General features: G+C 62.8%; 53 protein-coding genes (1 of these 53 cut by a window edge). 40 read left to right on the top strand and 13 right to left on the bottom strand.

The window, feature by feature from the left end; genetic code table 11:
- The 3 genes from purL to B3M58_RS03985 form a co-directional block, all read left to right on the top strand.
- Positions 1–3702 carry the 3' portion of a phosphoribosylformylglycinamidine synthase gene (gene purL / locus B3M58_RS03990; protein WP_296217272.1) on the top strand. The gene continues 195 nt to the left of window position 1, outside the view, so 3702 of the gene's 3897 nt are visible here — the last part of the coding sequence; its start codon lies off the left edge, out of view; its stop codon occupies positions 3700–3702.
- Between the two features lie 88 nt (positions 3703–3790).
- Entirely contained in the window at positions 3791–4063 is a 273-nt protein-coding gene (locus B3M58_RS22470) for a CDGSH iron-sulfur domain-containing protein (RefSeq protein WP_349677138.1), read from the top strand.
- A 157-nt stretch (positions 4064–4220) separates the two neighbouring features.
- Positions 4221–4538 carry a YqfO family protein gene (locus tag B3M58_RS03985; RefSeq protein ID WP_296217271.1) on the top strand — a complete coding sequence of 106 codons (318 nt, stop codon included), beginning with the start codon at positions 4221–4223 and terminating at the stop codon, positions 4536–4538.
- Positions 4539–4594: 56 nt separating this feature from the next.
- Here the strand turns inward: B3M58_RS03985 and B3M58_RS03980 are convergent, their stop codons facing one another.
- Together B3M58_RS03980 and B3M58_RS03975 are read right to left on the bottom strand one after the other, a co-directional pair.
- On the bottom strand, positions 4595–5098 hold the full coding sequence (locus B3M58_RS03980; protein ID WP_296217270.1) for a L,D-transpeptidase family protein: 504 nt from the start codon (positions 5096–5098) through the stop codon (positions 4595–4597).
- Between the two features lie 19 nt (positions 5099–5117).
- On the bottom strand, positions 5118–5675 hold the full coding sequence (locus tag B3M58_RS03975) for an NUDIX hydrolase (protein WP_296217269.1): 558 nt from the start codon (positions 5673–5675) through the stop codon (positions 5118–5120).
- Between the two features lie 170 nt (positions 5676–5845).
- On the opposite strand from B3M58_RS03975, the gene B3M58_RS03970 reads away from it, so the two are divergent.
- From B3M58_RS03970 to B3M58_RS03950, 5 genes are read left to right on the top strand one after another with little or no spacing between them, the layout of a single operon-like run.
- On the top strand, positions 5846–6448 hold the full coding sequence (locus B3M58_RS03970; RefSeq protein ID WP_296217268.1) for a CoA pyrophosphatase: 603 nt from the start codon (positions 5846–5848) through the stop codon (positions 6446–6448).
- 22 nt (positions 6449–6470) lie between these two features.
- Positions 6471–6995, top strand: coding sequence for a gamma carbonic anhydrase family protein (locus tag B3M58_RS03965; protein ID WP_296217267.1), 525 nt, complete (start codon positions 6471–6473; stop codon positions 6993–6995).
- A complete protein-coding gene (locus tag B3M58_RS03960) occupies positions 6992–7183 on the top strand; it encodes a DUF1289 domain-containing protein (protein WP_296217327.1) in 192 nt (63 codons plus the stop codon). Before B3M58_RS03965 ends, B3M58_RS03960 begins: the two co-directional genes overlap by 4 nt.
- Before the next feature lie 50 nt (positions 7184–7233).
- Positions 7234–8415: a formate-dependent phosphoribosylglycinamide formyltransferase gene (gene purT, locus B3M58_RS03955; protein WP_296217266.1), complete on the top strand. Its 1182-nt coding sequence runs from the start codon at positions 7234–7236 to the stop codon at positions 8413–8415.
- Positions 8416–8459: 44 nt separating this feature from the next.
- Positions 8460–9155, top strand: coding sequence for an SGNH/GDSL hydrolase family protein (locus B3M58_RS03950; protein ID WP_296217326.1), 696 nt, complete (start codon positions 8460–8462; stop codon positions 9153–9155).
- On the opposite strand, the gene B3M58_RS03945 is transcribed toward B3M58_RS03950, so the two are convergent.
- Together B3M58_RS03945 and B3M58_RS03940 are read right to left on the bottom strand one after the other, a co-directional pair.
- Complete coding sequence (locus tag B3M58_RS03945; RefSeq protein WP_296217265.1) at positions 9124–10410, bottom strand: HlyC/CorC family transporter; 1287 nt, start codon at positions 10408–10410, stop codon at positions 9124–9126. The genes B3M58_RS03950 and B3M58_RS03945 overlap by 32 nt on opposite strands.
- A gap of 10 nt (positions 10411–10420) precedes the next feature.
- The gene (locus tag B3M58_RS03940) at positions 10421–11221 is read right to left on the bottom strand and encodes a cytochrome C assembly family protein (RefSeq protein ID WP_296217264.1); all 801 of its coding nucleotides are present in this window, start codon (positions 11219–11221) and stop codon (positions 10421–10423) included.
- A gap of 157 nt (positions 11222–11378) precedes the next feature.
- Here B3M58_RS03940 and ffh point away from each other — a divergent pair, with 157 nt between their 5' ends.
- The 5 genes from ffh (at position 11379) to rplS (ending at position 14889) form a co-directional block, all read left to right on the top strand.
- Complete coding sequence (gene ffh / locus B3M58_RS03935) at positions 11379–12752, top strand: signal recognition particle protein (protein WP_296217263.1); 1374 nt, start codon at positions 11379–11381, stop codon at positions 12750–12752.
- 190 nt (positions 12753–12942) lie between these two features.
- Entirely contained in the window at positions 12943–13194 is a 252-nt protein-coding gene (gene rpsP, locus B3M58_RS03930) for a 30S ribosomal protein S16 (RefSeq protein ID WP_025165100.1), read from the top strand.
- A gap of 7 nt (positions 13195–13201) precedes the next feature.
- Entirely contained in the window at positions 13202–13738 is a 537-nt protein-coding gene (gene rimM / locus B3M58_RS03925; protein ID WP_296217262.1) for a ribosome maturation factor RimM, read from the top strand.
- 5 nt (positions 13739–13743) lie between these two features.
- Entirely contained in the window at positions 13744–14496 is a 753-nt protein-coding gene (gene trmD, locus B3M58_RS03920; protein ID WP_296217261.1) for a tRNA (guanosine(37)-N1)-methyltransferase TrmD, read from the top strand.
- Between the two features lie 42 nt (positions 14497–14538).
- A complete protein-coding gene (gene rplS / locus B3M58_RS03915; protein ID WP_296217260.1) occupies positions 14539–14889 on the top strand; it encodes a 50S ribosomal protein L19 in 351 nt (116 codons plus the stop codon).
- A gap of 328 nt (positions 14890–15217) precedes the next feature.
- Here rplS and B3M58_RS03910 read toward each other — a convergent pair whose 3' ends face one another.
- Positions 15218–15898: a hypothetical protein gene (locus B3M58_RS03910; RefSeq protein ID WP_296217259.1), complete on the bottom strand. Its 681-nt coding sequence runs from the start codon at positions 15896–15898 to the stop codon at positions 15218–15220.
- A 256-nt stretch (positions 15899–16154) separates the two neighbouring features.
- On the opposite strand from B3M58_RS03910, the gene xerD reads away from it, so the two are divergent.
- The 4 genes from xerD to thrC all read left to right on the top strand — a co-directional run bounded on the left by xerD (position 16155) and on the right by thrC (position 20708).
- A complete protein-coding gene (gene xerD, locus B3M58_RS03905) occupies positions 16155–17051 on the top strand; it encodes a site-specific tyrosine recombinase XerD (RefSeq protein WP_296217258.1) in 897 nt (298 codons plus the stop codon).
- Between the two features lie 92 nt (positions 17052–17143).
- Positions 17144–17869: a DsbC family protein gene (locus tag B3M58_RS03900; RefSeq protein WP_296217257.1), complete on the top strand. Its 726-nt coding sequence runs from the start codon at positions 17144–17146 to the stop codon at positions 17867–17869.
- Positions 17870–17982: 113 nt separating this feature from the next.
- The gene (locus B3M58_RS03895; protein ID WP_296217256.1) at positions 17983–19287 is read left to right on the top strand and encodes a homoserine dehydrogenase; all 1305 of its coding nucleotides are present in this window, start codon (positions 17983–17985) and stop codon (positions 19285–19287) included.
- Between the two features lie 11 nt (positions 19288–19298).
- Positions 19299–20708, top strand: coding sequence for a threonine synthase (thrC, locus tag B3M58_RS03890; protein ID WP_296217255.1), 1410 nt, complete (start codon positions 19299–19301; stop codon positions 20706–20708).
- 162 nt (positions 20709–20870) lie between these two features.
- Here thrC and B3M58_RS03885 read toward each other — a convergent pair whose 3' ends face one another.
- Both B3M58_RS03885 and B3M58_RS03880 read right to left on the bottom strand, forming a co-directional pair.
- On the bottom strand, positions 20871–21563 hold the full coding sequence (locus B3M58_RS03885) for an endonuclease (RefSeq protein WP_414704046.1): 693 nt from the start codon (positions 21561–21563) through the stop codon (positions 20871–20873).
- 113 nt (positions 21564–21676) lie between these two features.
- A complete protein-coding gene (locus B3M58_RS03880) occupies positions 21677–22876 on the bottom strand; it encodes a CaiB/BaiF CoA transferase family protein (RefSeq protein WP_296217253.1) in 1200 nt (399 codons plus the stop codon).
- Between the two features lie 99 nt (positions 22877–22975).
- On the opposite strand from B3M58_RS03880, the gene B3M58_RS03875 reads away from it, so the two are divergent.
- A complete protein-coding gene (locus B3M58_RS03875) occupies positions 22976–23515 on the top strand; it encodes a YaeQ family protein (RefSeq protein WP_296217252.1) in 540 nt (179 codons plus the stop codon).
- Positions 23516–23614: 99 nt separating this feature from the next.
- Positions 23615–25327, top strand: coding sequence for a single-stranded-DNA-specific exonuclease RecJ (gene recJ, locus B3M58_RS03870; protein WP_296217325.1), 1713 nt, complete (start codon positions 23615–23617; stop codon positions 25325–25327).
- A 9-nt stretch (positions 25328–25336) separates the two neighbouring features.
- Here the strand turns inward: recJ and B3M58_RS03865 are convergent, their stop codons facing one another.
- Positions 25337–26047, bottom strand: a complete 711-nt coding sequence (locus B3M58_RS03865; RefSeq protein WP_296217251.1) for a transglutaminase-like cysteine peptidase — start codon at positions 26045–26047, stop codon at positions 25337–25339.
- A 358-nt stretch (positions 26048–26405) separates the two neighbouring features.
- Between B3M58_RS03865 and B3M58_RS03860 the strand changes: the two genes are divergently transcribed.
- Both B3M58_RS03860 and B3M58_RS03855 read left to right on the top strand, forming a co-directional pair.
- The gene (locus tag B3M58_RS03860) at positions 26406–27143 is read left to right on the top strand and encodes a tellurite resistance TerB family protein (RefSeq protein ID WP_296217250.1); all 738 of its coding nucleotides are present in this window, start codon (positions 26406–26408) and stop codon (positions 27141–27143) included.
- 157 nt (positions 27144–27300) lie between these two features.
- Positions 27301–28953 carry a GMC family oxidoreductase gene (locus B3M58_RS03855; protein WP_296217249.1) on the top strand — a complete coding sequence of 551 codons (1653 nt, stop codon included), beginning with the start codon at positions 27301–27303 and terminating at the stop codon, positions 28951–28953.
- Here the strand turns inward: B3M58_RS03855 and B3M58_RS03850 are convergent.
- On the bottom strand, positions 28946–30616 hold the full coding sequence (locus tag B3M58_RS03850) for a GGDEF domain-containing protein (RefSeq protein ID WP_296217248.1): 1671 nt from the start codon (positions 30614–30616) through the stop codon (positions 28946–28948). The two genes, B3M58_RS03855 and B3M58_RS03850, sit on opposite strands and share 8 nt — an antisense overlap.
- A 170-nt stretch (positions 30617–30786) precedes the next feature.
- Here B3M58_RS03850 and prfB point away from each other — a divergent pair.
- The 8 genes from prfB (at position 30787) to B3M58_RS03810 (ending at position 38489) form a co-directional block, all read left to right on the top strand.
- Positions 30787–31882 (top strand): peptide chain release factor 2 gene (prfB, locus tag B3M58_RS03845; RefSeq protein WP_296217247.1). Its coding sequence is split into 2 segments (ribosomal slippage): positions 30787–30858 and positions 30860–31882, totalling 1095 coding nucleotides; the frame shifts between segments, so codons are not numbered across the junction.
- A 158-nt stretch (positions 31883–32040) separates the two neighbouring features.
- Positions 32041–33558: a lysine--tRNA ligase gene (gene lysS / locus B3M58_RS03840; RefSeq protein WP_296217246.1), complete on the top strand. Its 1518-nt coding sequence runs from the start codon at positions 32041–32043 to the stop codon at positions 33556–33558.
- A gap of 117 nt (positions 33559–33675) precedes the next feature.
- On the top strand, positions 33676–34389 hold the full coding sequence (locus B3M58_RS03835) for a TetR/AcrR family transcriptional regulator (protein WP_296217245.1): 714 nt from the start codon (positions 33676–33678) through the stop codon (positions 34387–34389).
- An 84-nt stretch (positions 34390–34473) separates the two neighbouring features.
- The gene (locus B3M58_RS03830) at positions 34474–35025 is read left to right on the top strand and encodes a hypothetical protein (protein ID WP_296217244.1); all 552 of its coding nucleotides are present in this window, start codon (positions 34474–34476) and stop codon (positions 35023–35025) included.
- Positions 35026–35057: 32 nt separating this feature from the next.
- Positions 35058–36353, top strand: a complete 1296-nt coding sequence (locus tag B3M58_RS03825) for a flavohemoglobin expression-modulating QEGLA motif protein (protein ID WP_296217243.1) — start codon at positions 35058–35060, stop codon at positions 36351–36353.
- A gap of 191 nt (positions 36354–36544) precedes the next feature.
- Entirely contained in the window at positions 36545–37291 is a 747-nt protein-coding gene (locus B3M58_RS03820; RefSeq protein WP_296217242.1) for a TIGR00266 family protein, read from the top strand.
- Positions 37291–38172 (top strand): alpha/beta hydrolase, encoded by an 882-nt coding sequence (locus B3M58_RS03815; protein WP_296217241.1) that lies wholly within the window; start codon positions 37291–37293, stop codon positions 38170–38172. Before B3M58_RS03820 ends, B3M58_RS03815 begins: the two co-directional genes overlap by 1 nt.
- Positions 38169–38489, top strand: a complete 321-nt coding sequence (locus tag B3M58_RS03810) for a hypothetical protein (RefSeq protein WP_296217240.1) — start codon at positions 38169–38171, stop codon at positions 38487–38489. The genes B3M58_RS03815 and B3M58_RS03810 overlap by 4 nt, the downstream gene beginning before the upstream one ends.
- 140 nt (positions 38490–38629) lie before the next feature.
- Here the strand turns inward: B3M58_RS03810 and B3M58_RS03805 are convergent, their stop codons facing one another.
- The 3 genes from B3M58_RS03805 to B3M58_RS03795 all read right to left on the bottom strand — a co-directional run bounded on the left by B3M58_RS03805 (position 38630) and on the right by B3M58_RS03795 (position 40547).
- On the bottom strand, positions 38630–39418 hold the full coding sequence (locus tag B3M58_RS03805; RefSeq protein WP_296217239.1) for an OmpA family protein: 789 nt from the start codon (positions 39416–39418) through the stop codon (positions 38630–38632).
- A gap of 49 nt (positions 39419–39467) precedes the next feature.
- Positions 39468–39902 carry a DUF4398 domain-containing protein gene (locus tag B3M58_RS03800; RefSeq protein ID WP_296217238.1) on the bottom strand — a complete coding sequence of 145 codons (435 nt, stop codon included), beginning with the start codon at positions 39900–39902 and terminating at the stop codon, positions 39468–39470.
- 300 nt (positions 39903–40202) lie between these two features.
- Positions 40203–40547, bottom strand: coding sequence for a pilin assembly protein (locus B3M58_RS03795; RefSeq protein WP_296217237.1), 345 nt, complete (start codon positions 40545–40547; stop codon positions 40203–40205).
- Between the two features lie 188 nt (positions 40548–40735).
- Here B3M58_RS03795 and ppc point away from each other — a divergent pair, with 188 nt between their 5' ends.
- The 7 genes from ppc (at position 40736) to B3M58_RS03760 (ending at position 48378) form a co-directional block, all read left to right on the top strand.
- The gene (ppc, locus tag B3M58_RS03790) at positions 40736–43372 is read left to right on the top strand and encodes a phosphoenolpyruvate carboxylase (RefSeq protein ID WP_296217236.1); all 2637 of its coding nucleotides are present in this window, start codon (positions 40736–40738) and stop codon (positions 43370–43372) included.
- Positions 43373–43621: 249 nt separating this feature from the next.
- On the top strand, positions 43622–44269 hold the full coding sequence (adk, locus tag B3M58_RS03785; RefSeq protein WP_296217235.1) for an adenylate kinase: 648 nt from the start codon (positions 43622–43624) through the stop codon (positions 44267–44269).
- A 239-nt stretch (positions 44270–44508) separates the two neighbouring features.
- Entirely contained in the window at positions 44509–45189 is a 681-nt protein-coding gene (tsaB, locus tag B3M58_RS03780; RefSeq protein ID WP_296217234.1) for a tRNA (adenosine(37)-N6)-threonylcarbamoyltransferase complex dimerization subunit type 1 TsaB, read from the top strand.
- A 114-nt stretch (positions 45190–45303) separates the two neighbouring features.
- A complete protein-coding gene (locus tag B3M58_RS03775) occupies positions 45304–45645 on the top strand; it encodes a hypothetical protein (RefSeq protein ID WP_296217233.1) in 342 nt (113 codons plus the stop codon).
- A complete protein-coding gene (locus tag B3M58_RS03770; protein ID WP_296217232.1) occupies positions 45645–46505 on the top strand; it encodes a DUF72 domain-containing protein in 861 nt (286 codons plus the stop codon). Before B3M58_RS03775 ends, B3M58_RS03770 begins: the two co-directional genes overlap by 1 nt.
- Positions 46502–47209: an extensin family protein gene (locus B3M58_RS03765; RefSeq protein WP_296217231.1), complete on the top strand. Its 708-nt coding sequence runs from the start codon at positions 46502–46504 to the stop codon at positions 47207–47209. Before B3M58_RS03770 ends, B3M58_RS03765 begins: the two co-directional genes overlap by 4 nt.
- 413 nt (positions 47210–47622) lie before the next feature.
- Positions 47623–48378, top strand: coding sequence for a class I SAM-dependent methyltransferase (locus tag B3M58_RS03760; RefSeq protein ID WP_414704045.1), 756 nt, complete (start codon positions 47623–47625; stop codon positions 48376–48378).
- 42 nt (positions 48379–48420) lie between these two features.
- Here B3M58_RS03760 and B3M58_RS03755 read toward each other — a convergent pair whose 3' ends face one another.
- Entirely contained in the window at positions 48421–49071 is a 651-nt protein-coding gene (locus tag B3M58_RS03755) for a TetR/AcrR family transcriptional regulator (protein ID WP_296217230.1), read from the bottom strand.
- A 91-nt stretch (positions 49072–49162) separates the two neighbouring features.
- Between B3M58_RS03755 and B3M58_RS03750 the strand changes: the two genes are divergently transcribed.
- From B3M58_RS03750 to B3M58_RS03735, 4 genes are all read left to right on the top strand, one after another.
- Positions 49163–50266 (top strand): efflux RND transporter periplasmic adaptor subunit, encoded by a 1104-nt coding sequence (locus B3M58_RS03750; protein WP_296217229.1) that lies wholly within the window; start codon positions 49163–49165, stop codon positions 50264–50266.
- A 5-nt stretch (positions 50267–50271) separates the two neighbouring features.
- Positions 50272–53352: an efflux RND transporter permease subunit gene (locus tag B3M58_RS03745; protein WP_296217228.1), complete on the top strand. Its 3081-nt coding sequence runs from the start codon at positions 50272–50274 to the stop codon at positions 53350–53352.
- 546 nt (positions 53353–53898) lie between these two features.
- Positions 53899–55338 carry a sodium:solute symporter family protein gene (locus tag B3M58_RS03740; protein WP_296217227.1) on the top strand — a complete coding sequence of 480 codons (1440 nt, stop codon included), beginning with the start codon at positions 53899–53901 and terminating at the stop codon, positions 55336–55338.
- Positions 55339–56454: 1116 nt separating this feature from the next.
- The gene (locus B3M58_RS03735) at positions 56455–56577 is read left to right on the top strand and encodes a hypothetical protein (protein WP_296217226.1); all 123 of its coding nucleotides are present in this window, start codon (positions 56455–56457) and stop codon (positions 56575–56577) included.
- Positions 56578–56581: the final 4 nt, after the last annotated feature.

Raw genomic sequence — 56581 nt, 5'->3', positions numbered from 1 at the left:
GTGCAGGAGCCGAGCGGCCGGTTGTTCCTCAGCATCCCGCGTTTCGGCACCATTTCGCCCTGGTCGAGCAAGGCCAGTGACATCGCCCGCAACTGCGGTCTGGCCAAGGTTCAGCGCATTGAGCGCGGCATTGCCTATTACGTGGCTGGTGAACTGAACGCTGGCGAAGCGCAGCAGGTCGCCGCGCTGTTGCATGACCGCATGACCCAGTTGGTGCTGAGCAGCCTGGAAGATGCGGGCGCACTGTTCAGCCACGCGCAGCCCAAGCCGCTGACCGCGGTGGACGTGCTGGGCGGCGGGCGGGCCGCGCTGGAGCAGGCCAACGTCGACATGGGCCTGGCCCTGGCGGAAGACGAAATCGATTACCTGGTGACCAGTTTCAACGGTCTGGGGCGCAACCCGCACGACATCGAACTGATGATGTTCGCCCAGGCCAACTCCGAACATTGCCGGCACAAGATCTTCAATGCCAGTTGGGATATCGATGGCGAGAGCCAGGATAAATCCCTGTTCGGCATGATCAAGAACACCTATCAAATGCACAGTGAAGGCGTGCTGTCGGCTTACAAGGACAACGCTTCGGTGATCGTTGGTAGCGTCGCCGGTCGTTTCTTCCCGAACCCTGAAACCCGTCAGTACGGCGCGGTACAAGAGCCCGTGCATATCCTGATGAAGGTGGAGACGCACAACCACCCAACCGCGATTGCTCCGTTCCCCGGTGCTTCCACCGGTTCCGGTGGCGAAATCCGTGACGAAGGCGCCACCGGGCGCGGCGCCAAGCCCAAGGCTGGCCTCACCGGTTTCACCGTGTCCAACCTGCAGATCCCCGGTTTCGAGCAGCCTTGGGAAGTGCCGTACGGCAAACCCGAGCGCATCGTTACCGCGCTGGACATCATGATCGAAGGCCCGCTGGGTGGCGCGGCGTTCAACAACGAATTTGGCCGCCCGGCGCTGACCGGTTACTTCCGTACCTTCGAGCAGAGCATCAACACCCCACGCGGTGAAGAAGTGCGTGGCTACCACAAGCCGATCATGCTCGCCGGCGGCATGGGTAACATCCGCGCCGAACACGTGCAGAAGGGCGAGATTCTGGTCGGCTCCAAGCTGATCGTGCTCGGCGGTCCGGCCATGTTGATCGGCCTGGGTGGCGGCGCGGCCTCGTCGATGGCCACCGGTACCAGCTCGGCGGACCTGGATTTCGCCTCGGTGCAGCGCGAAAACCCGGAAATGGAGCGCCGTTGCCAGGAAGTGATCGACCGTTGCTGGCAGCTCGGCGAGCAGAACCCGATCAGCTTTATCCACGACGTCGGTGCCGGCGGTCTGTCCAACGCCTTCCCGGAGCTGGTCAACGATGGCGGCCGCGGCGGGCGTTTCGAGCTGCGCAATATTCCTAATGACGAGCCGGGCATGGCCCCGCACGAAATCTGGAGCAACGAGTCGCAGGAACGTTATGTGCTGGCAGTCGGCGCGGCTGACTTCGAGCGCTTCAAGGCCATCTGCGAGCGTGAGCGTTGCCCGTTTGCGGTGGTCGGTGAGGCTACTGAAGAAGCCCACCTGACTGTGACCGACAGCCATTTCGGCAACAATGCCGTGGACATGCCGCTCAACGTGCTGCTCGGCAAGGCGCCGCGCATGCACCGTTCGGCCTCGCGCGAAGCCGAGCTGGGCGATGATTTCGACGCCAGTGAGCTGGACATGGACGAGTCGGTGACCCGCGTGCTGCGTCACCCGGCCGTGGCCAGCAAGAACTTCCTGATCACCATCGGCGACCGCAGCATTACCGGTCTGGTAGCGCGCGACCAGATGGTTGGCCCGTGGCAGGTGCCGGTGGCCGATTGCGCCGTTACCGCCAGCAGTTTCGACACGTATTCTGGCGAAGCCATGGCCATGGGCGAGCGCACCCCGCTGGCCTTGCTCGATGCCCCGGCCTCGGGGCGCATGGCGATTGGCGAAACGTTGACCAACATCGCCGCATCGCGCATCGAGAAGATTGCCGATATCAAACTCTCCGCCAACTGGATGTCCGCCGCCGGTCACCCGGGCGAAGATGCGCGTCTATACGATACGGTCAAAGCCGTTGGCATGCAGTTGTGCCCGGAGCTGGGCATCACCATCCCGGTGGGCAAAGACTCGATGTCGATGAAGACCCGCTGGCAGGATGACGGCGCGGAGAAGAGCGTGACCGCACCGTTGTCGCTGATCGTCACCGGCTTTGCTCCGGTCAGCGATATCCGCAAGACCCTGACCCCGCAGTTGCGCATGGACAAGGGCGAAACTGACTTGATCCTGGTCGACCTGGGCCGTGGGCAGAACCGCATGGGCGCCTCGATCCTTGCCCAGGTCTACGGCAAGCTCGGCAAGCAGGCGCCGGACGTCGATGACGCCGAAGACCTGAAAGCGTTTTTCGCGGTGATCCAAGGCCTGAATGCCGACGGTCGCCTGCTGGCCTACCACGACCGTTCCGACGGCGGTCTGTTGGTCACCGCGCTGGAAATGGCCTTCGCTGGCCATTGCGGCTTGAACCTGTACCTCGATTCGCTGGCCGACAATCCAGCAGAGCTGGCCGCGGTGCTGTTCAACGAAGAGCTGGGCGCGGTCATTCAAGTGCACCAGGACGCCACCCCGGAAGTGCTTGCGCAGTTCAGCGCAGCCGGCCTGGGCGATTGCGTTGCGGTGATCGGTCAGCCAGTCAACAATGGCGAGGTGGCGATCAGTTTCAATGGCCAGCCGGTATTCGGCGGTCAGCGTCGTCTGTTGCAGCGTCAGTGGGCGGAAACCAGCTACCAGATCCAGCGTCTGCGCGATAACGTGCAGTGCGCCGATCAGGAGTTCGACACCCTGCTCGACGAGGACAACCCGGGCCTGAGCATCAAGCTCGGTTTTGACGTCAACGACAACATTTCGGCGCCTTACATCAAGAAAGGCGTGCGTCCGCAAATCGCTGTGCTGCGCGAGCAGGGCGTCAACGGTCAGGTGGAGATGGCAGCCGCCTTCGACCGCGCCGGCTTCAGTGCGATCGACGTGCACATGAGCGATATCCTGGCCGGTCGCGTCGACCTCAAGGACTTCAAAGGTCTGGTCGCTTGCGGCGGCTTCTCCTATGGCGACGTGCTCGGCGCCGGCGAAGGCTGGGCCAAGTCGATCTTGTTCAATAACCGTGCGCGCGACGGCTTCCAGGCCTTCTTCGAGCGCAAGGACAGCTTCGCCCTGGGCGTGTGCAACGGTTGCCAGATGATGAGCAACCTGCATGAGTTGATTCCCGGCAGCGAGTTCTGGCCGCACTTCGTGCGCAACCGCTCGGAGCAGTTCGAGGCGCGCGTGGCCATGGTTCAGGTGCAGGAGTCGGCGTCGATCTTCCTGCGTGGCATGGCCGGTTCGCGTATGCCAATCGCCATCGCCCACGGCGAAGGGCATGCCGAGTTCGAGAATGCAGAAGCCCTGCTCGAGGCCGATCTGTCCGGCTGCGTAGCGATGCGCTTTATCGACAACCACGGCAAGGTCACCGAAACCTACCCGGCCAACCCCAACGGTTCGCCGCGCGGGATCACCGGCCTGACCAGTCGCGACGGCCGCGTGACGATCATGATGCCGCACCCGGAGCGGGTGTTCCGCGCCGTGCAGAACTCCTGGAAACCGGACGAGTGGCAGGAAGATGCCGGCTGGCTGCGCATGTTCCGCAACGCCCGCGTGTGGGTGGATTAACAGCGGCCGTCATGCGGCCCTCTGCTGAGACCCTCTCCGCTTGTCGGCGATAGGGTGCGCCGAGGGCGCCTGAAGGGCGGGAGAGGACGTGTCAAATTCGCAAGATCCGCTCCTGCCCGAGGTGCGCCAGGTCAAACCTGGCGATTGCTTGCTGCTGTGCCGTTGCGGGCGCTCGTCTGTGCTTCCCGATTGTGCTGCTGCATGCCCGGACGGCCTCAGGCTGGAGCCGCTGCGCGAGCAATTTCTGCTGTTGTGCCGCTGCGGTCAGTCGCAACGACTGCCTTATTGTGACGGTCGCCATAACGCACCAGCGCCGGGTGTCCGGGCTAAATGGCGGCGTTTCTGGCGTGGCGCACAATGAGCGGCAAAGAAGCTTTGGCTTGCTGAACGTCCGCCCCAATCGCTAGTCAAAACCTCAGCCTGTGACGGATGCCGCGAACGCCGAGCAAGGCAAAGTGCCATTATCCTCTGGCATCATTATTTGACTGTGTTCAGTCTGTCCTTCTGCGGAGAGTTTGATGTACAAACTGTGCTTCTATGTGCCGGAAACCCATCTGGATGGGGTGAAGAAAGCTGTTTTTGCCGCCGGTGGCGGGCGCGTAGGGGCTTATGACAGCTGCTGCTGGCAGACCCTGGGGCAAGGCCAGTTCCGCCCGCTGGAGGGCAGTCAGGCGTTTCTCGGCCAAGTGGGCTCGATCGAGCACGTGGCGGAGTGGAAGGTCGAGTTGGTGGTCGCCGATGAGCTGATTCATGAGGCGGTCAAGGCGCTGAAAAGTAGCCATCCCTATGAAACGCCAGCTTTCGAGGTATGGCGCCTGTCGGATATCCAATTCTGAGACCGGTGGCATGCCAACAGCCAAAAGGCGCCTTTACGGCGCCTTTTTTAGGCACGTCAGGGGCGAATTTCGATCAGCGTGCCGTCCTTGACCAGTTGCCACACCTCGCGCATATCGCTGTTGGTCATGGCGATACAGCCTTCGGTCCAGTCCAGCGTGTTGAAGAACCACTCGGGGTATTCCTCATCCAGTGGTGTGCCGTGAATCATGATCATGCCGCCTGGCGGTAAGCCTTTGTCGCGGGCATTGGCTTGGTCGCGGGCGTTGGGGTAGGAGATATGCAGGGACAGTTGGTATTTATCGCTGGTTTTGCGCCAGTCGATCCAATAGAAGCCTTCCGGTGTGCGCAGATCACCTTCGTGCTGCTTGGCGCCATCCGGCTGTTTACCGAGTGAAATGCGGTAGGACTTGAGCGGCTGGCCGCCGCTGATCAGGTGCAATTTGCGCTCGGATTTCACCACCAGCACCTTGTCCACGCGTGGCCCTTCAAGGGTGGTGGTGGCAGTGGCCTGGGCGGCAACGGTACAGGACAAACAGAGTAGGGCGAACAACCAGCGCATCGGAGCTATATCCCAAAGATCAGAGCAATTTCTTATAGTGCGCGCGCAAGGCTTCGAGCGGCTCATTGCGTACCGGATAAGCGTGGTGCTGTCGGTCAGCGAAGTAGCATTCTAAGGTACGGCCAATGGTCGGGAAAGCCAGCTCGGACCAAGGGATGTCTTGTTCGTGAAACAACTGAACGTCCAGGCTTTCCTCGCCCGCGGCGAAATCCAGGTCGACCAGTTCGGCGCGGAACAACATATACACCTGATTGATGTGCGGCAGATCGAACAAGGTGTAGAGGGCCAGATCGCGCACCCGGGCGCAGGCTTCCTCCTGGGTTTCGCGGGCAGCGGCCTGTTCGAGGGTTTCGCCGTTCTCCATGAACCCGGCCGGCAGGGTCCAGTAACCGCGCCGTGGCTCGATGGCCCGGCGACACAGCAGCACCTGATCGCCCCACACCGGCAGGCAGCCCGCGACGATTCGAGGGTTCTGGTAGTGAATGGTGTGGCAGTGTCCGCAGACATACCGCGGACGGTTGTCGCCTGCGGGAATGCGCAAGATAACGGGGTTACCGCACTGACTGCAGAACTTCATGCCGAATCCTCTGGGCTCATGGCCTATCTTGGCGCGTGGCGGTGTTGAGCGGCAAGCGCGGCGGGTGGCTGAAGCGATGCGCCGAATGAGCATCGTCGGCGGTGCGGGGCTTGGGTGCCGCACTTCTTTCATGCCATCATCCGGGGCAGAAAAAGAGACCGAGAATACCCATGCTCGACGAGCTACTCCACCGCGTGCGTGGTTACCACCCGCGCCTTCTGGAGACCGACCGCAGCTTCCCCGAAGCGGCGGTGCTGGTTCCCATTACTCGCAGCGATGAACCGGAAGTGGTGCTGACCTTGCGTGCCAGTGGCCTGTCCACTCACGGCGGCGAGGTGGCCTTTCCTGGCGGTCGTCGCGACCCGGAAGACGCCGACCTGATTCGCACCGCACTGCGCGAGGCGGAGGAGGAAATCGGTTTGCCGCCGGGCTTGGTCGAGGTAATCGGGCCCTTGAGCACGTTGGTGTCGCGCCACGGTATCCAGGTCACGCCCTATGTCGGTCTGGTGCCGGATTACGTCGAGTACAACGCCAACGATGGTGAAATCGCCTCGGTGTTTTCGGTGCCGCTGGCGTTTTTCCGTAGCGACCCGCGTGAGACCACCCACCGTATCGATTACCTCGGGCACAGTTGGTATGTGCCGAGTTACCGCTATGGCGAGTACAAGATCTGGGGCCTGACGGCGATCATGCTGGTGGAGTTGGTCAACCTGGTTTACGACGCCGGCATCAACCTGCACCAGCCGCCCGAGCGGTTTATCACGCTCAATTGAGCCGCGAAACGAGGACATGCACATGAAATACCGCCTGGGACAATCCCGCGTCGACGCCCATCCCGAGAGCTGGGTCGCGCCGAACGCCACACTGGTAGGCAAGATCAAGCTGGAACCGGGGGCGAGCGTGTGGTTTAACGCCGTATTGCGCGGCGACAACGAGCTGATCCACATCGGTGAGCAGAGTAACGTGCAGGACGGCACGGTGATGCACACCGACATGGGCTTTCCGCTGTCCATCGGTAAGGGCGTAACGATTGGCCACAATGCCATGCTGCATGGCTGTTCGGTGGGCGATTACAGCCTGATCGGCATCAATGCGGTGGTACTCAACGGCGCGAAGATCGGCAAGTACTGCATCATTGGCGCCAATGCGCTGATCGCCGAGGGCAAGGAAATTCCCGACGGTTCGCTGGTGGTCGGTTCGCCGGGCAAAGTGGTGCGCGAGCTCAGTGACGCGCAGAAGAAAATGCTTGAGGCCAGCGCCGCGCATTACGTGCACAACGCCCAGCGCTATGCCCGTGACCTGGCCGAGCAAGACGACTGATGGATGCCGAACGCCCGGTCGCCTCGCCTTGCGTGCAGGTTTGCGCGTTGGACGATGACGACATCTGTATCGGTTGTCAGCGTAACGTCGCCGAGATCACCCGCTGGAGCCGGATGGACAACACCGAACGCCGCCAGGTGCTGGTGCAGTGCCACGCGCGCGCCAAGGCCAAAGGCGTGCTGCTGTAGCGCCGACAAACGCCGCCAATCCTATTGAACGCTTACCCCGAGGAATTGTTATGCCCCGTATCGGAACCCCGTTGTCGTCGAGCGCGACCCGCGTCTTGCTGTGTGGCTCTGGCGAGCTGGGCAAGGAAGTGGTGATCGAGCTGCAACGCCTGGGGGTCGAGGTGATTGCCGTGGATCGCTACGCCAATGCCCCGGCCATGCAGGTGGCGCATCGCAGCCATGTGATCAATATGCTCGATGGTGTGGCGCTGCGTGCGGTGATCGAGTTGGAGCGGCCGCACTACATCGTGCCGGAGATCGAAGCGATCGCCACCGCGACCCTGGTCGAGCTGGAAAACCAAGGCTATACCGTGATCCCCAGTGCGCGAGCCGCGCAGCTGACCATGAACCGCGAGGGTATTCGGCGCCTGGCTGCCGAAGAGCTGGGCCTGCCGACTTCGCCGTATCAGTTCGCCGATTCGTTCGACGAGTGCCGCGCCGCAGTCGAGAAGATTGGCTTCCCATGCCTGATCAAGCCGATCATGAGTTCTTCCGGCAAAGGCCAGTCGGTGCTGAAAAGCGCCGACGACCTGCAAACAGCCTGGGACTACGCCCAGGCGGGTGGCCGCGCCGGCAAGGGGCGGGTGATCGTCGAGGGCTTTATCGATTTCGACTATGAAGTCGCCTTGCTGACCGTGCGCCATGCTGGCGGCACCACCTTCTGCGCGCCAGTGGGCCATCGCCAGGTCAAGGGCGATTACCAGGAGTCCTGGCAGCCGCAGCCGATGAGCCCGAAAGCTCAGGCTGAAGCCGAGCGCATTGCCCTGGCGGTAACCGACTCGCTGGGTGGGCGCGGCCTGTTCGGCGTCGAGTTGTTCGTCAAAGGCGATCAGGTGTGGTTCTGCGAAATCTCGCCGCGCCCGCACGATACCGGGCTGGTGACCCTGATTTCTCAAGATCTGTCCGAGTTCGCCCTGCATGCGCGGGCCATTCTTGGTTTGCCGATCCCGGTGATCCGCCAACTGGGTCCGTCCGCTTCGGCGGTGGTGCTGGTCGAAGGCGAGTCGCAGCAGGTCAGCTTTGGCAATCTCGCTGCGGCGCTGGTCGAGCCGGATACCGCCTTGCGCCTGTTCGGTAAGCCGGAAGTCAGCGGCCAGCGCCGCATGGGCGTGGCGCTGGCGCGCGACGAGTCGCTGCAGGCGGCACGGGCCAAGGCCACGCGGGCAGCGCAGGCGGTCAGCGTCGAGCTGTGAGTCGTTGGCGGTGCCTGGCGTGGTGGTTGGCTGTGCTGCCGTTAATGCCGCTGGTCATGCCCCTGGCGCTGCATACGCGGCGTCAGGCGTTGCGCTTGGCGCCGGCTGCCGGACAGTTACGTGGGTTGGCCGGTGTCGATCTGCCCGGCGAGCCGCTGCGCTTGCTGGTGCTGGGCGAGTCCACCGTTGCCGGGGTGGGCGTCAGTTGTTTGCAGCAGGCTCTGGTGGGGCGCTTGGCGCAGGCGTTGGCCGAGCGGCTGGCGCGTCCTGTGAGCTGGCGTGCCTGTGGCGAGAATGGCATTACCGCGGCGCAAGCCTGCAAGCGGTTGCTGCCGCAGGTCGTGGATGAGCCCGTCGATCTGGCGTTGCTGGTATTCGGTGTCAACGACACCACGCACTTCAGTTCGCTGCATCGCTGGCAGTCGTCGCTCGCCTGCATGGCCGATGCATTGGCGGCGCGCGGCGTACAAGTGGCGTTCAGTAGCGTGCCGCCGTTACGCCAGTTCAGCGCCTTGCCATGGTTGTTGCGGCGGCTGCTCGGAGCGCGTGCCGCGCTGTTGGATGCCGGTTTGAAGCAGGTTGCGCTCCGCACGGGGGCGGGTTACTACCCTGTGGCTCTGGAGTTCTCCGCGGCTTATCTGGCGCTCGACGGTTATCACCCGTCGGGATTGGGCTATCGCGTCTGGGCGCAGGCGTTGGCTGCTGCGATCAATCCGCCTGCGACTCCGGCTGCACTTTAGCGGTGGCCTGCCAGACCCTGACACTCTTTACCCGGTTTTCCGTGGACTGCAGGATTTCCAGGCGGTAAGGGCCGATCTTCAGGCACACGGTGCTTTCGGGGATGCTCTCCAGGGCTTCGGTGATCAGGCCGTTGAGGGTTTTCGGTCCGTCACATGGCAGGTGCCAGCCAAGCGCTTTGTTCACTTCGCGGATATAGGCGGCGCCATCGATCACCTGGGTGCCATCTTCTTGCGGGTGGATGTCCGGGCTGCGCAGGGTGTCCTGGTTACTGAAGTCGCCGACGATCTCTTCAAGAATATCTTCCAGGGTGACAATGCCGATCACATCGCCATATTCGTCGACGACGATGCCGATACGTCGCTTCTGTTTCTGGAAATTGATCAGCTGGGTCGACAGCGGGGTGCTTTCCGGAACGAAGTACGGCTCATTGCAGGCGGCGAGCAGCGCTTCCTTGGTCAACTGATTGTGCGTCAGCAGGCGGGCGATCTGGCGCATGTGCACGATGCCTTCGACCTGGTTGATGTCATTGCGAAACACCGGCAGGCGCGTGTGGGTGGTGGTGGTCAACTGGTTGTTGATGGTTTCGATATCGTCTTCCAGGTTGATGCCGGTCACTTCGTTGCGCGGGATCATGATGTCGTTCACCGTGACCCGTTCCAGATCGAGAATACCCAGCAGCATATTCTGGCGGTTCTTCGGCAGCTCATGGCCGGACTCGCGTACCACGCTGCGCAGCTCTTCGGTGGTCAAACTGTCGTTGCTTTTGCTGGACGGGTCGACGCCGAGCAGCCTGAGCAGGCCGTTACTGATCCAACCGAGCAAAATGACCAGCGGGTAGAACAGCTTGAGCAGCAGCAAAAGCGGCAGGCTGAACGGGTAGGCGACCGTTTCCGGGCGCAGTGCGGCGAGGGTTTTTGGGGTGATTTCGCCGAAAATCAGCAGCGCCAGGGTCAGGCCGATGGTGGCGATGGCAATCCCGGCTTCGCCCCAGATTTGCAAGGCCAGTACGGTGGCAATGGACGAGGCGAGGATGTTGACGAAGTTGTTGCCGATCAGAATCGTGCCGAGCAGCCGGTCGGGACGGCTGAGCAGGGCGCTGACGCGTTTGGCGCCGCGGTGACCTTCCTTGGCCAGGTGGCGCAGACGGTAGCGGTTGAGGCTGAGAATGCCGGTTTCCGAGCTGGAGAAGAACGCCGAACAGGCCAGCAGGAAAATCAGCAAGCCAATCAAAAAACCAGGGTGCGCGTTATCCACGGAAAATTGCCTAGATGTGCAAGATGAATTCGCGGACCAGCTTGCTGCCGAAGTACGCCAGCATCAGCAGGCAAAAACCTGCCAGGGTCCAGCGGATGGCTTGGTGACCGCGCCAGCCAAGTTGATGGCGGCCCCACAGCAACACGGCGAAAACCACCCAGGCAAAACTGGACAGGATGGTTTTATGCACCAGATGCTGGGCAAACAGGTCATCGATAAACAGCGCACCGGACAGCAGCGACAGCGAGAGCAGCAGCCAGCCAGCCCAGAGGAAGCCGAACAGCAGGCTTTCCATGGTTTGCAGCGGTGGGAAGTTCTTGATCAGCCCCCAGGGGTGCTTGTTCTTCAGATGATGGTCTTGCAGCAGCAAGAGCAGCGCCTGAAACACCGCGATGGTGAGCATGCCGTAGGCGATGATCGACAGCAGGATGTGCACGAGAATGCCTGGCGCTTCATTGATTGGCTGGCTGGTGCCAACTGGCATGAATTGCGCGAGCAGAACCGTCAGGCAGCCCAGCGGGAACAGCAGCAACAGCAGATTCTCGACCGGAATCCGCACGCAGGCTACGAGCGTCAGCAGGATGACCGCGTAAGCGATCAGGCTGGCCGCATTGAAAAAGTCGAGTACCAGGCCGGCCGAGTGGTACATCTGCAGAAACAGGCTGCCGCCATGGAACAACAGAGCGAGCACGCCAAGCAGAGCCAGCAGGCGTTTGTCGGGCGCGCTGCGCTGGGTCAGGCGCAGGCCTTGGTAGGTGGCGGCGCCGGCATATAAGCAAGCAGCGGCGAGACTGGGCAGCAGAGGGTACATAAATCCTTGTGAGGCAAGCCCGAAAGGCGCTGAGTGTGGCATACAACGATCATTTCACGAAAGACCACTGGCGGTGTCGGTGCTGTGGACACTTCGCTATAATCCGCGACCTGCTGCAAGCCCACCCTCGGCTCGACAGGGCCTGAAAGGAACGCGCATGTTCGAAAATCTTACTGATCGCCTCTCGCAGACCCTGCGAAACGTCACTGGCAAGGCCAAGCTGACCGAAGACAACATCAAGGACACCCTGCGCGAAGTGCGCATGGCCTTGCTCGAAGCCGACGTCGCCCTGCCGGTGGTCAAGGACTTCGTCAATAAGGTCAAGGAGCGTGCGGTCGGCACCGAAGTCTCGAAAAGCCTGACCCCGGGTCAGGCCTTCGTGAAGATCGTGCGTGCCGAACTCGAAGCGCTGATGGGCGAGGCCAACGAAGACCTGGCGCTCAACGTCACGCCACCTGCGGTGGTGTTGATGGCGGGTTTGCAGGGCGCAGGTAAAACCACCACGGTCGGCAAGCTGGCGCGCTTTCTCAAAGAGCGCAAGAAAAAGACCGTGCTGGTGGTTTCCGCAGACGTCTATCGCCCCGCGGCGATCAAGCAGCTGGAAACCTTGGCTGCCGATATTGGCGTGACCTTTTTCCCCTCCGATATCAGCCAGAAACCGGTGGCGATTGCCGAGGCGGCGATCAAGGAAGCCAAGCTCAAATTCATCGATGTGGTGATCGTCGACACCGCCGGCCGCCTCGCCATCGATACCGAGATGATGGCGGAAATCCAGGCGCTGCACGCCGCGATCAAACCCGCCGAGACCCTGTTCGTGGTCGATGCGATGACCGGCCAGGATGCCGCCAACACCGCCAAGGCTTTTGCCGATGCCCTGCCGCTGACCGGCGTGGTGCTGACCAAGGTCGACGGTGATGCGCGTGGCGGTGCCGCGCTGTCAGTGCGCGCCATCACGGGCAAGCCGATCAAATTCATCGGTATGGGTGAGAAGAGCGAGGCGCTGGAGCCGTTCCACCCGGACCGTATTGCCTCGCGCATCCTCGGCATGGGCGATGTGCTCAGCTTGATCGAGCAGGCCGAGCAGACCCTTGATCGCGAGAAAGCCGAGAAGCTGACCAAGAAGCTGAAGAAGGGCAAGGGCTTCGATCTCGAAGACTTTCGCGATCAATTGCAGCAGATGAAAAACATGGGCGGCCTCGGCGGCCTGATGGACAAGCTGCCGCAAATGGGCGGCGTCAACCTGGCGCAGATGGGCAATGCCCAGGGCGCGGCCGAGAAGCAGTTCAAGCAAATGGAGGCGATCATCAATTCGATGACGCCCCAGGAGCGGCGCGATCCCGATGTGATCAGCGGCTCGCGCAAGCGCCGCATCGCCATGGGTTCCGGCACTCAGGTGCAGGACATCGGGCGACTGATCAAGCAACACAAACAAATGCAGAAAATGATGAAGAAATTCACCGCCAAGGGCGGTATGGCCAAGATGATGCGCGGCATGGGCGGGATGATGCCGGGCGGCTTGCCGAAGATGTAAACGTGGTAAAAGGCTGCGCGCGCACTGGGCGATTGTGCCCGTGTGCAGTGCGTCGCAGCCGACACCGACCGGCGGCCCGAAAAAGAGATTTGCAAAAAGCCGGATAATCCTTAGAATATGCGGCCTTTCGGGCCTAGTGCCCTATGCTTGCATTTCAGTTTTGCAGCACCGACTACAGGAACGAAGTTCAATGGTAACCATCCGTCTTGCCCGTGGCGGCTCCAAAAAGCGCCCTTTCTACCACCTCACCGTGACCAACAGCCGCAATGCGCGCGACGGTCGTTTCGTTGAGCGTGTTGGTTTCTTCAACCCGGTTGCTTCGGGCGCTGAAATCAAGCTGTCCGTTAACCAAGAGCGCGTCACCTACTGGCTGAGCCAGGGTGCGCAGCCGTCTGAGCGCGTTGCTCAGCTGCTCAAGGAATCTGCTAAGGCAGCTGCCTAAGCAATTTATGAGCACATCGCCAGCTCCCGCCGAGGACTTAGTGGTACTCGGCAAGATCGTTTCGGTGCATGGCGTGAAAGGCGATGTGAAGGTGTACTCCTTCACCGACCCGATCGATAACGTGCTCGATTACCCCCGTTGGACGCTCAAGCGTGACAACGAGGTTAAGCAAGTTGAAGTAGCCAGTGGGCGCTTGCAAGGCAAGGTCCTGGTCGCAAAGCTAAAGGGTCTCGATGATCGCGAAGTGGCTCGTACCTTCGCCGGTTTCGACATTTGTGTACCCCGCAGCCAGCTGCCGGAACTGACCGATGGCGAGTTCTACTGGTATCAGTTGGAAGGCCTCAAGGTTATCGATCAGGCAGGGCAGTTGCTCGGCAAGATCGATCATTTGTTCGAGACCGGCGCCAACGATGTGATGGTGGTCAAACCCTGCACCGACAGCCTGGATGATCGCGAACGCCTGTTGCCCTATACCGGACAATGCGTGTTGTCGATTGATCTGAGTGCTGGCGAAATGCGGGTCGACTGGGATGCGGACTTCTAAGCCTGATGTCAAATCTGCGCGTTGAAGTCATTACGCTGTTCCCGGAAATGTTTGCCGCCATCAGCGATTACGGCATTACCAGCCGAGCGGTGAAGCAGGGCTTGTTGCAATTGACCTGCTGGAACCCGCGCAGCTACACCACAGACCGTCACCACACCGTGGATGATCGGCCTTTTGGCGGTGGCCCAGGCATGGTGATGAAGATCAAGCCGCTTGAAGATGCTTTGCTTGACGCGAAGCAAGCTGCGGGCGGTGCGGCCAAGGTGATTTACCTGTCGCCGCAGGGTCGCCAGCTGACTCAGTCAGCAGTACGCGAACTGGCCAATGAGGATGCGTTAATCCTGATTGCCGGTCGCTACGAAGGCATCGATGAGCGCTTTATTGAGGCGCATGTCGATGAAGAATGGTCGATTGGGGATTACGTCCTGTCTGGCGGTGAGCTGCCGGCCATGGTGCTGATCGATGCGGTAACGCGCCTTTTGCCTGGTGCATTGGGTCATGCAGACTCGGCCGAGGAGGACTCCTTTACGGATGGCCTGCTCGACTGCCCGCACTACACCCGCCCGGAGGTGTATGCGGATAAACGTGTTCCTGACGTGTTGCTTAGCGGCAACCACGAACACATCCGGCGCTGGCGTTTGCAGCAGTCCCTTGGTCGGACCTATGAACGCCGCGTCGATCTTCTGGAAAGCCGCTCGCTTTCTGGAGAAGAGAAGAAGCTGCTGGAGGAATACATCCGCCAGCGGGACGATAGTTAATGTATCGATGGCAGGCCAGATGGTTTGCCTTAGGAGCGCAGCATGACAAACAAGATTATTCAGCAGATCGAAGCTGAGCAGATGGGCAAAGAGATCCCGACTTTCGCACCGGGCGACACCGTTGTTGTCCAGGTTAAAGTGAAAGAAGGCGACCGTCAGCGTCTGCAGGCGTTCGAAGGCGTTGTTATCGCCAAGCGTAACCGTGGTCTGAACAGTGCGTTCACTGTTCGTAAGATCTCCAACGGTGTTGGCGTTGAGCGTACTTTCCAGACCTACAGCCCGCTGGTCGACAGCCTGGCTGTCAAGCGTCGCGGTGACGTACGTAAAGCCAAGCTGTACTACCTGCGCGACCTGTCCGGTAAGGCCGCACGTATCAAGGAAAAGCTGTCCTAAGGCTTGTTTCCTTGCTGAAAAAAGCAGCCCTCGGGCTGCTTTTTTCGTTTATGGCATCTGATTGATCGGCCAGTGTCAGCCGTATCTGCCGTTCTGGTCGCGTGACAATAAGCGCGGCGTAGCCAAACCGATGGATTCAGCTGGTGGCGCGATGCCCCTGCAGGGCATCCAGCGGCGCATCGAGTGGTCGCAAATGGCGGTATTGCCGCCGACCAGCAATCACCACGACCCTGCGTCGAGGGCATGTACAGCGATGGTCGCGCGCGTGTCATCAACGGTGTATTCCAGCGTGGCAGCGGGGTTGACCCGTAAGGCGTCGGCGGGCGCCTTAAGGCCGCAGACTGATTTTCAGGGAGGCCTGTGACAGGTCGATGTCGTGCAGGCTCAGGCTGCCGAAGCTTTGCCCCTGCGGCGCGCCGGCAACGCGGATATTGTCGAAACGCAATTCGCCAATCGAGCTGGGCAGGCGCACGTCGACCGAGCCGTCCGGGTTGATTGTCGAGGACAGTTTGCTGGTGTCGTAATGCACATCCTTGAGCGATGTCTCCGCTTCCAGGCTGTTCAGTACCGGCATCACCAACTTGGCCAACTGGCTCACCGTGTCCACGCCATTACCGCTCTCGGCCTGCATGAACAGGCCTTGCAGCGCGTCATCCAGGCCTTGTGCGCTGACGCTGCTCATTTCCAGGTCGCTTAACGGCTGCAAGCCGCGTGGGGTTTCCTGACGGCTGGTGCTGCTGGTCGGTTGTAGCCGTTGGATGTCCGCGCTGGCCAGTTGGAAGGGGCTCAGCAGGGCGGCCACCAAGGTGGCGGCTACCCGCAGGTTGCTCTGCTTGCTCAAGGCCTTTTTCAGCTGGCGTTCGCTCAGCAGGCCTTGTTCGATAAGGATTTCACCCAGGCGTTTCTGGCTGGTGAGCTGCAACTGGATGGCGCTGTCCAGTTGGGCGCGGTTGATCAGCCCTTTATTGATCAGGATCTGACCTAGGCGCGAGTGTTGTGGGTTGGACATGAGGTGGCATCCATCCTGCTGTAGTGGCGTGATGCAATCATGGGCTGCGGCTTTGTACCTGTCACCCACCCAAAGATAGGGTGACGAGCCGTTTGTCAGCCGATTCTGTATGCGATTGGCGCGCTGTTACTGCCGGGATCAGGGCGCGCGATGGCCGCCGATAAAGATCCCGACGCGTTGTTGCGTGCGGTAACCCTGGCCGCCGTGGTGTGCGCTGTGGAAGACTGCTGGCGCTTACCGCCAACAGGTTTTTCCGATGCCCGCAGTCGACCATCCCTTGATTGATCGTTTCCTCGAAGCCTTGTGGTTGGAAAAAGGCTTGTCCGTGCATACCCGTGCGGCGTATCGCAGTGATTTGGCATTATTCAACGGCTGGTTGCAGGCGCGTCATGTGCTGTTGGACGAGGCGGGTCGCGAGCTGATTCTCGATCATCTGGCCTGGCGGTTGAACGAGGGCTATAAGGCGCGCTCCACCGCGCGGTTGATTTCCGGTTTGCGCGGTTTCTATCGATTCTTGCTGCGCGAAGGGCTGATTGGCGCCGATCCGACCTTGCAGGTCGACCTGCCGCAGCTGGGCCGGCCGTTGCCGAAATCGCTGTCGGAGGCCGATGTCGAAGCCTTGCTGGATGCGCCGGAACTGGATGACCCGATTGGTCTGCGCGACCGCGCCATGCTCGAAGTGCTGTACGCCTGTGGCCTGCGGGTCAGCGAGCTGATTGGCTTGACCTTGGAGCAGGTCAACCTGCGCCAGGGCGTATTGCGGGTCTTTGGCAAGGGCAGCAAGGAGCGTCTGGTGCCGCTGGGCGAGGAGGCGATTGCCTGGGTCGAGCGCTACAGCAAGGAGGCGCGGCCCTTTCTGCTCGATGGCAAACCCAGTGACGTACTGTTTCCCAGCTTGCGCGGCGAGCAGATGACCCGGCAGGCCTTCTGGTATCGCATCAAGCACCAGGCCAAGGTCGCCGGGATTGCCAAGAGCCTGTCGCCGCACACCCTGCGACATGCCTTCGCCACGCACCTGCTCAACCACGGCGCGGATTTGCGCGTGGTGCAGATGCTGCTCGGTCACAGCGATCTGTCGACCACGCAGATCTATACCCATATTGCCCGTGCGCGCCTGCAAGAGTTGCACGCCGAACACCACCCGCGGGGCTGAAAGCCCCGTCCGACTTGCTGCAATCCGTCTTTTGAGGCTTCTATGGTAGGCTGTGCCAACCCTCGTTAGTCCGCCGCTCGACAGGAGTATTCATGCGCGTGACCCGCATTTTCGCAGCCGTGGCCTTAGGCCTGGCCAGTACCATCAGCTCGGCCGCCGACCCTGATCAGGCGATCCGCAAGAACCTGCACGCGATCCAGCCCGATCTGCCGATTGAGGCTATTGCCGAAAGCCCGATGCCGGGTGTGTATCAGGTGCAGCTCAAGGGCGGTCGGCAGTTGTATGCCAGTGCCGACGGGCAGTTTGTCATGCAGGGCTACCTGTTCCAGTTCAAGGATGGTCAGGCGATCAACCTGACCGAGCTGGAAGAAGGCCGCGGCATCGCCAAGGAAATCAACGCCATTCCCACCCAGGAAATGGTGGTCTTTGCGCCGAAAGCGCCGAAGACCCATATCACCGTGTTCACCGATACGGATTGCGGTTATTGCCAGAAGCTGCACAGCGAAGTGCCGGAGCTCAACCGCCTGGGCGTCGAGGTGCGTTACGTGGCATTCCCGCGCCAGGGCCTGACCAGCGCAGCCTACAACGAGTTGGTTAATGTCTGGTGTGCCAAGGACCCCCAGCAGGCGATGAACCGCGCCAAATCGCGGGAGAGTGTCGACGCTGCGCAGTGCGATAACCCTGTGGCCAAGCAGTACGCGCTGGGTCAGATGATCGGCGTCAACGGTACGCCGGCCATCGTTTTGGCCAATGGCAAGATGATCCCGGGCTACCAGCCCGCGCCGCAATTGGCCAAGCTGGCGCTTGAAGCCAAGTAATCGCGGGGTTCGAGCCGATTGACTAATAAACAGCCGCTTCGTAAGGTGCGGCTCTTTTTCTGCGGCCGGAGCTTGCTCCGGCCGTTTTACGCAGTGCAGATGGGGAGTTCAGTGTGAAACCGGTCAAAGTAGGCATCTGTGGGCTGGGTACCGTCGGTGGCGGTACTTTGAATGTACTCAAGCGTAACGCCGAGGAAATTACCCGGCGTGCCGGGCGAGGTATTGAAATCGCCCAGATTGCTATTCGCTCGCCCAAGCCCCAGTACGACACGACCGGTATCAGCATGACCAGCGATGTCTTCGAACTGGTCAATAACCCCGAGATTGACATCGTTATCGAGCTGATCGGCGGCTACACCCTGGCCAAGGATCTGGTGCTCAAAGCCATCGACAACGGTAAGCACGTGGTCACCGCGAACAAGGCGCTGATTGCCGTGCATGGCAACGAGATTTTCGCCAAGGCCCGCGAGAAGGGCGTGATCGTCGCCTTCGAAGCGGCAGTGGCGGGCGGTATCCCAGTCATCAAGGCGATCCGCGAAGGCCTGGCGGCCAACCGCATCAACTGGCTGGCCGGGATCATCAACGGCACCGGTAACTTCATCCTCAGCGAAATGCGCGAAAAAGGCCGCGCCTTTGAGGACGTGTTGAAGGAAGCCCAGGCACTTGGTTATGCCGAGGCCGATCCGACTTTCGACGTCGAGGGCATCGACGCCGCGCACAAGCTGACCATCCTCGCGTCTATCGCCTTCGGCATCCCGCTGCAGTTCGACAAGGCCTACACCGAAGGCATCACCCAGCTGACCACGGCCGACGTCAACTACGCCGAAGCGCTGGGCTACCGCATCAAGCACCTCGGCGTGGCGCGGCGCACTGAGTCCGGCATCGAGCTGCGTGTGCACCCGACGCTGATTCCGGCCGATCGCCTGATCGCCAACGTCAATGGCGTGATGAACGCGGTAATGGTCAACGGCGATGCCGCCGGCAGCACGCTGTTCTACGGCGCCGGCGCTGGCATGGAGCCGACCGCTTCGTCGGTGATCGCCGATCTGGTCGACGTGGTACGTGCGCTGACCACCGATCCGACCAACCGCGTGCCGCACCTGGCGTTCCAGCCGGACTCGCTGTCCGATCACCCGATTCTGCCGATCGGCGCCTGTGAGAGCGCCTACTACCTGCGCATCCAGGCCAAGGATCATCCGGGCGTATTGGCCCAGGTGGCGAGCATCCTGTCGGAGCGCGGCATCAACATCGAATCGATCATGCAAAAGGAAGTCGAAGAACACGACGGCCTGGTACCGATGATTCTGGTCACCCATCGGGTCGCCGAGCAGCGCATGAACGACGCGATTGCCGCGTTGCAAGCGCTGGACGATGTGGTGGGCAGCGTTGTGCGTATCCGTGTCGAGCAACTGGTCTAAGGGATAAAGTCATGCGTTATATCAGTACCCGCGGCCAGGCACCGGCCCTGAATTTCGAAGACGTGCTGCTCGCCGGCCTGGCCAGCGATGGCGGCCTCTACGTGCCGGAAAACCTGCCGCGCTTCACCCAGGAAGAAATCGCCTCCTGGGCCGGCCTGCCGTACCACGAGCTGGCTTTCCGGGTGATGCGCCCATTCGTCACCGGCAGCATCGCCGATGCCGATTTCAAGAAGATTCTCGAAGAAACCTATGGCGTGTTCGCCCACAACGCCGTGGCGCCGCTGCGTCAGCTGAACGGCAATGAGTGGGTGCTGGAGCTGTTCCACGGCCCGACCCTGGCGTTCAAGGACTTTGCCCTGCAATTGCTCGGTCGTCTGCTCGACCATGTGCTGGCCAAGCGCAACGAGCGCGTGGTGATCATGGGTGCCACCTCCGGCGATACCGGTTCGGCGGCCATCGAAGGCTGCAAGGCCTGCGACAACGTCGACATCTTCATCATGCACCCGCACAACCGGGTGTCCGAGGTGCAGCGTCGGCAGATGACCACCATCCTCGGCGCCAACATCCACAACATCGCCATCGAAGGCAACTTCGACGACTGCCAGGAGATGGTCAAGGATAGTTTCGCTGACCAGGGTTTTCTCAAGGGCACGCGCCTGGTGGCGGTCAACTCGATCAACTGGGCGCGGATCATGGCCCAGATCGTTTACTACTTCCACGCCGCCCTGCAGCTCGGCGGCCCGGCGCGTTCCATCGCGTTCTCGGTGCCGACCGGCAACTTCGGCGACATCTTCGCCGGCTACCTGGCGCGCAACATGGGCCTGCCGGTCAGCCAACTGATCGTCGCGACCAACCGCAACGACATCCTGCACCGCTTTATGAGCGGCAATCAGTATGTGAAGGGCGATCTGCACCCGACCCTGTCGCCGTCCATGGACATCATGGTTTCGTCGAACTTCGAGCGTCTGCTGTTCGACCTGCACGGGCGCAACGGCGCGGCGATTGCCGAGCTGATGGCCAGCTTCAAGCAGGGCGGCGGTTTCAGTGTCGAGGATGATCGCTGGACCGAGGCGCGCAAGTTGTTCGATTCGCTGGCGGTGGATGATGCGCAGACCTGCGAGACCATCGCCGAGGTCTACCAGGAGTGCGGTGAGCTGCTCGACCCGCACACCGCGATTGGCGTGCGTGCGGCCCGTGAGTGCCGTCGTAGCCTGGCCGTGCCGATGGTGATCCTGGGCACCGCGCACCCGGTGAAATTCCCCGAGGCGGTGGAAAAGGCCGGCGTCGGCCAGGCGCCGGCACTGCCGCCGCACCTGGCGGATCTGTTCCAGCGCGAAGAGCGTTGCACGGTGCTGGCCAATGACCTGAAAACCGTTCAGGCCTTCGTCAGTCAGCACGGCAACCGCGGCAAGCCGCTGTAAGCCACGCCGCGCGCCCACTGCAAAGGCCGGTCACCGCAAGGTGCCGGCCTTTTTCATGGCTATGTACCAATGACGTGCTGCATGAGCGGTCACGCGGTTGTCGCCAGCGGTGTCGACCGCGAGCTGTTTAGGCAACGCACAGCACTTCTGAAGGCTCGCGCGTCACTGTCGCGCCAGCGTGGCCACGGCAGCGCAGGCGCGACGGTCGTAGCCGCCGACATAGGGGTTGCTCCAGCCCATCACGCAGCTGAGCATCTGGTTGCGCTGGCGTTCCCAGGTTTTCACCGGGTATTGCTTGTGCCACACGGCGTAGAGCTGGCGATCCTTCTTCGACAGGCGTAGGCGGTAGCGCTCGCTCATGTACAGGTAGGTGCGCGCGACCATGCCACGCACCTCCTTGCGCGGCATGGCTACCCGCGCGTCGAAGTCGACCACCATCGGGCAGGCGCCATACTGGCTCGGTTGCTGCGCCAGCCAACCGTAGGCGAAGTTGCTGCGGTCACCGTTGATCTCGCCAATGCTCGGCACCAGGTTGTGCAGGTCGGCTTCGGCGCGCTGGTAGGTCGCATCGTGCCTGGCGCAGTGCTGGCGGCCGCCGCGCTGCCAGCACTGGCGCTGGTGCCCGATGACCCAGGCCGGCACGATGTGCTCCCATTCGATGCGCGCGGCGCGTTGCGCGTTTTTACGCGGCAGATAGCCGCAACTGCGCAGGTCGACACGCTTACCGCGGAATTTGCAGCCGCAGTAGAACTCCACCGATTGTTTGGCGTAGAGCTTCCAGCCGATGGCCTTGGCTTCGCTGAAGGTCTGCGGTGGCGCGGCAAAAGCTGGGGAGCACAGGGCAAGGCTGAGCATGACGAGGGTGCAGCGCAGGAGCATGCGGCGTCTTCCAAAAACGCCGCATCATACGGTGCTCGCGCGCTTTGCCAAGGCTAGCCAAGTAGTGGCCAGGGGCATGTTAGCGGCCGTCAGAGTGCGCCGTCGGCTTTGAGTGCGGCGATTTGCGCCGCGCTGTAGCCCAGGGCATGCAGCACTTCCTGATTGTGTTCGCCGAGTTCCGGGCCGGTCCATTCGACGCCACCGGGCGTGTCCGACAGCTTGGGCACGATGCCGGGCATCTTGAACGGCTTGCCGTCCGGCAGTTTGGCGCTGAGGAACATCTCGCGGGCCAGGTACTGCGGGTCGCTGAACATGTCCTCGGCGCTGAAGATGCGGCTGGCTGGCACCTCGGCTTGGCCGAGGGTGTCCAGCACCTGGGCCAGCGGCAGTGAACCGACCCAGCGGTCGATCACCCCGTAGAGTTCATCGCGGCGCCCGTCGCGGCCGTCGTTGCTGGCCAGCGTCGGGTCGTCGGCCAGATCCTGACGGTCGATGGCCTGCATAAAGCGCTTGAAGATCGCATCGCCATTGGCGCCGATCTGCACATGCTTGCCGTCGCTGCTGGTATGGATCGAGGAGGGCGTGATGCCGGGCATGATGTTGCCGCTGCGCTCACGGATAAAACCGAACACGTCGAACTCCGGCACCATGCTTTCCATCATGGCGAAGATCGCCTCGTACAACGCCACATCGACCACCTGGCCGCTGCCGCCGTTGACTTCGCGGTGCCGCAGCGCCATCAGTGCGCCGATCACGCCCCACAGCGCGGCAATCGAGTCACCAATCGAGATACCGGTACGCACCGGCGGGCGGTCCTCGAAACCGGTGATGTAGCGCAGCCCGCCCATCGACTCGCCGACCGCGCCAAAGCCCGGCTGATCCTTCAGCGGCCCGCTCTGGCCGAAACCGGACAGGCGCACCATCACCAGTTTGGGATTGAGCGCATGCAGCACGTCCCAGCCCAGGCCGAGCTTCTCCAGCACGCCGGGGCGGAAGTTCTCGATCAGGATGTCGGCTTCGCCGAGCAGCTTCTTCAATACCGCGCGCCCAGCCTCGTGCTTAAGGTTGAGGGTGATCGACTTCTTGTTGCGCGCCTGCACGAACCACCACAACGAGGTGCCTTCGTAGAGTTTGCGCCATTTGCGCAGCGGGTCGCCGCCGTCCGGCGCTTCTACCTTGATCACCTCGGCGCCAAACTCGGCGCAGATGCGCGCGGCGAAGGGGCCGGCGATCAGGGTGCCGAGTTCGATCACTTTCAGGCCGGCGAGGGGTTTGGCGGTGGCGTTCATCGAGGATTCCGTCGGGCAGGGCAATAGCCGCGACTCTAACGTGGGCAGGCGGCATCGGGTAGACTTGCCGGCTTATTCGAATAGTCAAGAAGCCCGCCCATGGCCCTGCCGTCTACCACCTACAAAATCGAGCTGAACCTCACCGACATTGACCGCAGCGTCTATGAGAACCTGCGTTTCACCGTGGCCAAGCACCCCTCGGAAACTGAAGAGCGCCTGGCGGCGCGGCTGGTCGCCTATGCGCTGTTCTATCACGAGCAGCTGGCGTTCGGTCGCGGTCTGTCGGATGTGGACGAGCCGGCGTTGTGGGAAAAGAGCCTGGATGACCGGGTGCTGCACTGGATCGAAGTCGGTCAGCCGGACAGCGACCGCATCACCTGGTGCTCGCGGCGTACCGAGAAGTTCAGCCTGGTGGCCTACGGCAACCTGCGCGTGTGGCAGACCAAGGCGCTCGACCCGGTGCGCAGCCTGAAAAACATCAACGTCGTCGCCCTCGACCAGGAGGCCCTGGCCAAGCTGGCGCTCGACATGCCGCGCTCGCTGAACTGGAGCGTGATGATCAGCGATGGTGAGCTGTTCGTCACCGACGAGCGTGGTCAGCACGAGCTGCCTATCGAGTGGCTGGCTGGCCAGCGCTGATTCCCTGCGCAGGGCGGACATGCAGCAAGGCTCGTCCGCCGTTTTACCCGCATTGGTGGACAAGGCTTCGCCATGTCCACCCTACTAGACAGAATGACTATGCGCATCGAAGCCCGCCCGTTACCCGTCACCCTGCCTGATCTGGGCAACCTGCCACCCTTGTTGACCCGCCTCTACGCCGCGCGCGGCGTGCAGTCGCAGGCCGAGTTGGACAAGGGCCTGGCGCGGCTGATTCCGTACCAGCAGCTCAAGGGCATGGCGGCGGCGGTCGAGCTGCTGGTGCTGGGTTTGCAGCAAGGCCAGCGCATGCTGATCGTCGGCGATTTCGATGCCGATGGCGCTACCGCCAGTACGGTCGGCGTGCTCGGTTTGCGCATGCTCGGCGCGGCGCATGTCGATTACCTGGTCCCCAATCGTTTCGAGTACGGCTATGGCCTGACCCCGGAAATCGTCGCGGTGGCGCTTGAGCGTCAGCCGCAACTGTTGATCACCGTGGACAACGGCATCTCCAGTGTTGACGGTGTGGCGGCAGCGAAGGCGGCTGGCTTGACGGTGCTGGTCACCGATCACCATTTGCCCGGTGCCGAGTTGCCGGCGGCGGACGCCATCGTCAATCCCAACCAGCCGGGTTGCGAGTTTCCGAGCAAGGCCATGGCCGGGGTCGGCGTGATGTTCTATGTGCTGCTGGCCCTGCGCGCGCGCCTGCGTGAGCTGGGCTGGTTCACGGCGCAGCGCCCGGAGCCGAATCTGGCCGAGCTGCTTGATCTGGTGGCGCTGGGCAGCGTCGCCGACGTGGTGCCGCTGGATGCCAATAACCGCATCCTGGTGCACCAGGGTCTGGCGCGGATTCGTGCCGGCCGGGCGCGGCCTGGCTTGCGGGCGATTCTCGAGGTGGCGGGGCGTCAGCACGCACGCATCACCTCTACCGATCTCGGCTTTATCCTCGGCCCGCGCTTGAACGCGGCGGGGCGGTTGGACGATATGAGCCTGGGTATCGAGTGTCTGCTCTGCGAAGACGAAGCGCTGGCGCGGGACATGGCGGTGCAGTTGGACCAACTCAATCAGGACCGCAAGGCCATCGAGCAGGGCATGCAGCGCGAGGCGCTGGCCCAGCTCAAGGATCTGCCGCTGGCGGATATGCCGTTCGGTCTGTGCCTGTTCGAAGCGGACTGGCACCAGGGCGTGATCGGCATCCTCGCCTCGCGCCTGAAAGAGCGTTATCACCGGCCGACCATTGCCTTTGCCGATGCCGGCGATGGCGTGCTGAAAGGCTCGGCGCGTTCGGTGCCGGGCTTTCATATTCGCGATGCACTGGACGCCGTGGCGGCCAAGCACACGGGCTTGATCAGCAAGTTCGGCGGGCATGCGATGGCGGCGGGGTTGTCGTTGCCGCAAGAGCATTTTGGCGCCTTTGCCGTGGCCTTCGATGCCGAGGTGCGGCGCCAACTGTGCGAAGACGACCTGACCGGGCGCCTGCTGTCCGATGGCCGCCTGGCGGTCGAGGAGTTCCACCTGGAACTGGCGCGCGCGCTGCGCAATGCCGGGCCGTGGGGCCAGCACTTTCCCGAACCGCTGTTTCATGGGGTGTTTCAGGTGGTGCAGCAGCGCCTGGTCGGCGACAAGCACCTCAAGCTGGTGCTGAAGACCGAGTGCGGCGGGCAGACGCTGGATGGCATCGCCTTCAATATCGACCGCGAGGTGTGGCCGAACCCGACGGTGCGCTGGGCTGAATTGGCCTACAAGCTCGATGTCAACGAATACCGCGGCCAGGAAAGCGTGCAGTTGATGGTGGCGCACATCGCGCCACGCTGAAACCCGTTGTCAGCCCGGCGTGCTGAGGGTTGCCAGGGTCTGCTCGGCGGGGGCTTGCGAGCCATCCACCAGCGCCCGCGCGCTGACATCACTCCAGCGCGAGAGCAGCTGCGGCGGCTGTGTGGATTTCTGCAGCGGCGCCTTGGCCAGGAAGATGCCGTGGTTATTGAAGGCATAGACCGGCAGCAGGTCGTTGCGCTGGCTGGCGGGCTGGATGCGCGGGTCGAGGTTGTCGAGGAGCAGCGGCTGGGCACTGTCGCTCGGGTAGTAGGCCAGCACCATGTGCGCCCGGTTGCGGCTCAGTGATTTGACGAAGGTCAGGCGCAGCTTCGCGCTGGCGACCCCCATGCGCACCAGGCTGAAATACTTGGCGATGGCGAAATCTTCGCAGTCGCCCATGCCCCGGCCGAGGGTTTGTGCCGGGGTGGCCCAAAACTCCTCGGCGCCCCAGACATCACGGTCTTCGCCATACGTCACGGCACGGTTGATGAAGCGGTTCACTGCCTCCAGCTTGGCGTGCTCGTCCAGGCTGCTGCCGTGCTCGATCAGGCGGTGCCAACTGCTCAACGTGGCAGCACCGCTGGCGCTGTCCAGCACACCAGAAGGCTGCGGGGTTTGTGCGCTGCTCAGGCCGGCCGTCAGATAAATCAAGGCCGCCAGCGTGACGCGCAAGGCGCGTGGCGCGGTGAGGGAGACGCGACGAGGGGAAAGTCGGTGCATGGTCGGTGACTTGTTCACTGGGCTGCTACGGCATCCATAGCCTGCAACCGAATTCTTATGGTTATTGCGCCATCCTATCGGCGTCAAATAGTGAGCGTATACAGCGTGATGTGATGCTAGCCACTGTTTGTGCACTCGCTTGGCGGCTAGCCGACGAATTGCCGGGGCTGCGACGTAGGCCGCATTTTGTTGACGTCATTCGCCTGGCATGGGCAAGGTGCTGTGCCGGTGCAATCGAGTCCGCTGCGCCGATTGGCTCGTGGTGGCAACATTTCGACGCACTCTGCCCGCTATTACCGGAATTTTCCGTTCATGCTGGCGGTCATATTTTCAACTTTGCGTGTCAGGAGACGTGTCGATGAATACCCGTGGCTTGCTCGACCAACTGCTCAAATCCGGTCAGGAAATGATTAAGAACAAGGCTGGGCAGTCGTCCGGCAAAGGTACTGCCGCCGGTGGCTTAGGTGGTTTAGGGGGCTTGCTGGCAGGCGGCGGTGGCGCTGGCTTGGGCGGGTTGCTCTCCGGTGCCGGTGGCGGCGCGTTGGCCGCCGGTGCGATGGGCCTGTTGCTGGGTAACAAGAAGGCCCGCAGCTTCGGCGGCAAGGCGCTGACTTACGGCGGTTTGGCCGCCCTCGGAGTGATCGCCTACAAGGCCTACGGCAATTGGCAAGCCCAGCAGGCGCAGGCGCCGCAAGGTGAGCCGCAAACCCTCGATCGCTTGCCAGCGCCGCAGGCCGAGCTGCACAGCCAGGCGATTCTCAAGGCGTTGGTTGCCGCAGCCAAGGCTGACGGGCATGTCGATGCCCGCGAGCGCCAGTTGATCGAAGGGGAAATTGGCAAGCTGACCAATGATGTCGAGTTGCAGCGCTGGCTCGAAGCCGAGCTGAACAAGCCGCTCGATCCCGCCGATGTCGCGCGCGCGGCCACCACCCCGGAGATGGCTGCCGAGATGTACATCGCCAGCGTGCTGATGGTCGACGAGGAGCACTTTATGGAGCGCGCCTACCTGGAAGAGCTGGCGCGCCAGCTCAAGCTCGATCCTGCACTGAAGACCGAGCTGGAAGCCCAGGTGCGCGTCGAGTTGACCGCCAGCTAAGGCGTCAAACGAGGCCGGCCGCCGCCCTGGCGGCCGGTAGTGCAGTTGGTTTATCCCGCCGCGATTGGCCGCATCCTACCTCAGACCAAAAGATCATTCTGTTCGGCGTCTTGAGCGTCTAGGCTGGTCGTTCATAACGACAACAGCGAGGTCGCCGATGCCGCACCCCTTGGACCATTACGACTACCTGATCGTGGGTGCCGGCCCAGCCGGTTGCTTGCTGGCCAACCGCTTGTCCGCCGACCCGTCCGTACAGGTGTTGCTGTTGGAGGCGGGTGGCCGCGACAACTACCCGTGGATTCATATTCCGGTCGGCTACCTGTATTGCATTGGTAACCCGCGCACCGATTGGTGCTACGACACCGCGCCCGAGCCTGGCTTGAATGGCCGTGCGCTGAAATACCCGCGAGGGCGGGTGCTGGGCGGCAGTTCGTCGATCAACGGCATGATCTACATGCGCGGCCAGGCCCGCGACTACGATGGCTGGGCGGCGGCGGGCAATGCCGGGTGGGCCTGGCAGGATGTTCTGCCGTTGTTCAAACGCACGGAAAACCACTTCGCCGGTAGCAGCGCGTTGCATGGCGGCGACGGCGAATGGCGGGTCGAACGTCAGCGTTTGTCTTGGGATGTGCTGGAGGCGTTTCGCCAGGCAGCCGGGCAAAGCGGCATCGCCAGCATCGAAGATTTCAACGCTGGCGATAACGAAGGGTGCAGTTATTTTCAGGTCAATCAGCGGCGTGGCGTGCGTTGGAATGCCGCGAAAGCCTTCCTGCGCGACATTCGCCAGCGCGCCAATCTGCATGTGCTGACCGGTGCCGAGGTGCAGCGTGTGGTGCTCGCCGAGGGTCGCGCCAGTGCCTTGCAGGTGCGCTGGCAGGGTCATGAAAATCTGATTCAGGCGCGCCGCGAGATTGTCCTGTGTGCCGGCGCTATCGGCACGCCGGCCTTGCTCCAGCGCTCTGGGATCGGTGCGCGGCCGCTGCTGGAACGCCTGGGGGTCGGCGTGCAGCACGAGCTGGCCGGGGTCGGCGCGAACTTGCAGGATCACTTGCAGTTGCGCTTGATCTACAAGGTCAGTGGCGTGTCGACCCTCAATCAGATCGCCGGCAGCCTACGCGGTAAGCTGGGCATGGGCCTGGAGTACCTGTTCAAGCGCAGTGGTCCGTTGGCCATGGCGCCCAGCCAGCTGGGCGCGTTTGCCCGCTCCAGCGCCACGCAGCCGTCAGCCAACCTGCAATACCATGTGCAGCCGTTGTCGCTGGAGCGTTTTGGCGAGCCGTTGCACGCGTTTCCGGCCTTTACCGCCTCGGTGTGCAACCTGCGCCCGCACAGCCGCGGCAGGGTTGAAATCCGCTCGCTGGATGTCGCCGACGCGCCGCTGATCCAGCCCAATTACTTGAGCGATCCGCGCGATCTACAGGTGGCCGCCGATGCCATCCGCCTGACCCGGCGCATCGTTGCCGCGCCAGCGTTGGCGGCGTTCAAGCCCGAGGAGTACAAGCCGGGGCCGAGCTACCAGAGCGAGGAGGATCTACAGCGTGCGGCGGGGGAGATCGGCACCACCATCTTCCACCCGGTTGGTACCTGCAAGATGGGTCAGGGCGCCGATGCGGTGGTCGATGCACAGCTGCGTGTGCAGGGTATCCCCGGCTTGCGCATCGCCGATGCCTCGATCATGCCGAGCATCGTCTCGGGCAACACCTGTTCGCCGGTGCTGATGATTGCCGAGAAAGCCGCCGAGCTGATTCTCGCGTCAGCTCAGCCTCGGCGCTCAGTCGCTGGCGTGACGCTTGGTGCGCCGGTCAGCTGAGTGGGTCGCTGGCCAGCGTGTGACTGGTGTACTGGCGCAGGGAGTGAAATTCGGCACAGTTTTTCCCGGCATGCTTGGCGCGGTACAGCGCCTGGTCGGCCAGCTCCAGTACTTCGCTCAGGTTGCTGCTGTCCAGCGGCCACAGTGCGCCGCCGATACTGCAGCCGACTTGCGCGAAGCGCTGGTCCAGGGCCACAGGCTCGCCCAGGGTCTTCAGCGCGCGCTCGGCAATCAGTTGCGCCTGTTGCAGGGCGTCGCTACTGGGCACTTGCAGCACCATCAGAAACTCATCACCGCCCAGGCGCGCGACCAGATCGCCCTCGCGTAAACAGCTGCGCAGGCGCACAGCCATTTCCCGCAGCAGTTGGTCGCCGGCGGCGTGGCCGAACTGGTCATTCACTGGCTTGAAGCCATCCAGATCGAGGTAGAGCAGAGCCAGGCTATTTTGGCTGGCCTGGCTGCGTTGCTGCGCGCGCGGCAGGTATTTTTCCAGGGCCACGCGGTTCGGTAGGCCGGTCAGTGGGTCGTGGTGGGCGAGGTTCTCCATCACCCCGAGCGCGGTTTGCTGGTGGGTCAGACTGTCGACCATGCGGCGCAACGACTGGCTCAGCAGTTCCAGTTCGCGGGTGCCCTTGAAGTCCGGGATTTCGCTGGTTTCGCCGGCACTGAGGCGATCCGCCGCTTCGGCGATCTGCCGCAGGGGGCGCGTGAAGTAGCCGCTCAGCAGCCACCCGAGCACCGCGAACAGCAGGGCCAGGAAGCTACCCCAGAGCAGAATGATGCGCAGCAGCTCGCGGGCCGGGGCGTAGGCTTCGTTGATCGACTGGCGGGCGATAACGGTCCAGCCCAGGCCTGGGTAGTCCTGGTAGCCACGGCTGATGGCCAGGCCGGTCAGGTAAGTCTTGCCGTCTGGCCATTCCTGTACCGCCCAGCGGCTATTGCGTGCGGTCAAATCGTCGAGGGCTTGTAGATGCAGACGCTGACCGATCATGTTCTTGGGGGCGAGCAGAACCGTGCGGTCGTTGCTGAGGACGAAGAACTCGACATTGCGCCGGTGCTGGATCGGTTCGAGGATCGACAGGCGCACCTCGTCGGCCCACGACCACGATAGGTGCGAGGCCAATACACCTATCAGGCTGCCGTCGGCAGCATGCACCGGCAGGCTGATATCGACGAACTTCATCGCCTCGCCGGTTGGGTTGGGCAGTAGCTTGGCGAGCAGCACCGCTTCGTGCACGTCGCCGATGAACAGGCCTTTGCTGCCTTCCAGGTAAACCGGGCGCTGGGCGATGCTGACGCCTTCCAATATGCCGTCGCTGGAGGCCAGCACGGTGCCGCCTGGGTCGGTGAAGCCGATCCAGGCGATGCTGGGGAATTCGCTCTGTAGGCGGTCGAGCAGTACCCGTATTTCGACGATGTCGTTCGGTTCGCTCAAGGCGCGCAGCTTGCCGATCACTTGCAGCATGCCGGCGCGGCTTTCCATGTCGCGGTCCAGGCGATCGACCATCATGTAGGACACTTCAGCCAGGTCACGGCCGATTTCCTCACGGATGCGCTGGCTGGAATCCTGGCCGATCAGGGTGCCCAGCAACCAGCTGAGCGCGCCAACCAGCAGGGCGATCAGAATGGCAAAACGACTGCGCAGGCTGTGCGATGGGCGCATGGCACGACGGCTCCTGTGGGCGGGCAAGTAGCAGGTTGGTGGCGCTGAGTATAGTGCGCCGTTGGTCTGCGGCGCTGCGAATCATGCCCCATTGCGGGCTGCCAGGGGCGATTGGAGTGGGGTATACTCGCCGGCTTTTCCGAAAGTTTGACCTGCGAGTGCTGCCAGCCATGGAAATCAACCCAATCCTTAATAGCATCAAGGACCTGTCCGAGCGCACCCAGACTATTCGGGGGTATCTTTGACTACGATCAAAAGCATGATCGGCTGGTCGAAGTAAACCGCGAACTCGAAGACCCGAACGTCTGGAACAACCCCGAATACGCACAGAACCTGGGCCGTGAGCGCGCCTCCCTGGCGCTGATCGTCGAGACCCTCGACGACCTCGACGGCAGCCTGGGCGATTCTCGCGATCTGCTGCAAATGGCCGCCGAAGAAGACGATCAGGCAGCGGTTGACGATGTCGCCGCCGAAGTCGAGCGCCTGCGCGATATCCTCGAGAAGATGGAATTCCGCCGCATGTTCAGCGGCGAGATGGATGCCAACAACGCTTACCTGGACATCCAGGCCGGCTCTGGCGGCACCGAGGCTCAGGACTGGGCCAACATGCTGCTGCGCATGTACCTGCGCTGGGCCGACAAGCGCGGTTTCGACGCGACCATCATGGAGCTGTCCGCCGGCGAAGTCGCCGGGATCAAGGGCGCGACCCTGCACATCAAGGGCGAATACGCCTTTGGTTGGCTGCGCACCGAGATCGGCGTGCACCGTCTGGTGCGCAAGAGCCCGTTCGACTCCGGCAACCGTCGTCACACCTCGTTTACCGCGGTGTTCGTCTCGCCGGAAATTGATGACAACATCGAGATCGAGATCAACCCTGCCGACCTGCGTATCGACACCTACCGTTCCTCGGGTGCCGGTGGTCAGCACGTCAACACCACCGACTCGGCGGTGCGCATTACCCACGTCCCGAGCAACACCGTGGTCAGCTGCCAGAACGAACGTTCGCAGCACGCCAACAAAGACACCGCGATGAAAATGCTCCGCGCGCGCCTGTACGAGCAGGAAGTGCAGAAGCGCAACGCCGCCTCGCAGGCGCTGGAAGACACCAAGTCGGACATCGGCTGGGGGCACCAGATTCGCTCCTACGTACTCGACCAGTCGCGGATCAAGGATCTGCGTACCGGTGTCGAGCGCAGTGACTGCGTCAACGTGCTCGACGGCGACATTGATGAGTACCTGGTGGCCAGCCTCAAGCAGGGGCTATAGCGACAAACGCAATGTAGGTTGGGTCGGTCGGCGCTCCGAGGAGCGCTGCGAAACCCAACGAGCGGCGCTGCATTTGCGTAGGAGGCCGGCCCTTAGGCCGGATGTTGGGCATCGCTGCGCTCAGCACCAACCTACGATCACAGGACAGACGGACGACCATGAGCGACCAACAACTCGACCCGCAAGCCCTTTCCCACGAAGACCGGCAACAGGAAGAAAACAAGCTGATTGCCCTGCGCAAGGAAAAGCTTGCTGCCGTGCGTGAGCAGGGTAACGCCTTCCCGAATGATTTCCGCCGTGACAACTACTGCGCGGACCTGCAGAAACAGTACGCCGAGAAGACCAAGGAAGAGCTGGCCGAGGCCGCCATCCCGGTCAAGGTCGCCGGGCGCATCATGCTCAACCGCGGTTCGTTCATGGTGATCCAGGATATGAGCGGGCGCATCCAGGTCTACGTCAACCGTAAGACCCTGTCCGAAGAAACCCTGGCCGCGGTGAAAACCTGGGACATGGGCGACATCATCGCCGCCGAAGGCACCCTGGCGCGTTCCGGCAAGGGCGACCTGTACGTCGAGATGACCAGCGTGCGCCTGCTGACCAAATCGCTGCGCCCGCTGCCGGACAAGCACCACGGTCTCAGCGACACCGAGCAGCGCTACCGTCAGCGCTACGTCGACCTGATCGTCAACGAAGACGTGCGCCAGACCTTCCGCGTGCGTTCGCAAGTGATCGCGCATATTCGCAGCTTCCTGATGCAGCGCGACTTCCTCGAAGTGGAAACGCCGATGCTGCAGACCATTCCCGGCGGCGCGGCGGCCAAGCCGTTCGAGACCCACCACAATGCGCTGGATATGGGCATGTTCCTGCGCATCGCGCCGGAGCTGTACCTCAAGCGCCTGGTGGTTGGCGGCTTCGAGAAAGTCTTCGAGATCAACCGCAACTTCCGTAACGAAGGCGTTTCGACCCGGCACAACCCCGAGTTCACCATGCTCGAGTTTTACCAGGCCTACGCCGACTACGAAGACAACATGGACCTGACCGAGGAACTGTTCCGCGAGCTGGCCCAGCTGGTTCTGGGGACGACCGACGTGCCGTATGGCGACAAGGTGTTCCACTTCGGCGAGCCGTTCGTGCGCCTGTCGGTGTTTGATTCGATCCTCAAGTACAACCCTGAGCTGACCGCCGCCGACCTGAACGACATCGACAAGGCCCGCGCCATTGCCAAGAAAGCCGGTGCCAAGGTGCTCGGCTTCGAAGGTCTGGGCAAATTGCAGGTGATGATTTTCGAAGAGCTGGTCGAGCACAAGCTGGAGCAGCCGCACTTCATTACCCAGTACCCGTTCGAAGTCTCGCCGCTGGCCCGTCGTAACGACGACAACCCCAACGTCACCGACCGCTTCGAGCTGTTTATCGGTGGCCGCGAGATCGCCAACGCCTACTCCGAGTTGAACGACGCGGAAGACCAGGCCGAGCGCTTTATGGCGCAGGTGGCCGACAAGGACGCCGGTGACGACGAAGCCATGCATTACGACGCCGACTTCGTGCGTGCCCTCGAATACGGCATGCCGCCGACCGCCGGTGAAGGTATCGGTATCGACCGTCTGGTGATGCTGCTGACCAATTCGCCGTCGATTCGCGACGTGATTCTGTTCCCGCACATGCGCCCGCAGGCCTGACGGTCTGACTAACAGCCGCCTTCGGGCGGCTTTTTGTTATCTGGCGATGGATTTATGCTGCGGATTACGGCCTAACCGATAGGCCGTTTGTTGATTGCCTGAGAGGACCGTCCTGCCGTGACCCGTACGCCTGTTCCAGACAGCGCCACTCATGTGGCCAACGCCGTCGCCGAAAGTGTTCAGTACCAGGGGCGCAAGGCCAGCCGCCAGGGCAGTGAGCAGCGTCGCCAAGCGATTCTCGATGCCGCCATGCGCATTATCGTGCGTGACGGTGTGCGCGCCGTGCGCCACCGCGCGGTGGCGGCGGAGGCCGAGGTGCCGCTGTCGGCGACCACCTATTACTTCAAAGACATCGACGACCTGATCACCGATACCTTCGCCCAGTTCGTCGAGCGCAGTGCCGCGCATATGGCGAAGTTCTGGAGCAGCACCCAGGGGCTGTTGCAGGAACAGGTCAGCCGGCTCGATGGCAGCGCCGAGGCGCGCCGCCGGCTGGCGGACGAGATCGCCCGGCTGGCGGTGGAGTATGTGCGCCATCAATTGCTCACCCGCCGCGATCATCTGCTGGCCGAGCAAGCCTTTCAGCAGGAAGCCTTGCTCAACCCGCGCCTGCATGCGTTGGTGCGCGCCCATCGGCAGATTCTCCAGCAGGGCGTGACGCAGTTCTTCGATGTGCTGGGTTCGCAGCAGCCCGAACAGGATGCCAAGCTATTGACGGCCATTATCGTGCGGATGGAGTATCAGGGCCTGCTCGATGGCGTTGAGCAGTTGGACAACGAAGGTATGTTGGCCATCCTTAAACGTTATATGCATTTGGTGTTGGGGCTGTAAGCCGCGTATGAACCCCGCCCCGGCGGGGTTTGTCTTAATGGATAGTTGCAGGCGGAGTCGAACCGTGTTCACAAGGAGAGCGAAATGAAAGCCTGGCGCGTAGTGGTCGCCTTGTCCTTCCTGCTGTTGAGTGGTTGCCTGGTTACCTTCAAAGATCCCATTCCAGCCAACGAGGCGGCGCCAATTCCGCTGCTCGGCGAGTGGGCGCGCAAGAACGAATGGGGCGAGCAGCTGTACCTGGACGTCAGCCGCGCCGGCTCTAACGTCTATAAAGCCAAGACGTATGTGGATAACCCGGACAACCTCGACAGCCTCGAGGAATACGGTTTCACCGTGGCCCACCATGGCCGGCGCTGGTACCTGTCGGCGGGGCTGCCGAAGCGTCTGGGGGCGAATTTCGCCATCGCCGGCTTTGAGCTGACCGCGGATAACGAGTTGGTGATCTACAACCTCGACGTCGACCGTATCCTGCAAGAGCTCGAACTGGGCAGCCTGGACGGCGAAATCGTCGAGATGCCGCAGGGCGACGGTGTCCTGATCAGCAGTCCGCTGGACCAAGTCTTCGCCTATCTGGACGATCAGGCCAACTCGGATGTCTTTATCGAAGTCGCACGCTACCAGCGCGTGGGCCAATAATCCTGCGTGACCCGCGCTGCAATGAGGGGCCGATGAATAGCTACAGAGAGTTGGACGACTATCAACTGATCGTGCGGGCGCTGTCCGACCGCATTGTCGAGGCGCAGACGCCGATCCGCGTGCTGGATGCGGTGAAGTGGGACGACAACGTCCGCCAAGGTTTCCTCAAGCACAAAGGCAAGGAGTTGCCGGCGGTCGACCGAGCCTACTACGACAGCCGGCCGCTGGCCTTCGATGCGGCGGCGAAGAAGCTCGAATTGCAGAACATCGAGCGCGATATCACCCGCCAGCTCGGCCAGTTCAACCCGGTCGGGCAGATCATGCGACGCATGTGCCGCGAATACCGCATGGTTATCCGCATGCTCGAAGCGCGCGGCACCGCGGACTTCGGCCTGATCTCGCAAGAACTCTACGGCGCCGCCTCGGACGCTTTTCATGCCGGCGACCCGACCCTGGCCGACCTGGGTCTGATGTTTTCCGACTTCCTGAATAACATCGACAAGCGCGGCGACCTCAAGGACGAGCCCAAGACCCTCACCGCCAAGGATGCCGTACAGCTGCTGCAAAGCCGCCTGAACCTGGTGTTTGGCGAGGAGGAGGGCACCATCCGCGTGTTCGAGTCCGACGGCATCCTCGCCGATGCCGCGGCCGGCGCCGACTACATCAAGATCCGCGCCGACGCGATGTTCAACGAGCGCGACGTCAAGGCCCTGGAAGTGCACGAAGGGCTGGTGCATGTGGCGACCACGCTCAACGGCCAGAATCAGCCGATCTGCACCTTCCTGGCCAAGGGCCCGCCGTCGTCCACGGTGACCCAGGAAGGTCTGGCGATCCTCATGGAGGTGATCGCCTTCGCGTCCTACCCGACCCGCCTGCGCAAGTTGACCAACCGCACCCGCGCCATCCACATGGCCGAGCAGGGCGCGGACTTTCTTCAGGTCTGCGACTTCTATCGCGAGCAGGGTTTCAGCCTGGAAGACAGCTACAGCAATGCCAGCCGGGCGTTTCGCGGCTCCAGCCCGACGGGCCTGCCCTTCACCAAGGATCTGTCCTACCTGAAGGGTTTCATCATGGTCTACAACTACATCCAGCTGGCGGTGCGCAAAGGCAAGCTGGAGCAGATTCCGCTGCTGTTCTGCGGCAAAACCACCCTCGAAGACATGCGCACCCTGCGCCAGTTGGTCGACGAAGGCCTGGTGAGCGCGCCGAAATACCTGCCGCAGCAGTTCCGCGACCTCAACTCGCTGTCGGCGTGGATGTGCTTCTCCAACTTCCTCAACCACCTGAGTCTCGACCGGATCGAAGCCGACTACGCGAATATTTTGTGACGGTTCGTTGAGCGCAGCATCGGTCAGCCAAGGAGCCAGAGCGTAGGGCGGACTTGCCGCAAGGCTAGTCCGCCAGGTAAAGCGCCAGCGGTGGACAAGACGGCGTTGTGTCCGCGCCCTACGCTTCGGCATAACACTGCCGCCCGGAGGCAATCCGTGGCCGCCGTCACCCGCACAGCCAGGAGGCCTGCATGCCCAGCCACCAACTCGACTACGAAATCCTCGGCGCCTCCGCGCAGAGTGTGGAAATCATCCTCGATCCAGGCGAAACGGTAATCGCCGAAGCCGGGGTGATGAACTACATGACCGAGGGCGTGCGTTTCGAGACGCGCATGGGCGATGGCGCGGCCAGCGGCGTGCTGGGCAAGCTGTGGAGCGCCGGCAAGCGCATGCTCACCGGCGAGTCGCTGTTCATGACGCACTTCTCCAATGCCGGCAAGAGCCAGGCGCGGGTGGCGTTCGCCGCACCGTATCCGGGCACCGTGGTGCCGATTGCGTTGGCCGAGGTTGGCGGTAGCTTGATCTGCCAGAAGGACGCGTTTCTCTGCGCGGCCTACGGCACGGCGGTCGGCATCAGTTTCAACAAGCGCCTGGGCGCCGGCTTCTTCGGTGGCGAGGGTTTTATCCTGCAAAAGCTCGAAGGCGATGGCCTGGCCTTCGTGCATGCCGGCGGCACGGTGATCCGCAAGGAGCTGAACAACCAAACCCTGCGCCTGGACACCGGCTGTCTGGTGGCGTTCACCAGCGGCATCGACTACGACATCGCCCTAGCCGGCGGCCTGAAAAGCATGCTGTTCGGCGGCGAGGGCATTCTTCTGGCGACGCTCAAGGGCAGCGGTTCGGTGTGGATTCAGAGTTTGCCGTTCTCGCGCCTGGCCGAACGCATCTACGAGGCCACCTTCAAGGCGCGCGAGGAAGTGCGCGCGGGCGGCAAGTGATGCGCGGCTGGCTGTTGCTGGTTGCGAGCCTCTGTCTGCAAGGCTGTAGCGAACTGCTGTTCTATCCGGAGCGCGGCCTGGCGTTCACCCCGGAACGGGCCAAGCTGGAGTACCGCGACCTGTATCTGCAGGCGGCCGATGGCACGCGCCTGCATGCCTGGTGGTTGCCGGCCAAGACCGGGGTGCCGGTCAAGGGCACCGTGCTGCACCTGCACGGCAACGGCGGCAACTTGGCCAGCCACCTGGGCGGTAGCTGGTGGCTGCCGGAGCAGGGTTATCAGGTGTTGATGCTGGATTACCGTGGCTATGGCCGGTCTGCGGGGACGCCGAGCCTGCCAGCGGTGTACCAGGACATCGACGCGGCGTTTAACTGGTTGCAGCAGGCGCCGCAGGTGCAAGGCATGCCGCTGTTTGTCCTCGGGCAGAGCCTGGGCGGGGCGTTGGCCGTGCATTATCTGGCCGAGCAGCCGCAGCAGCGTGCGCGGTTGACCGCGCTGGTGCTCGATGGCGTGCCGGCCAGCTACCGCGATGTTGGCCGTTTCACCCTGAGCAACGCCTGGTTGACTTGGCCCTTGCAGGTGCCGTTGAGCTGGCTGGTGCCGGATGGCGACAGCGCCATCCGCGCCGTTTCGCACCTCAAGGGCTTGCCGCTGCTGATCTATCACAGCATCGACGATCCGCTGGTGCCCCTTTCCAATGGCGTGCGCTTGTATCAAGCTGCGCCGCCGCCGCGGGTGTTCCAGCCGACTCGCGGTGGGCACGTGCAAACCTTTGCCGACCCGATCTGGCGCCAGGTGATGCTGCTGTTCATGAGCGATCCGCGTGGTTTCACCGGCCTGCGCCGTTTGGCTGAAGTTCCCCATCCTGAGAGCCCACAATGAGTGAACGTAACCCTATTCCCCTGATCCTCACCGGTATCGGCAGCATCTGCGCCACCGTGGCCGTGCTGGGGTTCTATGGCTATCTGCATATCGCCAAACCGGAAGATGCGCTGCTGCTGTCTAACTTCACCATGCTCAAAACCGTGCCTGGCGAGGATTACAAGGTCTCGCTCAAACCAGCCAACCAGGTGGCACAGTGCATCGACGGGGTGCTGGTGCTGTTCGACCTGGAGCAGAAGGGGTTGACCGGCGTACTGGTTGACCAGCGCAAGCAGGCGGTGCGCTGCATGAGCGAAGAGCCGCCCGCCGCTCCGTGATGCGCTGCTCGCGCCGGCGTACGGCTCGGTTTCAAGCTTCTGCCACAACCGCAGGACTGCTCGTGCAACGCGTAACGGAATAAACGCCCAAAAAAAGCCCCACCGAAGTGGGGCTTGTGCAGTTGGCAACCAGGCTTGAATTAGCCTTGGCTTGCCGTGGTGCGCGGTGCAACCGGTTGGCTGTCGTTGGAAATGGTCACTTCGACGCGCCGGTTCATGGCCCGTCCAGACGATGTTTCATTGCTCGATACCGGATATTCCATGCCATAGCCCTGGGCGACGATGCGCTCCGGGCCGACCCCCATTTTCACCAATGCCATGCGTACCGAGTTGGCGCGCCGCTCGGACAGACTGAGGTTGTAGGCGCTGGAGCCGGTGCTGTCGGTATAGCCCTCGACGATGGCCTTACGGTCTGGGTTCTCCTGCAAGAACTGCGCGAGCTTGTTGACGTTGGCCATGCCGCCGGGCTTGAGCTCCGCGCGGTTCAAGTCGAACAGCACATCGCCGAAGGTCACCAGCGTGCCGCGTTCGGTCTGTTTGGCGTTCAGGCTGTTTTGCAGCTGCTTGATCTGTGCATCGCGGGCCTCCAGGCGCGCCTGAGCGCGCTGTGCAGACGCCTTGCCGAGGTTCTGTTCGGCGGTGCGCAGGGCGATGGTCTGCTTGGCGACTTCGACGCGCTGGTTGGTCAGGTAGGCCAATTGGTCGACGTTGCGCTCATCCTCGTCGTTGCGAAAGGCTTGCTCAGCCTTGTCCAGCATGTCGCTGGCATCCTTGGTTTCCAGGGCGGCGACCTTGCTGGCCTGCGGGTTCGTCTGCAAGGTGGAATAGTTGCTGCGCGCCTGCTCCAGGTTGACGTTGGGCTGCGAAGAACAGGCAGCGAGGCCTACGCTCAAAGCCAGCAGGGCGGGGATCATCACGTGATTACGCATGGTTTGGTCATCCTTTATCAGTTAGCGGAGTCAGTGTGCGATAGCGGTGTCAGCTACCGGGGCTTACGGCCGGTTGCGTGCCGCGCATACTTTCCTCGCGCAATTCCTCGATGCCTTGCTGGGCATCCTGTAGGGCTTTTTCGGCTTTGGCCGCTTGCGCCTTGCGCTCTGCCAGACGGGCATCCCACTCGGCCTGTTCGGCCAGGCGCTTGGCCTGCACGTAGTTGCTGTCGTGCAGTTGCAGCTCGGCTTGCTTGAGCTTGTCCTGGGCCGCCTGCATTTCCACGGCGGCGAATTCGACGCCGCCGGCACTGACGGCGCTATTCACTGCCGCTTGCGTCACGGCGAGCTGTTCGCTCGGTGGGTTGCCGGCGCAACCGGCGAGCAGCAGGCCGCTGCCGATGGCCAGTGCGGCGAGTTTCCAGCCGGGCAGTTGGGTACGCGGTTTTGCGGTGGTGTTGATGATCATGGTGTTCAACTCCATTGGTAATTTCCTGGTACTCATTTGGTTCCCATGATGGTCACCAGCCAGCGCTTGATCCGGTGCGGCGAACCCATTTGCACTGAGTGGCAGATGGGTTTTTCGGCGACCAGCGGTCGGCGCGGCATGTTGGTGTGAGTCCAGTGAACGTATAAACGTTCAGAAAAAATTACATTTAATGGAGAAAAATTGCAGCGCAATGGCTTTATCTCGTGAAATTTCGCAATCTGCTGAGCGAAATTTCGCACGCCTACGACAGACGCCTCCAGGGGCTGGAGGCGCAGGAAGAAGGCGTGGAGTGGCTCAGTGGGCAGCGCTGTCTTGCTGGTGCATCAATTCATGCAGGTATTTGCGCGAGAGGGCGAGAAAGCGTGGTGTCGGCCCGATGTCTTCATACAACGGATCACCCTGCTCATCGGTTGCGACCACCTGGCTGCCCTTGACGTAGGGCAGGCTGGCTTCGAGCTCCTCAAGGGCGGAGCCGATCAACTCCCCGAGAAGCACCTCGGGGCTGCGCTTGGGGTACATCTCGCTGAGTGCGGCGAGGCGTGCGGCGGCTTCCAGATCGAGGTGGATCTGGTATTGGTTACGGGTCAGGCGACCCTTGGCATTCTGTTCCCAATGGCGAACAAGCTCGCGAATTTTCATGACTACCTCGTCCCTTGCCGGCTCGTGGCAGGCAACTGTGCGATGGAGTGAGTGGGGCAGAGCCTTTTGGACTCTGTCTTGTATAAGACTAGACCGCTGGCGCGTGCAGGAGGTTCGCTGTCGCGCGCTTGTAAGAATCTGCCGCGCTGGGCACTCTGGCGGTTCACGCATCAATGGAGGCAGCCGGCATGGCGCAAATCGACGCGCGACTGCGCGAGGACGTCCATCAACTCGGCGAGTTGCTGGGTAACACCATCAGCACGCAGCGTGGCGCGGATTTCCTCGCCAAGATCGAGCGCATTCGCAAGGGCGCCAAGGCCGCCCGGCGTGGCTCGGCAGCCGGTGCTGAACAGCTCAACGCGAGCCTCGATCAACTCGATGACGACGAACTGTTGCCCGTGGCGCGCGCCTTCAACCAGTTCCTTAATCTGGCCAATATCGCCGAGCAGTACCACCGCATCCGCCGCCGTGGCGCTGCTGAGCCGGAACCATTCGAAGAGCGAGTGTTGAGTGAGCTGCTGCACCGCCTGCTGGCTAGCGGGCAGTCTGCCGAAGCGTTGGCCCGCCAGGTTGGCCGCCTGGATATCGAGCTGGTGCTGACCGCGCACCCGACCGAAGTGGCGCGGCGCACCCTGATCCAGAAATACGATGCCATCGCCGCGCAACTGGCGGCACAGGATCACCGCGATTTGTCTGCCGCCGAGCGCGCGCGGGTCGGCGAACGCTTGCAGCGCTTGATCGCCGAGGCTTGGCACACCGAGGAGATTCGTCGCAGCCGGCCGAGCCCGGTGGATGAAGCCAAGTGGGGCTTTGCGGTGATCGAGCATTCGCTCTGGCATGCCGTGCCGAATGTCTTGCGCAAGGCCGACCAGGCACTGCATGCGGCCACCGGCTTGCACCTGCCGTTGGCGGCGGCGCCAATCCGTTTCGCCTCCTGGATGGGCGGCGATCGCGACGGCAACCCGAATGTCACCGCCGCGGTCACCCGTGAAGTGCTGCTGCTGGCGCGTTGGATGGCGGCCGACCTGTATCTGCGCGATGTCGATCAGCTGGCGGCCGAGTTGTCGATGCAGCAGGCCAGCCCAGAGCTGCGCGCGGCGGTCGGCGACAGCGCCGAGCCATACCGCAGTGTGCTCAAGCAACTGCGCGAACGCCTGCGGGCCACCCGCACCTGGGCGCAACAAGCCTTGCAGGGGCCTCTGGTTGCGCCGGCCGCGGTGTTGCAGGACAACCGCGAGCTGCTGGCGCCGCTGGAAGCCTGCTACCAGTCGCTGCACGCCTGCGGCATGGGCGTGATCGCCGATGGTCCACTGCTCGATTGCTTGCGCCGCGTGGCGACCTTTGGCCTGTTTCTGGCGCGCCTGGACGTGCGCCAGGACTCCAGCCGCCACGCCGCCGCGCTGAGCGAAATCACCGAGTACCTCGGCCTGGGTCGTTACGCCGAGTGGGATGAGGCGGCGCGCCTGGCGTTTCTGCTGGAGGAACTGGACAACCGCCGGCCGCTGCTGCCGGCGCACTTCAAGCCCAGTGGCGAAACTGAAGAAGTCCTCGCCACCTGCCGCGAAGTGGCGGCGGCCCCAGCGGCCTCGCTGGGTTCCTACGTGATTTCCATGGCCGGGGCGGCCTCCGATGTGTTGGCCGTGCAGTTGCTGTTGAAAGAAGCCGGCTTGCAGCGGCCGATGCGCGTGGTGCCGCTGTTTGAAACCCTCGCCGATTTGGATAACGCTGGCCCGGTGATCGATCGGCTGCTTGGCTTGCATGGCTACCGTGCGCGCCTGCATGGCCCGCAGGAAGTGATGATCGGCTACTCCGATTCGGCCAAGGACGCCGGCACCACAGCAGCCGCCTGGGCGCAATACCGGGCCCAGGAAACCCTGGTGCAGGTCTGCGCTGAGCATCAGGTCGAGTTGCTGCTGTTCCACGGCCGTGGCGGCACGGTAGGGCGCGGCGGTGGTCCGGCGCATGCGGCGATCCTGTCGCAACCGCCAGGTTCGGTGGCCGGGCGTTTCCGCACCACCGAGCAGGGTGAAATGATTCGTTTCAAATTCGGCCTGCCGGATATCGCCGAGCAGAACCTCAACCTGTACCTGGCCGCCGTGCTGGAAGCCACCCTGCAACCGCCGCCAACACCCGAGCCGGCCTGGCGCGAGCTGATGGACAAACTGGCTGCCGATGGCGTGAAGGCCTACCGCGATGTGGTGCGGGAAAACCCGCAATTCGTCGAGTATTTCCGGCAGGCCACACCGGAGCAGGAACTTGGGCGTTTGCCACTGGGCAGCCGTCCGGCCAAGCGTCGCGAGGGCGGCGTGGAGAGCCTGCGGGCGATCCCGTGGATCTTCGCCTGGACCCAGACACGCTTGATGTTGCCGGCCTGGCTGGGCTGGGAATATGCCCTGGCCAATGCCTTGGCGCGCGGTGAAGGTCAGTTGCTCGGGCAGATGCGCGAACACTGGCCGTTTTTTCGCACGCGCATCGATATGCTGGAAATGGTTCTGGCCAAGGCCGATACGGCGATTGCCAGGCTCTACGACGAGCGTTTGGTCGAACCGCCGCTGCGCGCGTTAGGCGCGCATTTACGCGACCTATTGTCGCAGGCCAGTGCTGCGGTGCTCGGTTTGACCGGCCAGTCGCAGCTTCTGGCCCATAGCCCCGAGACCCTCGAATCGATCAGTGTGCGCAACACCTACCTGGACCCGCTGCACCTGCTCCAGGCCGAGTTGTTGGCGCGTTCACGGCAGCGTGAAAACCAAGCCGACAGCCCTCTGGAACAGGCTTTGTTGGTCAGCGTTGCGGGGATCGCCGCCGGCTTGCGCAATACCGGTTGAAACACCCTGTATCAGGTGTTTTTCGTGCGCCGCCAGATGCCCGGAAAGCCGGCTCGGGCGGGCTCGGCGCAGGTCCGATGGTCGCAGGTTTATCCGACTTTCGGTGGCTTGTGCGGTGGGGGTGCGCTGTGTATCTTGAGCGGCCTTCTGGCAGTCTGACGCCCGCGTACAGTGCTGCTGAAACCATTCTGAGATTGGCCCCATGAGGCGAGTCCGACGATTACTACTTAAATCTTGAGGAGCACATCGATGCGCGTGATTCTGCTGGGGGCGCCCGGTGCCGGCAAAGGTACCCAGGCTGGTTTCATCACCAAGAAATTTGCTATTCCGCAAATCTCCACAGGCGACATGCTGCGCGCGGCGGTCAAGGCCGGTACCGAACTGGGCCTGGTCGCGAAAAGCGTCATGGACAGCGGTGGCCTGGTGTCCGATGACCTGATCATCAACCTGGTCAAGGAACGCATCGCCCAGCCGGATTGTGCCAATGGTTTCCTCTTCGATGGCTTCCCGCGCACCATTCCGCAGGCTGAAGCCCTCAAGCACGCCGGCGTGGTGATCGACCACGTGGTGGAAATCGCCGTCGACGATGAGGAAATCGTCGGCCGCATCGCCGGTCGCCGTGTGCACGAGGCCAGCGGCCGCGTCTACCACATCGTTTACAACCCGCCGAAAGCGGAAGGCAAGGACGATGTCACCGGCGAAGACCTGGTGCAGCGCAAGGACGACACCGAAGAGACCGTGCGTCATCGCCTGTCGGTCTACCATTCGCAGACCAAGCCGCTGGTGGACTTCTACCAGAAGCTGGCTGCCGCTGACGGCACGCCAACGTACAGCGCGATTGCCGGCGTTGGCTCGGTGGACGAGATCACCGCCAAGGTACTGGCCGCGCTTAGCTAAGCTCGCCTGTGCAGTGAACAACGGCCCGCTTTGCGGGCCGTTGTCGTTTCTGGGCAGCGTCTAGCCCGTGCCAGTTCCTCGTGTCGGTTGCGCGCGGGGCGGCTCCAATTGCGGCATACCCGCACAGCTGCGCGCACTGGACAGCCTGTCCGTCTTGTCGCCTGGTGGGCCGCACCGGTGGCAAAAAAGCCGGCAAACCGTTTTAATGCCCGCCCCTTTGTTGTCCGACTGTGAGCCCGATGACCACTCTGCTGGCCCTGGATACCGCCACCGAAGCCTGCTCCGTCGCTTTGCTGCATGACGGCCAGGTGCTCAGCCACTACGAGGTGATTCCGCGTTTGCATGCCCAGCGCCTGCTGCCGATGATCCAGCAATTGCTGGCCGAGGCCGGAGTACCGCTGGCGGCGCTGGATGCCATTGCGTTCGGCCGTGGCCCGGGGGCGTTTACCGGCATACGCATTGCCATCGGTGTGGTGCAGGGCTTGGCGTTTGCCCTGGAGCGGCCGGTGCTGCCGGTGTCCAACCTCGCCGTGCTGGCCCAGCGCGCCCAGCGTGAGCGGGGTGTCAGCCAAGTGGCTGCGGCCATCGATGCGCGCATGGATGAGGTCTACTGGGGCTGCTACCGCAGCGAGCAGGGCGAGATGCGCCTGGCCGGTAGCGAAGTCGTGTTACCGCCGGAGCAGGTTTGCCTGCCGCGCGATGCTGCGGGCGAGTGGTTCGGCGCGGGCACCGGCTGGGGCACCTATGCGGCGCGCCTCCCGGTTAACGTGAATGCGCAGGATGCGGCGCTGCTGCCGCATGCCGAAGACCTGCTCAGCCTGGCGCGCTTCGCCTGGGCCCGCGGCGAAGCGGTGAGCGCCGATGAGGCGCAGCCGGTTTACCTGCGTGACAAGGTCGCCACGCCCAAAGCGCCGTTATAAAATCCTTTGGTCGCGCAAGCGAGCACAGATTCCGCTGCTCAATTGCCAAGCCAGGCTGGCGGGGCTAAATTGCCAGCACCTAACCCGTTGGCTAACCACGCCGAGCAGTAACCGATGCGTATCGACGGCTCCATACCTTCCTACTCGCCAGACCGCGGCCCGCGTTCGGGAACGGCCGTCACGCCGTTCCGCGAAGCGCAGCGCGAGGTCGAGGAGCGGCGTGAACAGCCGGCTACGCCTGCGAGCAGTCAAGGTTTCGAGCAAACCCCGCAAGCCCGCCGCGTGCAGGCGTCCAGCGCGAGCACCGACAGCTTGCCCGCGCGCCCGCAGGATCTGGCCTATCCACAAACGCTGAACAACCGCGCCGCCCAGGCCATCGCCAGTTACAGCAGCACCGCGTCCTTTGCCACTGAGTCCGACGCGCAGCAGGTGCTGGGTCTCGATCTGTTCGCCTAGTGCTGCCTTATTTCCTTGGTTGTCCGTCGTGGAACGAGCCCGCCTGGCGCGGCAGTTTCTACCCGGCTGATCTGCGTCCCGCGCAAAGCCTCGATCACTACTGCCGCATATTCAATGCGGTGGAAGGCAACACCACTTTCTACGCCCGGCCCTCGGCCTATACGGTGCAGCGCTGGGCGCAGCGTATGCCCGAGGGCTTTCGCTTCTGCGCCAAGTTGCCGCGCGATATCAGTCATGAGGGCGACCTGCGTGATCAGTTCGCCAGCACCGCACAGTTTCTCGGCCTGCTAGCCCCCTTGGGCGCGCGGGTGGCGCCGCTCTGGTTGCAACTACCGGCGGCGTTCGGCCCGCAACGGCTGGGCGAACTGGCGGCCTGGCTCGATGAATTCTCCGGCCGCAGGATGGCCGTCGAGGTGCGCCACACGGCGTTTTTCGCCAAGGGCGAGGACGAGAAAGCCCTCAATCGCCTGTTGCATGAACGCGGCGTGGAGCGCATCTGCCTCGATTCGCGGGCGTTGTTCAGTTGCCAGTCGACCGATCCGGCGGTGCTGCACGCGCAGGCGAAGAAGCCGCGCTTGCCGATTCGCCCCGCAGCATTCGGCGACAGCCCGCAGGTGCGCTTTATTGGCGGCCCCGACCTGCAAGCCAATCAAGCCTTTCTCCTGCCCTGGGTGGACAAGGTCGCCACCTGGATCGAACAGGGTCTGACGCCCTACGTATTCCTGCACACGCCGAACAATCACCTGGCTGCGGCCCAGGCCCAGCGTTTTCATGGCCTGCTCGCTGAGCGCTTGCCGGGTTTGCCGGCCCTGGCCGAACCGGCCATCAAACCGGCGGCGGAGCAACTGGGTCTGCTATGAAGCCCTTGCGGGTGGTGCGTCGTTCGCTACTGCTGGCGATCCTCCTGGTGCTACTGGCTGTGCCGCTGGCGCTGTATCAGCAGTGGCTTGATGTGCCGCCGCGCTGGAACCCATGGGCGCCGCTGGATATCCGTGACACGCCAAACCTGCTGACCTCGTTCAAGCTCTGGCGCCTGCAAGATGATCCGGCGCTGTGTCAGCAAGCCCTGGCCACCTCGCCGCTGCGATACATGGCGCTGGCCGACAGCGGCCCCACGGCGGCGTGCCCACTGACCGATACCCTGCGCGTGCAGGGCTCGAACGTGACGTTCAGCAGCAGCTTTATCGCCACCTGCCCGCTGGCGGCGGCGTTTGCGCTGTTCGAACGGCATGGTTTGCAGCCGGTGGCGCAGGCGGTCTTCGGCCAGCCGGTTAGCCAGGTCGAGCATGTCGGCAGCTTCGCCTGTCGCACCATTGCCGGCAGTCAACGGCGTAGCCAGCATGCCTCGGCCAATGCCCTGGATATCGTCGGCTTTCGCTTGGCCGATGGTCGGCGCATCAGTGTGCTGCGCGATTGGCCGGGGGGCGGCGATGAAGCGCGGTTTTTACGGCTGGTGCAGGAAGCGGCTTGCGACAGCTTCAATACCACCCTCGGGCCGCGCTACAACGCCGCACACCGCGATCACTTCCACGTCGATATGGGGCTGTTTCGCATGTGCCGCTAGTGTGCCGTCTCGGTCATGACGAGCGGTTGCTGCGCTGTTTGGCACGTGATGCGTTGCATGAGCAGTCAGGCTTTTGTGGGCGTTGTCGTGGCACGCGAAGCGTGCTCAAGACCGCCCCAAGAGCGGCCCCTCCTACCCAGCCAGCGTACGGCGCCGGTGTGCGGATTACTTGTCGCTCTTGCGCGGTTAAAGCCGCATGAGGCGTTGGCGCGAACGGGTACATAGCGGCGAGGCTCTGTTCCAGGTTGCCGCCGCGACTAACCAGCGCAAACATGGCGAACTCGGTGCGCCGGAATACGCCGGGTCTGGCAGAATGCCGCGTCTGTTGGTTATCGGCCGCTTATAGGGGTCGAGTTGAACATTTTTTGAGCACATTTTTGATGAGCGACGCACGGCATATCGGCAACATTCGTATGGAAGCCTTGGCCCCGCATTTGGCCGGTGCGGCCGCCGAGTGGGCTGCGCGGCTGGCGCTACCGTTGGCGGGCGAAGCGCAATTCGCCATGCAGCTGGGCGAGGCGGGCTTGCAATTGGTCGAGTTGGGTCCGCAGGCACCTGGGCCGGTGCGGGTGGATTTCGTCGAGGGCGCGGTGGCGCATCGACGCTTATTCGGCGGTGGCAGCGGGCAGATGATCGCCAAGGCGGTCGGCGTGCAGCCGGGCATCCGCCCGCGGGTGCTGGACGCCACTGCCGGGTTGGGCCGCGATGGCTTCGTGCTCGCCAGCCTGGGTTGCGCGGTGACGTTGATCGAGCGTCAGCCGCTGGTTGCCGCCTTGCTGGAAGATGGCTTGACGCGGGCGCTGAGGAGTGCCGAGGTAGGCCCTATCGTGGCGCAGATGCGCTTGCTGACCGGCAACGCCATCGAGCTGATGGCGGCCTGGCAGGGCGAGCCGCCGCAGGTGATCTACCTTGACCCGATGTTTCCGCACCGCGACAAAAGCGCGTTGGTGAAGAAGGAGATGCGCCTGTTCCGTCCCTTCGTCGGCGATGACCTGGATGCCCCGGCGTTATTGGCCGCAGCATTGGCGTTGGCCAGCCACCGCGTGGTGGTCAAGCGCCCGCGCAAGGCGCCGGTTATCGAAGGCAGCAAGCCGGGGTATGCGTTGGAAGGCAAATCCAGCCGCTACGACATCTACCCGAAGAAGAAGTTGGACGCCGCAAACGCCTAGGGTGGCTTTAGTCCACGGCTGTTTCAGCGTGCGTTTGGTGGGCTAACACCCGCCCTGCGCAGGCAGATAAGCGCGTACGAACATCGCGACCACGTCTTGCACATGCTGCTCGGCGGCGGCGCCCTCCAGGGGCTCGCCGCAGCCGATCAGCAGGCGGAAGTTGGCGCCGCCCTTGATCAGGCAGAAGAACTGGTCAGCCGCGCCGTGCACATCGGCGATACACAGTTGGCCGGCCGCGTCGGCCTTGCTCAGCAGGCGTTCCATCTCGCTCAGCAACTGCTGCGGGCCGGCCTCGTAGAACATCCGCGAGAGTTTTGGGTCCTGGCTGCCCTGGGTCACCATCACCCGGTGCAGCTCCACCGACTCGCGGCTGTTGATCAGTGTGTGGAAGCCGCGGCCGATATTCAGCAGCACGCTGTCGATCGACACACCGTCCGCCAACTCGAAGAACAGCTCGGGCAGTTGCTCCTCGCACTTGGCCTTCACCGCCGCGGAGAACAAGGTCTCCTTGTCGGTGAAGTGGCTGTACACCGTCAGCTTGGAAACCCCGGCTTCGGCGGCGATGGCGTCCATGCTGCTGCCGTCGTAACCGTTGCGCAGGAACAGGGTTTTCGCCGCGTCGAGAATCGCTTGGCGCTTGGCAAGATCTTTTGGGCGACCTGGGCCGCTGGGCGGTAACAACTTGTTTGGCATTGGCTGCTTTTAATACTGGACTGGTGAGTTTGCTATTTTTACTATACCCGGCAGTATAAGTATTCCAAACCTTCGTGAAAGGTCATTCATCATGTTTCGCCATGCCTTGTCCGCCGCTGTTCCTCTCAGCCTGATCGCGTTGCTCGCTGCCTGCGGCAATGGCGAACCGGTCGCGCCCTCCATCCGCCCCGCCATGGTGGTGCAGCCGCAACCGGCTGCCGAGCTGATGGACACCTATCCGGGTGAGGTGCGTGCGCGGCTGGAGCCTGAGCTGGCGTTCCGCATTGGCGGCAAAGTGACCAAGCGCCTGGTCGAGGTCGGTCATCATGTGCGCAAGGATCAGCCGCTGGCCGAGCTGGACCCGCAGGACGTACGCCTGCAACTGGAGGCCACCCGCGCTCAGGTCGCGGCGGCCGAAGCCAACCTGCAACTGGTGCGCGCTGAGCGCGACCGCTACAAAAAATTGCAGGAGCGCAACCTGGTCAGCCGCTCGCAGTACGACAACGCCGAGAACCTTTACCGTTCCGGTGAAGCGCGGCTGAAGCAGATCAAAGCCGAATTCAAGGTCGCCAATAACCAGGCCGGTTACGCGGTGCTGCGCGCCTCGCAAGAGGGCGTGATCGCTCGGCGCATGGTCGAAGTCGGCCAGGTCGTTGCCGCTGGGCAAACCGTGTTCATCCTGGCCGCCGATGGCGAGCGCGAAGTGTTGATCAACCTGCCGGAGCAGGCGTTCGAGCGCTTCAAGGTCGGCCAGGCAGTGTCAGTCGCGTTGTGGTCGCAGCCAGACCAGCGCTTCCCCGGGCGGATTCGCGAAATGTCGCCGTCGGCCGATCCGCAGTCGCGCACCTTCGCCGCCCGCGTGGCCTTTACCGAAGGCAAGGTGCCGGCCGAGCTGGGCCAGAGCGCGCGGGTGTTCATCGCCCACGACGGCGAAGTACCGCTGGCGGTGCCGCTGTCGGCGCTGACCGCGGAAAAAGGCCAGCCCTATGTCTGGGTGGTCGACCCGCAAGATTCCACGCTCAAGCGCACCCTGGTGCGTGTCGGCGCCTATGGCGAGAAGAGCGTGCCGGTGCTGGAAGGCCTGCAAGCTACCGACTGGGTGGTGGCCGCCGGGGTGCAGGTGCTGCGCGAAGGCCAGCAAGTGCGTCCGGTCGACCGCGATAACCGCGCGGTCAAACTGGCGGCCAAGGAGTAGTCCCGATGGATTTCAACCTGTCCGCCTGGGCGCTGCGCAATCGCCAGATCGTGCTCTACATCATGCTGCTGCTGGGTATCGTCGGCGCCATCTCCTACACCAAGCTGGGCCAGAGCGAAGACCCGCCGTTCACCTTCAAGGCCATGGTGGTGCGCACCAACTGGCCGGGGGCGAGCGCCGAGGAAGTCGCGCGGCAGGTCACCGAACGCATCGAAAAGAAGCTGATGGAGACCGGCGAGTACGACAAGATCATCTCCTTCTCGCGCCCAGGCGAATCCCAGGTCACCTTCATTGCCCGCGATTCGATGCATTCCGAGGAGATTCCCGACCTCTGGTACGAGGTGCGCAAGAAGGTCGGCGATATTCGCCACACCTTGCCGCAGGGCATCCAGGGGCCGTTCTTCAACGATGAATTCGGCACCACCTTCGGCAATATCTATGCGCTGACCGGCGACGGTTTCGACTACGCCGTGCTCAAGGACTACGCCGACCGCATCCAGCTGCAATTGCAGCGGGTCAAGGATGTCGGCAAGGTCGAGCTGCTCGGTCTACAGGACGAGAAGGTCTGGATCGAGCTGTCCAACACCAAGCTGGCCACCCTCGGGTTGCCCTTGGCAGCGGTACAGCAGGCGCTGGAAGAACAGAACGCCGTGGCCGCGGCCGGCTTCTTCGAAACCACTTCCGATCGCGTGCAACTGCGCGTGACCGGGCGTTTCGAGTCGGTCGAGGAAATCCGCAGCTTCCCGATTCGGGTGGCCGACCGCACCTTCCGCATCGGCGATGTGGCCGAGGTCAAACGCGGCTTCAACGATCCCCCCGCGCCGCGCATGCGCTTTATGGGCCAAGACGCCATCGGCCTGGCCGTGTCGATGAAAGGCGGCGGCGACATTCTGGTGCTCGGCAAGGCGCTGGAAGCCGATTTCGCCCGTTTGCAGGAAACCCTGCCGGCCGGCATGCAGCTGCGCAAGGTTTCCGACCAGCCGGCGGCGGTGAAAACCGGAGTCGGCGAGTTCGTCCGCGTGCTCACCGAAGCGGTGATCATCGTACTGCTGGTGAGCTTCTTCTCCCTGGGGCTGCGCACCGGCCTGGTGGTGGCGCTGTCGATCCCGCTGGTGCTGTCGATGACCTTCGCCGCCATGTATTACCTGGGCATCGGTCTGCACAAGATTTCCCTCGGCGCGCTGGTATTGGCGCTGGGCTTGCTGGTGGACGACGCGATCATCGCCGTGGAGATGATGGCGATCAAAATGGAGCAGGGCTACGACCGCCTCAAGGCGGCCAGTTACGCCTGGACCAGCACCGCGTTCCCCATGCTTACCGGCACCCTGATCACCGCCGCCGGCTTCCTGCCGATCGCCACCGCGCAGTCCGGCACCGGCGAATACACCCGCTCGATCTTCCAGGTGGTGGCGATTGCCCTGTTGGTGTCGTGGATCGCCGCGGTGGTCTTCGTGCCGTACCTGGGCGCCAAGCTGCTGCCGGACCTGGCCAAGTTGCATGCCGCCAAACACGGCGGCAGCGCCGAGGGCCATGACCCGTATTCGACTGCGTTCTACCAGCGCGTACGGCGGGTGGTGGAGTGGTGCGTGCGGCGGCGCAAGACGGTGATCCTGCTGACGCTCGGCCTGTTCGTCGCCTCGATCCTGCTGTTCCGCTTCGTGCCGCAGCAGTTCTTCCCGGCCTCCGGGCGCCTGGAGCTGATGGTCGACCTCAAACTCAGCGAAGGCGCTTCGCTGGCCGCCACCGAGGAACAGGTCAAACGCCTGGAGCACCTGCTCAACGAGCGCGAGGGCATCGACAACTACGTGGCTTATGTCGGCACCGGCTCGCCGCGCTTCTACCTGCCGCTGGACCAGCAATTGCCGGCCGCCAGCTTTGCCCAGTTCGTGGTGTTGGCGAAAAGCATCGAAGAGCGCGAGAAAATCCGCAGCTGGTTGATCGATACCGTCAGCGAGGAATTCCCGACTCTGCGTACGCGTATCTCGCGCTTGGAAAACGGCCCGCCGGTCGGCTATCCGGTGCAGTTCCGCGTGTCCGGCGAACACATCGAGGAGGTGCGCGCCCTGGCGCGGCAAGTGGCCGACAAGGTGCGCGAAAACCCGCACGTGGCCAACGTGCACCTGGATTGGGAAGAGCCGAGCAAGGTGGTGCGCCTGAATATCGATCAGGAACGTGCGCGCGCCCTGGGCGTGAGCACCGCCGACCTGTCGCGCTTCCTGCAAAGCTCGCTGACCGGCTCGCCGGTGAGCCAGTACCGCGAAGGCAACGAGCTGATCGAAATCCTCCTGCGCGGCACCCTCAGCGAGCGCCAGGAACTGGGTCTGCTGCCGAGCCTGGCGGTGCCCACCGACAACGGTATGAGTGTGCCGCTGTCGCAGATCGCCACCCTGGAATACGGCTTCGAGGAAGGCATCATCTGGCACCGCAACCGCCTGCCGACCGTCACCGTGCGCGCCGATGTGTATGGCCAGGAGCAACCGGCGGGGCTGGTCACACAGATCCTGCCGACCCTGGAGCCGATCCGCGCCGAGCTACCGGACGGCTACCTGCTGGATGTCGGCGGTACGGTGGAGGACTCGACGCGCGGGCAGAAATCGGTCAACGCTGGCGTGCCGCTGTTTATCGTGGTGGTGCTGACCTTGCTGATGTTGCAGCTGAAAAGCTTCTCGCGCTCGGCCATGGTGTTCCTCACCGCGCCGCTGGGCTTGATCGGCGTGACCCTGTTCCTGCTGATCTTCCGCCAGCCGTTCGGCTTCGTCGCCATGCTCGGCACCATCGCCCTGTCCGGGATGATCATGCGCAACTCGGTGATTCTGGTCGACCAGATCGAGCAGGACATCGCCTCGGGCATGGACCGCTGGCACGCGATTATCGAAGCCACCGTGCGGCGCTTCCGGCCCATCGTGCTGACCGCCCTGGCGGCGGTGTTGGCGATGATTCCGCTGTCGCGCAGCGTGTTCTTCGGGCCGATGGCGGTGGCGATCATGGGCGGCCTGATCGTCGCCACGGCGCTGACCCTGCTGTTCCTGCCGGCGCTGTATGCCGCCTGGTTCCGCATCAAGGAAGTGGAGCGTCAGCCGGGTTGAGTAAGGCGGTTGACGATGTAAAAAGCCAGACGCTCGCGTCTGGCTTTTTTATGCCGGGCTGCTTTCGCTCAGCCTGTAGCGGCCTTGGCCGCGAATGGACGCCGCTCATACCGGCTTACTCGCGGCACGCGCCCTGCGAGGGCTATGTAGGGTGGGTTGAGCAGGGCGATAGCCAGGCGCTTGTTTGTCTGTCTGTTTGATGGCTAGCGCTGCGCTCAACGCCTCCCTGCACATTCGCTAGCCTGGCCGCCCCGTGCGTACTGCTGTCAAAAATATGCTACTCACTTGTTTTGTCGAGCAGCTTTAATCGCAGTAATTACAGCCTGTTACACCAGTTGTTAGGGCATGTTTCAGATAAATGTGCAGACATTTCGTCGTTTTTGTTTGACATATTTTACGTATTTGCCAGACTGCGCGACCTTGGACGGGCGCGTGCAGTTACCCGCCATGAATGCTCATAACAAAAACCTGTAGCCCACCGTTCCTTCCTGCGCAGCCTGCGTGGGTCACGCATGCGGCGGGCTGACGTCTGTGGAACGGGAAAACATGCTGATCTGGTTCGTTGCGCTCTATCTGCTGGTCACCGTGGGCATCGGCTTCTACGCCGCCACGCGAGTGAAGAACTCCCGCGACTTCGCCGCCGGCGGTCGCAGCATGGGCTTCCCCATCGTCGCCGCCATGGTGTTTGCCACCTGGTTCGGCTCCGAAGCGGTGCTGGGCATTCCCGCCACCTTTATCGAAGAAGGTTTCGCCGGGATCATCGAAGACCCGTTCGGCTCCTTCGGCTGCCTGATGCTGGTCGGCCTGATCATCGCCCGCCCGCTGTACCGGATGAACCTGCTGACCATCGGCGACTACTTCCGCAAGCGCTTCGGGCCGAATGTCGAGCTGATCATCAGCCTGGTTATCGTGGCCTCCTACCTGGGCTGGATCGCCGCCCAGCTGACCGCCCTCGGCCTGGTGTTCAACGTGATCTCCGACGGCGCCATCAGCACCACCCAGGGCATGTTCCTCGGCACCTTTATCGTGCTGCTGTACACCCTGTTCGGCGGCATGTGGTCGGTGGCCCTGACCGACTTCTTCCAGATGATCATCATCGTCGGCGGCCTGGTCTACCTGACCTGGCTGATCGGCGACATGGCCGGCGGCGCCGACAAGGTGATCGCCCACGCGGCGAGCTCAGGCAAGTTCACCGTTATCCACGGCTTCGAGGCCAAGGACATCGTCGCCTTTATCGGCGCGGCGTTGACCATGATGCTCGGCTCGATCCCGCAGCAGGACGTCTACGCCCGCGTGATGTCTGCCAAAACCGAGAACATCGCCGCGCGCGCCTCGATGTTCGGTGCCGGCTTCTACCTGTGCTTCTGCATGCTGCCGATCTTCCTCGCCTACGCCGCCTCGATGATCGACCCGGCGATGGTCCAGCGCTGGCTGGCCGAGGACGCGCAGATGATTCTGCCGCACCTGATCCTGGAGAGGACTCCGCTGTTCGCCCAGATCATGTTCTTCGGCGCGCTGCTCTCGGCGATCATGTCCACCGCCTCCGGCACCCTGCTGGCACCCTCGGTGACCTTTACCGAGAACGTGCTCAAGCGCTTCGTGCCGGTGATGAGCGACCAGCAGTTTCTGTTGGCCATGCGTATCACCATCGTGGTCTGCGCCATCGCCACTCTGAGCTTCGCGCTGTATTCGGATGCGAGCATCTACGAGATGGTCGGCAACGCCTACAAGGTGACCCTGGTCGCCGCGGTGGTGCCGCTGTTCGCCGGGTTGTTCTGGAAGCGCGCGACCACCCAGGGCGCGCTGTTCGCCATCGTCTTTGGTCTGACGTCGTGGATTTACCTGGAGTACAGCCTGACCGACGCGGCCTTCTGGCCGCCGCAACTGGCCGGCCTGCTGTTCAGCTTGGCCGGCATGCTGATCGGCACCTTGCTGCCGCAGTGGAGCCGTAACCGCACGCAGACCCTGGTGACCCAGCCGGAGTAAGGCTGAGCGCTGGATAACAAAACCCCCGCCAATAAGCGGGGTTTTGTTTTTCGGGCCTGGCGAGGGCTTGTGAACACTGTCAGCCCCGTGGGAGGGGCTTTAGTCGCGAGCTGTGCTGTTTTTTGGGGGCTTTGTATACGCCACTTATGTGTTGTTCTGTCTAACGGTTGACTCGCTGCGCTCGCCCTGCGGGCCAGCCTACGGCTGTTACTCCGCTGCGCTGCGTTTCGTCCTTATGGCGGCTCACTTTTGGCAAACGCCCGGATGGCCGGCCCCGCCAAAAGTAAGCAAAAGGTCTTGCCCCTTGCATCCGGGTCTCGCTGCGCTCGACTTGATTCGCTTCGCTCACCCTGCGGGCCAGCCTGCGGCTGTTACTACGCTTCGCTCCGTTTCCTCGTTCCATCATTGCTCCAGGGGCCGGCGTAAAGGGCCGTCCCTGGCCCTTTACGCCTCTCGCCGCATCCATGCGGCTCGCTCCCTTCCACAACGATTCCACTCGGCCTCCTGATGGGGCGTTTCGCGTCGTCTGTGATAACGCAGAACAAACCGTAGGAGCGGGCTTGCCCGCGATGCTTTTGTTTCGGCTTTTCCGCTCTGCCATCCACAAATTGCCCAAACAACGCGATCCCCGAATCCCGTCAGGAGGCTGAGCGTAGGTGCTGTGGAGAGGGGCGTTTGGCATGGATGCCAAACGAGGAACGATGGGTGGGGCCGCCTGGGCCATGGATGGCCCACCGTGACGACCCTCGGAACAGTGCCGGAGCGAGGGGAGTTGAGCGCAGCGAAACCCGGATGCCGGGCGCGCTTTCTCTTTGGTTACTTTCTGCGCGAGTAAAGAGATACGCAGCGAAGCGCAGTAACAGCCAAAGGCTGGCCCGCAGGGTGAGCGCAGCGAATCAAGTAACTCGCCGTAAAGGCGAAAAGGTGATTCACAGTCAATGCATATGCGGCGGGTGTTAGAGACTTGATGGGTATCGCTTCGCTCAACCCATCCTACGAGTCGCGCACTGATAATGAAAACGTGACGTAGTGAACGTTTGGGTTTCCCTGCTCATACCTTTGCGGCATGATCCGGTATCGCTGATGGCTTATTGCCACGCACTGCTGGAGTCAAGGATGGCCCGTCGTAGTAAAACGTCCCCCTTCGAAGACCTGATCTTTATCGCCTCGCGCCTGCCTTGGTGGCTTAGCCTGCTGATCGCTTTGGTTGCCTGGCTGTATTTGCGGATTCCACGCTGACTCG

Origin of the sequence: Pseudomonas sp. UBA2684 (assembly GCA_002354655.1) — a bacterium.
In the GTDB taxonomy this organism is placed as follows: Bacteria; Pseudomonadota; Gammaproteobacteria; order Pseudomonadales; family Pseudomonadaceae; genus Aquipseudomonas.
Note: the sequence above shows the minus strand (reverse complement) of the source record. Positions and strands in the feature narration are given on the sequence as shown.

Coding starts and splice junctions, on each gene's coding strand:
- B3M58_RS03985 (WP_296217271.1), top strand. CDS start 4,221: ATGTACAAACTGTGCTTCTATGTGCCGGAAACCCATCTGGATGGGGTG.
- B3M58_RS03980 (WP_296217270.1), bottom strand. CDS start 5,098: ATGCGCTGGTTGTTCGCCCTACTCTGTTTGTCCTGTACCGTTGCCGCC.
- B3M58_RS03975 (WP_296217269.1), bottom strand. CDS start 5,675: ATGAAGTTCTGCAGTCAGTGCGGTAACCCCGTTATCTTGCGCATTCCC.
- B3M58_RS03970 (WP_296217268.1), top strand. CDS start 5,846: ATGCTCGACGAGCTACTCCACCGCGTGCGTGGTTACCACCCGCGCCTT.
- B3M58_RS03965 (WP_296217267.1), top strand. CDS start 6,471: ATGAAATACCGCCTGGGACAATCCCGCGTCGACGCCCATCCCGAGAGC.
- purT (WP_296217266.1), top strand. CDS start 7,234: ATGCCCCGTATCGGAACCCCGTTGTCGTCGAGCGCGACCCGCGTCTTG.
- B3M58_RS03950 (WP_296217326.1), top strand. CDS start 8,460: ATGCCGCTGGTCATGCCCCTGGCGCTGCATACGCGGCGTCAGGCGTTG.
- B3M58_RS03940 (WP_296217264.1), bottom strand. CDS start 11,221: ATGTACCCTCTGCTGCCCAGTCTCGCCGCTGCTTGCTTATATGCCGGC.
- ffh (WP_296217263.1), top strand. CDS start 11,379: ATGTTCGAAAATCTTACTGATCGCCTCTCGCAGACCCTGCGAAACGTC.
- rpsP (WP_025165100.1), top strand. CDS start 12,943: ATGGTAACCATCCGTCTTGCCCGTGGCGGCTCCAAAAAGCGCCCTTTC.
- rimM (WP_296217262.1), top strand. CDS start 13,202: ATGAGCACATCGCCAGCTCCCGCCGAGGACTTAGTGGTACTCGGCAAG.
- trmD (WP_296217261.1), top strand. CDS start 13,744: ATGTCAAATCTGCGCGTTGAAGTCATTACGCTGTTCCCGGAAATGTTT.
- rplS (WP_296217260.1), top strand. CDS start 14,539: ATGACAAACAAGATTATTCAGCAGATCGAAGCTGAGCAGATGGGCAAA.
- B3M58_RS03910 (WP_296217259.1), bottom strand. CDS start 15,898: ATGTCCAACCCACAACACTCGCGCCTAGGTCAGATCCTGATCAATAAA.
- xerD (WP_296217258.1), top strand. CDS start 16,155: ATGCCCGCAGTCGACCATCCCTTGATTGATCGTTTCCTCGAAGCCTTG.
- B3M58_RS03900 (WP_296217257.1), top strand. CDS start 17,144: ATGCGCGTGACCCGCATTTTCGCAGCCGTGGCCTTAGGCCTGGCCAGT.
- thrC (WP_296217255.1), top strand. CDS start 19,299: ATGCGTTATATCAGTACCCGCGGCCAGGCACCGGCCCTGAATTTCGAA.
- B3M58_RS03885 (WP_414704046.1), bottom strand. CDS start 21,563: ATGCTCAGCCTTGCCCTGTGCTCCCCAGCTTTTGCCGCGCCACCGCAG.
- B3M58_RS03880 (WP_296217253.1), bottom strand. CDS start 22,876: ATGAACGCCACCGCCAAACCCCTCGCCGGCCTGAAAGTGATCGAACTC.
- B3M58_RS03875 (WP_296217252.1), top strand. CDS start 22,976: ATGGCCCTGCCGTCTACCACCTACAAAATCGAGCTGAACCTCACCGAC.
- recJ (WP_296217325.1), top strand. CDS start 23,615: ATGCGCATCGAAGCCCGCCCGTTACCCGTCACCCTGCCTGATCTGGGC.
- B3M58_RS03865 (WP_296217251.1), bottom strand. CDS start 26,047: ATGCACCGACTTTCCCCTCGTCGCGTCTCCCTCACCGCGCCACGCGCC.
- B3M58_RS03860 (WP_296217250.1), top strand. CDS start 26,406: ATGAATACCCGTGGCTTGCTCGACCAACTGCTCAAATCCGGTCAGGAA.
- B3M58_RS03855 (WP_296217249.1), top strand. CDS start 27,301: ATGCCGCACCCCTTGGACCATTACGACTACCTGATCGTGGGTGCCGGC.
- B3M58_RS03850 (WP_296217248.1), bottom strand. CDS start 30,616: ATGCGCCCATCGCACAGCCTGCGCAGTCGTTTTGCCATTCTGATCGCC.
- lysS (WP_296217246.1), top strand. CDS start 32,041: ATGAGCGACCAACAACTCGACCCGCAAGCCCTTTCCCACGAAGACCGG.
- B3M58_RS03830 (WP_296217244.1), top strand. CDS start 34,474: ATGAAAGCCTGGCGCGTAGTGGTCGCCTTGTCCTTCCTGCTGTTGAGT.
- B3M58_RS03825 (WP_296217243.1), top strand. CDS start 35,058: ATGAATAGCTACAGAGAGTTGGACGACTATCAACTGATCGTGCGGGCG.
- B3M58_RS03820 (WP_296217242.1), top strand. CDS start 36,545: ATGCCCAGCCACCAACTCGACTACGAAATCCTCGGCGCCTCCGCGCAG.
- B3M58_RS03815 (WP_296217241.1), top strand. CDS start 37,291: ATGCGCGGCTGGCTGTTGCTGGTTGCGAGCCTCTGTCTGCAAGGCTGT.
- B3M58_RS03810 (WP_296217240.1), top strand. CDS start 38,169: ATGAGTGAACGTAACCCTATTCCCCTGATCCTCACCGGTATCGGCAGC.
- B3M58_RS03805 (WP_296217239.1), bottom strand. CDS start 39,418: ATGCGTAATCACGTGATGATCCCCGCCCTGCTGGCTTTGAGCGTAGGC.
- B3M58_RS03800 (WP_296217238.1), bottom strand. CDS start 39,902: ATGGAGTTGAACACCATGATCATCAACACCACCGCAAAACCGCGTACC.
- B3M58_RS03795 (WP_296217237.1), bottom strand. CDS start 40,547: ATGAAAATTCGCGAGCTTGTTCGCCATTGGGAACAGAATGCCAAGGGT.
- ppc (WP_296217236.1), top strand. CDS start 40,736: ATGGCGCAAATCGACGCGCGACTGCGCGAGGACGTCCATCAACTCGGC.
- adk (WP_296217235.1), top strand. CDS start 43,622: ATGCGCGTGATTCTGCTGGGGGCGCCCGGTGCCGGCAAAGGTACCCAG.
- tsaB (WP_296217234.1), top strand. CDS start 44,509: ATGACCACTCTGCTGGCCCTGGATACCGCCACCGAAGCCTGCTCCGTC.
- B3M58_RS03775 (WP_296217233.1), top strand. CDS start 45,304: ATGCGTATCGACGGCTCCATACCTTCCTACTCGCCAGACCGCGGCCCG.
- B3M58_RS03765 (WP_296217231.1), top strand. CDS start 46,502: ATGAAGCCCTTGCGGGTGGTGCGTCGTTCGCTACTGCTGGCGATCCTC.
- B3M58_RS03760 (WP_414704045.1), top strand. CDS start 47,623: ATGGAAGCCTTGGCCCCGCATTTGGCCGGTGCGGCCGCCGAGTGGGCT.
- B3M58_RS03755 (WP_296217230.1), bottom strand. CDS start 49,071: ATGCCAAACAAGTTGTTACCGCCCAGCGGCCCAGGTCGCCCAAAAGAT.
- B3M58_RS03750 (WP_296217229.1), top strand. CDS start 49,163: ATGTTTCGCCATGCCTTGTCCGCCGCTGTTCCTCTCAGCCTGATCGCG.
- B3M58_RS03745 (WP_296217228.1), top strand. CDS start 50,272: ATGGATTTCAACCTGTCCGCCTGGGCGCTGCGCAATCGCCAGATCGTG.
- B3M58_RS03740 (WP_296217227.1), top strand. CDS start 53,899: ATGCTGATCTGGTTCGTTGCGCTCTATCTGCTGGTCACCGTGGGCATC.
- B3M58_RS03735 (WP_296217226.1), top strand. CDS start 56,455: ATGGCCCGTCGTAGTAAAACGTCCCCCTTCGAAGACCTGATCTTTATC.